Annotated in this window: 39 protein-coding genes and 1 pseudogene (1 of these 40 running past the window's edge); 14 read left to right on the top strand and 26 right to left on the bottom strand. The window is 35.5% G+C overall.

From position 1 onward, the window contains the following. Positions 1-65: 65 nt before the first annotated feature. From GMC_RS0106455 to GMC_RS0106480, 6 genes are all read right to left on the bottom strand, one after another. Positions 66-1,010, bottom strand: a complete 945-nt coding sequence (locus GMC_RS0106455; protein WP_010521369.1) for a PorP/SprF family type IX secretion system membrane protein — start codon at positions 1,008-1,010, stop codon at positions 66-68. Between the two features lie 5 nt (positions 1,011-1,015). Continuing rightward, a complete protein-coding gene (locus GMC_RS0106460) occupies positions 1,016-17,686 on the bottom strand; it encodes a T9SS type B sorting domain-containing protein (RefSeq protein WP_010521370.1) in 16,671 nt (5,556 codons plus the stop codon). A gap of 76 nt (positions 17,687-17,762) precedes the next feature. Next, positions 17,763-18,944, bottom strand: a complete 1,182-nt coding sequence (locus GMC_RS21815) for a hypothetical protein (protein ID WP_010521371.1) — start codon at positions 18,942-18,944, stop codon at positions 17,763-17,765. Between the two features lie 283 nt (positions 18,945-19,227). Beyond that, positions 19,228-21,348, bottom strand: coding sequence for a PorP/SprF family type IX secretion system membrane protein (locus tag GMC_RS0106470; RefSeq protein WP_157998143.1), 2,121 nt, complete (start codon positions 21,346-21,348; stop codon positions 19,228-19,230). Positions 21,349-21,357: 9 nt separating this feature from the next. After that, complete coding sequence (locus tag GMC_RS0106475; protein WP_010521373.1) at positions 21,358-23,406, bottom strand: T9SS type B sorting domain-containing protein; 2,049 nt, start codon at positions 23,404-23,406, stop codon at positions 21,358-21,360. 252 nt (positions 23,407-23,658) lie between these two features. After that, the gene (locus GMC_RS0106480) at positions 23,659-24,015 is read right to left on the bottom strand and encodes a hypothetical protein (protein ID WP_010521374.1); all 357 of its coding nucleotides are present in this window, start codon (positions 24,013-24,015) and stop codon (positions 23,659-23,661) included. Positions 24,016-24,276: 261 nt separating this feature from the next. On the opposite strand from GMC_RS0106480, the gene GMC_RS0106485 reads away from it, so the two are divergent. Continuing rightward, positions 24,277-24,801, top strand: coding sequence for a CvpA family protein (locus tag GMC_RS0106485; RefSeq protein ID WP_010521375.1), 525 nt, complete (start codon positions 24,277-24,279; stop codon positions 24,799-24,801). Positions 24,802-24,994: 193 nt separating this feature from the next. Here GMC_RS0106485 and GMC_RS0106495 read toward each other — a convergent pair whose 3' ends face one another. The 7 genes from GMC_RS0106495 to GMC_RS21645 form a co-directional block, all read right to left on the bottom strand. Next, positions 24,995-25,270 carry a hypothetical protein gene (locus GMC_RS0106495; RefSeq protein WP_010521376.1) on the bottom strand — a complete coding sequence of 92 codons (276 nt, stop codon included), beginning with the start codon at positions 25,268-25,270 and terminating at the stop codon, positions 24,995-24,997. A gap of 95 nt (positions 25,271-25,365) precedes the next feature. After that, positions 25,366-25,764, bottom strand: a complete 399-nt coding sequence (locus GMC_RS0106500) for a hypothetical protein (RefSeq protein WP_010521377.1) — start codon at positions 25,762-25,764, stop codon at positions 25,366-25,368. Positions 25,765-26,324: 560 nt separating this feature from the next. Further along, on the bottom strand, positions 26,325-26,810 hold the full coding sequence (locus GMC_RS0106505) for a regulatory protein RecX (protein WP_010521378.1): 486 nt from the start codon (positions 26,808-26,810) through the stop codon (positions 26,325-26,327). Positions 26,811-26,824: 14 nt separating this feature from the next. After that, complete coding sequence (locus GMC_RS0106510) at positions 26,825-27,997, bottom strand: ABC transporter permease (protein ID WP_010521379.1); 1,173 nt, start codon at positions 27,995-27,997, stop codon at positions 26,825-26,827. Positions 27,998-28,051: 54 nt separating this feature from the next. Further along, positions 28,052-28,834, bottom strand: coding sequence for an ABC transporter ATP-binding protein (locus GMC_RS0106515; protein ID WP_010521380.1), 783 nt, complete (start codon positions 28,832-28,834; stop codon positions 28,052-28,054). Between the two features lie 367 nt (positions 28,835-29,201). Next, positions 29,202-30,005 (bottom strand): DUF8213 domain-containing protein, encoded by an 804-nt coding sequence (locus GMC_RS0106520; RefSeq protein WP_010521381.1) that lies wholly within the window; start codon positions 30,003-30,005, stop codon positions 29,202-29,204. Between the two features lie 203 nt (positions 30,006-30,208). Next, entirely contained in the window at positions 30,209-31,684 is a 1,476-nt protein-coding gene (locus GMC_RS21645; RefSeq protein WP_010521382.1) for a hypothetical protein, read from the bottom strand. 189 nt (positions 31,685-31,873) lie between these two features. On the opposite strand from GMC_RS21645, the gene yiaA reads away from it, so the two are divergent. Then, complete coding sequence (yiaA, locus tag GMC_RS0106530; protein WP_010521383.1) at positions 31,874-32,353, top strand: inner membrane protein YiaA; 480 nt, start codon at positions 31,874-31,876, stop codon at positions 32,351-32,353. 478 nt (positions 32,354-32,831) lie between these two features. Here yiaA and GMC_RS0106535 read toward each other — a convergent pair whose 3' ends face one another. Then, positions 32,832-33,425 (bottom strand): riboflavin synthase, encoded by a 594-nt coding sequence (locus GMC_RS0106535; protein ID WP_010521384.1) that lies wholly within the window; start codon positions 33,423-33,425, stop codon positions 32,832-32,834. Between the two features lie 75 nt (positions 33,426-33,500). Here GMC_RS0106535 and pdxA point away from each other — a divergent pair, with 75 nt between their 5' ends. From pdxA to GMC_RS0106590, 10 genes and pseudogenes are all read left to right on the top strand, one after another. Further along, the gene (pdxA, locus tag GMC_RS0106540; RefSeq protein ID WP_029489632.1) at positions 33,501-34,565 is read left to right on the top strand and encodes a 4-hydroxythreonine-4-phosphate dehydrogenase PdxA; all 1,065 of its coding nucleotides are present in this window, start codon (positions 33,501-33,503) and stop codon (positions 34,563-34,565) included. Between the two features lie 66 nt (positions 34,566-34,631). Continuing rightward, a pseudogene (locus tag GMC_RS19325) lies at positions 34,632-35,176 on the top strand (YceD family protein). Positions 35,177-35,183: 7 nt separating this feature from the next. Further along, positions 35,184-35,381 carry a 50S ribosomal protein L32 gene (rpmF, locus tag GMC_RS0106550; RefSeq protein ID WP_010521387.1) on the top strand — a complete coding sequence of 66 codons (198 nt, stop codon included), beginning with the start codon at positions 35,184-35,186 and terminating at the stop codon, positions 35,379-35,381. Between the two features lie 394 nt (positions 35,382-35,775). Beyond that, positions 35,776-36,774 (top strand): beta-ketoacyl-ACP synthase III, encoded by a 999-nt coding sequence (locus GMC_RS0106555; protein WP_010521388.1) that lies wholly within the window; start codon positions 35,776-35,778, stop codon positions 36,772-36,774. Between the two features lie 35 nt (positions 36,775-36,809). After that, positions 36,810-37,304, top strand: coding sequence for an acetyl-CoA carboxylase biotin carboxyl carrier protein (gene accB / locus GMC_RS0106560; protein WP_010521389.1), 495 nt, complete (start codon positions 36,810-36,812; stop codon positions 37,302-37,304). 30 nt (positions 37,305-37,334) lie between these two features. Further along, a complete protein-coding gene (accC, locus tag GMC_RS0106565) occupies positions 37,335-38,672 on the top strand; it encodes an acetyl-CoA carboxylase biotin carboxylase subunit (RefSeq protein WP_010521390.1) in 1,338 nt (445 codons plus the stop codon). A 424-nt stretch (positions 38,673-39,096) separates the two neighbouring features. Continuing rightward, the gene (locus GMC_RS0106570; protein ID WP_010521391.1) at positions 39,097-39,462 is read left to right on the top strand and encodes a cupin domain-containing protein; all 366 of its coding nucleotides are present in this window, start codon (positions 39,097-39,099) and stop codon (positions 39,460-39,462) included. 1,114 nt (positions 39,463-40,576) lie between these two features. Beyond that, positions 40,577-40,870 (top strand): type II toxin-antitoxin system HigB family toxin, encoded by a 294-nt coding sequence (locus GMC_RS0106580; protein ID WP_010521392.1) that lies wholly within the window; start codon positions 40,577-40,579, stop codon positions 40,868-40,870. A 1-nt stretch (position 40,871) separates the two neighbouring features. Then, the gene (locus GMC_RS0106585) at positions 40,872-41,228 is read left to right on the top strand and encodes a helix-turn-helix domain-containing protein (RefSeq protein ID WP_010521393.1); all 357 of its coding nucleotides are present in this window, start codon (positions 40,872-40,874) and stop codon (positions 41,226-41,228) included. A gap of 333 nt (positions 41,229-41,561) precedes the next feature. After that, the gene (locus GMC_RS0106590) at positions 41,562-42,266 is read left to right on the top strand and encodes a 7TM diverse intracellular signaling domain-containing protein (RefSeq protein WP_316928966.1); all 705 of its coding nucleotides are present in this window, start codon (positions 41,562-41,564) and stop codon (positions 42,264-42,266) included. 134 nt (positions 42,267-42,400) lie between these two features. On the opposite strand, the gene GMC_RS0106595 is transcribed toward GMC_RS0106590, so the two are convergent. The 4 genes from GMC_RS0106595 to GMC_RS0106610 form a co-directional block, all read right to left on the bottom strand. Beyond that, positions 42,401-43,696 carry a hypothetical protein gene (locus tag GMC_RS0106595; RefSeq protein WP_010521395.1) on the bottom strand — a complete coding sequence of 432 codons (1,296 nt, stop codon included), beginning with the start codon at positions 43,694-43,696 and terminating at the stop codon, positions 42,401-42,403. Then, positions 43,696-43,839: a hypothetical protein gene (locus GMC_RS21650; protein ID WP_157998146.1), complete on the bottom strand. Its 144-nt coding sequence runs from the start codon at positions 43,837-43,839 to the stop codon at positions 43,696-43,698. Before GMC_RS21650 ends, GMC_RS0106595 begins: the two co-directional genes overlap by 1 nt. Further along, positions 43,832-44,386 (bottom strand): RNA polymerase sigma factor, encoded by a 555-nt coding sequence (locus GMC_RS0106605; RefSeq protein WP_010521396.1) that lies wholly within the window; start codon positions 44,384-44,386, stop codon positions 43,832-43,834. Before GMC_RS0106605 ends, GMC_RS21650 begins: the two co-directional genes overlap by 8 nt. A 113-nt stretch (positions 44,387-44,499) precedes the next feature. Beyond that, positions 44,500-45,543 carry a hypothetical protein gene (locus GMC_RS0106610; protein ID WP_010521397.1) on the bottom strand — a complete coding sequence of 348 codons (1,044 nt, stop codon included), beginning with the start codon at positions 45,541-45,543 and terminating at the stop codon, positions 44,500-44,502. A gap of 420 nt (positions 45,544-45,963) precedes the next feature. Between GMC_RS0106610 and GMC_RS0106615 the strand changes: the two genes are divergently transcribed. Together GMC_RS0106615 and GMC_RS0106620 are read left to right on the top strand one after the other, a co-directional pair. Next, positions 45,964-46,206: a DUF6341 family protein gene (locus tag GMC_RS0106615; protein WP_010521398.1), complete on the top strand. Its 243-nt coding sequence runs from the start codon at positions 45,964-45,966 to the stop codon at positions 46,204-46,206. A 511-nt stretch (positions 46,207-46,717) separates the two neighbouring features. After that, positions 46,718-47,134, top strand: coding sequence for a T9SS type A sorting domain-containing protein (locus GMC_RS0106620; protein WP_010521399.1), 417 nt, complete (start codon positions 46,718-46,720; stop codon positions 47,132-47,134). 94 nt (positions 47,135-47,228) lie between these two features. On the opposite strand, the gene GMC_RS0106625 is transcribed toward GMC_RS0106620, so the two are convergent. The 8 genes from GMC_RS0106625 to GMC_RS0106665 form a co-directional block, all read right to left on the bottom strand. After that, positions 47,229-48,560: a hypothetical protein gene (locus GMC_RS0106625; protein ID WP_010521400.1), complete on the bottom strand. Its 1,332-nt coding sequence runs from the start codon at positions 48,558-48,560 to the stop codon at positions 47,229-47,231. A 567-nt stretch (positions 48,561-49,127) separates the two neighbouring features. Beyond that, positions 49,128-50,399 carry a phosphoribosylamine--glycine ligase gene (gene purD, locus GMC_RS0106635; protein ID WP_010521401.1) on the bottom strand — a complete coding sequence of 424 codons (1,272 nt, stop codon included), beginning with the start codon at positions 50,397-50,399 and terminating at the stop codon, positions 49,128-49,130. Positions 50,400-50,627: 228 nt separating this feature from the next. Continuing rightward, a complete protein-coding gene (locus tag GMC_RS0106640; RefSeq protein ID WP_010521402.1) occupies positions 50,628-51,980 on the bottom strand; it encodes an exopolysaccharide biosynthesis polyprenyl glycosylphosphotransferase in 1,353 nt (450 codons plus the stop codon). Beyond that, positions 51,981-52,988, bottom strand: a complete 1,008-nt coding sequence (locus tag GMC_RS0106645) for a UDP-glucuronic acid decarboxylase family protein (protein WP_040472467.1) — start codon at positions 52,986-52,988, stop codon at positions 51,981-51,983. 146 nt (positions 52,989-53,134) lie between these two features. Then, the gene (locus GMC_RS0106650) at positions 53,135-54,811 is read right to left on the bottom strand and encodes a DUF6909 family protein (RefSeq protein ID WP_010521404.1); all 1,677 of its coding nucleotides are present in this window, start codon (positions 54,809-54,811) and stop codon (positions 53,135-53,137) included. A gap of 4 nt (positions 54,812-54,815) precedes the next feature. After that, positions 54,816-56,312, bottom strand: coding sequence for a GH3 auxin-responsive promoter family protein (locus tag GMC_RS0106655; RefSeq protein ID WP_010521405.1), 1,497 nt, complete (start codon positions 56,310-56,312; stop codon positions 54,816-54,818). Positions 56,313-56,316: 4 nt separating this feature from the next. Next, entirely contained in the window at positions 56,317-57,189 is an 873-nt protein-coding gene (locus GMC_RS0106660) for a M23 family metallopeptidase (RefSeq protein ID WP_010521406.1), read from the bottom strand. Positions 57,190-57,436: 247 nt separating this feature from the next. Continuing rightward, a protein-coding gene (locus tag GMC_RS0106665) for a class I SAM-dependent methyltransferase (protein ID WP_010521407.1) crosses the window boundary here: on the bottom strand, positions 57,437-57,671 show its 3' portion. The gene runs 593 nt beyond the window's last position; only the last 235 of its 828 coding nucleotides appear in the window; its start codon lies off the right edge, out of view; its stop codon occupies positions 57,437-57,439.

Genomic DNA, 57,671 nt, shown 5'->3' on the forward strand with positions numbered 1-57,671 from the left:
CTTTTTTAATCCATCTAAAACAGTATTAAAGGACTAGATTTTAGGTAAACTATAAAAGATAGCACTTAATACGTACAACCACACGTACTCTTCTTACATCCGAAGTCAATTCCTAAGCTAATAAGGTGCGATCCGCTGTTATCCGTACCCGATACTTCGTTAACGTTTGCCTGATAGCCATAAGCAAAATAAAATTTAGCTTTTTTGATACCTATCATTGGGGATACTGATAACGGTTTAAAATCCTGATCTATCAAACTTCGTACTGACACACCCCCCCACAAATAACTATCCTGAAAAAACTTTCTTACTTTAAAGTTAGCATCTAACGTAGACCGCAGGTCACTTGAAAATTGGCGATATAATACCGAAGGCTCAAATTGTAATTTTTTAAACACATTTTCAAAAGTAAACCCTGTATAGGCATAGTAATTTGTCAAATTCCCTGGTTCATTTATACTAAAATCTTCCAAAGGTTTGTTTAGCAAATTAATGGCGTTTAGCGTAATAAAAAAGGTTTTCCATCGGTACAATACACTTACATCAAAATTATGATCTACCGTATTAATATCACCTTCAGCAGCTAACAATGATCTGTTAAATTCCGACGAATCAATAGAAAACTGAGTGTATTTATAACTAATACCAAACGATAAATACTGACGTGAGTATTCGCTAAGTGTTAAATGATGCGCAAAAGAACCCTGAAACCCCTGTTGTGAGGTAGCACCATTACTATCATTAAACAATACTGCTCCTACTCCTGAACGATTTTGTATACGGCCATCAATGGATATTGTTTGCGTACTTGGGGCATCATCAATACCCACCCATTGTTCAAATCCTGTTCCGCGAATTTGCCAACAATCCCCAATACCTGCATAAGATGCTGATATTAAAAAAGGATTATCCGTTATGTACTGGTTTAATATGGGCAGATTGAACTCCTGTGCAAAAGCACTAAACCCACCTAACAACATTACTGTTATGTATATAATGTAATTTCTCATGTTAATTATTGTTTGCGGTATAATGTAAAGTGCCCTGTAAATTCTCTTCCTTTATCGTCATTAAGTTTAATTAAGTACCAATAATCTCCTGAAGGCATGTTAGTCCCTTTATAAGTTCCGTCCCATCCTTCACCATTTCGTCTTTGTTGAATTCCTTTAAATTCTTCAATTAATCGTCCGTAACGGTCAAAGACCATCACTTCTATATTTTCAAATTCTTCAAAAACAACTTCACCGCTTCCTCCTTCAATGGGTTCAGTTTCACCTGTTCTTATAGTTGGAGTTGTAGTTCCTCCAGTTACTGTCCCTCCAATAATAACTCCACCTCTAGTTGTACCTCCTGTTACAACACCACCTTCGGTAATACCATTTGTAATTACATTTCCGGTAAGCGTTCCTCCTGAAGTTACACCTCCTGTTGTAGTACCTCCAGAAGTAATACCGCCAATAACCGTGCCGCCAGTTAAAGTACCACCAGTAGTAACTACTACTGAACTGCTTGTATTTGGCCCTGAATTATCTATAGTTATTACCGAAGTAGTTACTCCTATTGAAGTTCCGCCACTTGTGGTTCCGCCAGTAGCTGTACCTCCAGTAGTTTCTCCTCCAACAATAGTATCATCAATGACAGTTCCTCCTGTGGTGGTTCCTCCTGTGGTGGTTGCGCTTGATGTACTACCCCCAGTAGTTTCCTCTGCCGTTATTACTGTTACTGTAGTTACTCCGCCAATTACAGATACATCCGCAAAAGTTGGCGTTGGATTACTTCCGCTAGAAATAACACCTCCGGTAACTACCCCATTTTCACTAACTTCACCTCCAACAATTGTAGTATTATTAGTAACTGAAACTGCGGTTATCCCCGCTCTGGTAGTAGTAACAATAGTTGTTCCTCCTGTAGTAATATTTCCTGTGGTAGTACCTCCTGTAGTTACTATTACTGTAGTAGTAGTAATTTCTCCTTCAGGTGAATTTATTGTAATATCATCAGGATACCAGGTATTTGTTCCTGGATTACCGCTATCGGGATTAAATACATTAGGGATATCTACATCCATAAAATCCAAAGGTATACCTGCTGCAATATCAAAGCATTCTCTATTAAACTTATCTGTTACTGTAAATGTATACCATCCGCCTTGAGTAATTTCAAAAGTACCATCAGCACTAACCTCAATATCTTGCGCAAAATTAATATCATCAGTAGCATTACTAATAAATGATCCCGTAAATATGTAAGGGTTCGCATCTCCTTCTTCAATACGCCCTCCGGTAGCTACCAATTGGTATACATTTACGTTACGTGTAGCTAATGGCACGTACGGTGCAAAAATACCCGCATCAGTAGTGATATCTCTATCAAACTGAACTTTAGTAAAAGGCACTAATTCCTCCAATTCACTGTATACTTCCGAAGTACAGAAAACTCCTGGCCTAACTTCATAATTTAATACAATAGTATAAGTCCCTTCAGCTACTCCAAAAATTCGGTTGCTTCCTGGACTTGACGTAAACACTGCTCCGTCAGTAGTTCTGGTAGCCGTATAATTGATCAATGAATTATCTAACGCCTCATTTTCATTATCCAATACAATAGTATAAGTACCTGCTAATGCTCCTGAAACTGGACAATCAGGTGTTGCTTCCGCAGAAAATTGATCCAAGTCTGGCGTTTCGAATCTAAAGTCTAGCAATCGAGCATCACAAACAATGAGGTTATCCCCAGTTTCTTGATTTCCAGAATCTACTAAGAATACTTCATAATTAACTCCATCTCGTAATCCAGATAAATCCAATGTGTAAATATCATTACCATTGATATCCGTACTCGTTGGCGTATCTATAATGTTAGTATTTCCAACAATAGTTAACGGATCTGGTTCTGGATCACTATCCACATCTCTATCTTCAATGATTTGATAGTAATAAGGAGGCGTTCCGAACTGAATTTCAAAAGTAATCATTCCGTCATCATCGCCACTACAGTCAGGTCCCATTCTGGTCAACTCAGTAAACTCAAGCGCCTGCTTGTCAGCAATAGTAATTAACCCTGGAGGCACATTACATCCAGTTCCTAAGTCACTAATTAATACTCGATAGTCCGCAGGAGCTAAATTAAAAAATTCAGCCACCGTTTCACCAACTGGTACATTTAGCGATACTCCCTCAAAAATATCAAATGAAGACGTTGGATTAATCATATTATCCGAAACCTCCGTACCACTCACTCCTGCCTCAGGAATAATAGTTACCGTGTAAGGACCAACGCCATTTGTGATGTCAATAGTGACAGTTATAATGCCATCTTCCTCACCTGCACATGATATTTCTGTTGCTTCAGCTGCAAAGTCAAGGGGCGCTCTTTGATTAATTTCAAATGCTTGATAAGCTGGCAAACACATCCCTTCCGATGAAATTTTATAAGCATACGTTGCGTTTGATGATAATCCTGAAACAGTATTCAAATCAACCAAATCAAAAAATTGTGTTTCATTTTCTCTTCTGGCAACAGGCGTAGATGTAGCATTTAAAGGCCCTGCAATTTCTGTAAAGCTTCCGCCAGAAGGGATTACCACAAATAATTCATAAGTGTACTCTGGCAATCCACCGCTAACTGCTTGCAATCTCACCGAACCTGTTTCTCCAGGACATAATAAATCACTAGTAGACAAGATACTGAACTCAATATCCTCAGGAGACTCACCAACATTTATTGTTGTAAATGCCTCACATCCATTTGGACTATTGGTTACACGTATGTAATTCACACCTGATTCTAATTCAAAGGTAGCTGAAGTAGTGGTATTTTGTGATACCACTACTGTTGGTGTAGTAGTTAATGGGTTACTACTTAATAAATCCACAGTGTAAGCTGTCCCTGTACCCCCTGAAGGTGTAATTTCATATTGTGCTGTCCTAACAGCAACACCACCTCGGGTGGCACGACTATCATCACAAGTAATGTCAATAATCAATTCTCTTTCAATAGTAATAGATGTTGGTTTTTCCACTCTAACTACTGGACTTGAAGCTGCCATACAACCATTAGCGTCCCTAACCGTGGCAACATAAAAAATAGGCGCTCCGGCTTCTCCAGCCTGAACATTCATAAAATTACCAGTAGCTTGTGGGCCTTGTACCACAACAGGTTCGCCTCCACTAGCATCCGTTCGCGTCAATGTATATTGGATAGATGCTAAAGGTGCGGCTGGCATAGCGCCCATCATGGCAGTAGCTGTTAACGTTGCCGAATCATCAGGACAATCTACAACCACATCAGCCATTAGTGTTACCGTTGGATTATTCGGGGTTGCAATATCAATATTAGCTAATGGTGTAGCCGGCACACAATTTTTACTATCTCTAATAGTTACCGTATACGTACCATCGCCCAAATTTAAATCCGAAGCAAAGAATCCGTTCGTGTTTGTGGCAATAATTGTTGCAGGCGCACCAGCTTCGGTCAACTCAAATGTGTACGGTGGTGTTCCTCCCATAGCCGAAACACGTATGGTTCCAAACATATTTACGCAGCTAGGCTGAATAACTTCATCTTCCGATACCGTAATTGGCGTATCAGGCCCTGTGATTTGTACGCGATCCGTAGCTATACACTCACCTAGCGTGCTTAACGGTGTTCCAGAAGCATCAGCAACAGCTGTTACGTCAATTCTATAAGTTCCTAAACTTAAATTAGTAGTCATTGACGTTACATTTGGCGTATCAACCACAGCCGTTTCCACTACGCTTGATGTGGTTTCATTTGTAATCGTATAGGTAAAGAATCCTGTATAATCAATCACTTCAAAACTAATAGTTCTCAAATCTTCAGGACAATCTAAAGTATTTCCAGTTCCTAGCACTAAAAGTTGCTCCAAATCTCTTACTACATAATCAATTTCATCGGAACATCCACTCGCAGTATTTCTTACCTCAAAGGTATAAATACCAGGTCCGAACAATTCAGCTTGCGTAAATGTATAGGTTAAAGTACCAGGTGCCAGTGTAGTCGGTCTTATCGTTCCTACTGCTGTTGCTGTTCCTGAAGTATCAGTATGTTCCACCAATACAAACTCATATTGATCTGTAGACAATCCAGTAACGTCTACTTTAATTTGCTGATCAACACAATTGTAAAATGAAGCTGTTTCATCAATGCTAACTACTGGTTGTGTAAATGGAGTAATAGTTACCGTTCTATCAGGAATTGTAATACATGCTGCATTTCCACTATCGCGGTATTGAATAGTATACGTAATATTACCTGTAGGACTAGCATCAACTGGGACTACAACATCAATAGTTGCACCCGAAGCTAGCGGCATGTCCGAACCTTCAATTTCTGTAAACTCATTTACCACTCCGGGTATTCTGTAAAAATAAGGTGGGGTTCCATTTCCTGCACCCGTATTTGCGTTTACACTAATCGTAATAAATGGCCCTCTATTTGTTGGCAAACATGTACCAGCTGTTGGTGTTTCTGAAAGATTATTTCCTGTAAATTCAAACGGTTCAATAATTTCAGTAACAGTATTAGCATTAAAACAATTTAATGTGCCGTCCAAGTTGACTACAAAATCAACGTAAAAGCCTGCTGTTAAACCTTCAAATACATTATCGTTAGGAGCAGCTAAGGCTGGTTGCAGTACTCCAGAGCCTGGCATATTTGCAGCCACTGCCGCATCAGCATCAACTTGACTTGGGTATCTAAATAAACGGTATCCAATTGGAGCATCCCCTGCATCACCCGAAGCTAAATTTAAAGTGATGCTTCCATCATCAGCTGCATTACAAGTAATTTGACTTACCGTTGGTGGTATTAGGCTCGATTTTGAAATTGCTCCTTTACGAACAGGCTCGGATGTAATCATACACATAGGATCACCTGCCGTTCCGTAATCGTCAGTTACTTTTATTGTGTAGAACGTATCTGTGGCTAAAGCTCCTCCAGAAGCACTTCCTGTAAAGGTAACATTATCAACTGCTATTGTTTGGCTATTGATTGCCGTTGTATTCCCTGCTTCAAATAACTCATAAGTCAGCATTCGTGCTCCAGTAAATCCACCTGTAACTGTTGCAGTAATATCAGTAATTGTATCATCACATTGCACTTCGCCCAAACTAGCTACAATAGCTAATTCTTCGTAAATAGTTATGCTATCCGAACCATCGCAGCCATCCTTGTTGGCAACTGAAATTTGAAATGTTCCTCTTGGAACTTCAAGTTCACCCGAAAGCACTGAACCTGTTACAACTGGCGCATTTAAAGTTTGGACTACACTTGAAACCCCATCATTGACCGTAAAGACATATGGCTCAAAAGCTGGATCATAATTCGTAACGCTAACTCCAACTGTAAAACTTGTAACATCCAGACATTGATCATCGCTAAAGATTGGACTAATGTCCAACACAGGATCTGGATCAACTTCAATTGTTAATAATTCATTATTAGCTGCATTACATCTAGAGGAATCAGTAACATATATTATAAAATCTAAATTTGTTCCAAAAGAAGTGTCAATTGTTATTACTGATCCATTTACAGTAATTGGAACTAGCACTGTAGGTGCAGACAATAAAGCTGCAGCATAAGTATAAGGTGGAACTCCCCCAGTTGTGTTAACAACTATGTCTACTTCCGATACCCTGTCACAATTTAATGTTTCCTGACTCTCAATAACAGGAACTCCCAAAGGAGGACTATCATTAATTTCAAACATCCTAGAGTCACCACATAAATTACCTGCCTCCCTAACTCTGATTGTATAATTTGCACTAGCACCTAAAAAACCTATGGTTGCCGTTCCAGTTTCTCCTCCCGTACCAGACAATATTACATCAGAAGATGAGGTTAGCACTTCATTACGTCCATTTAAAACATCAACTTCAAAAGTTGTTGCAGTAGATCCTGGATCAGTTAAAAAAGTAACTGTTACACTACCATTAGTTCCTGTACAATCTGGAGAATTTGGCACTGTAGTTAAATCAGTAATACTTAATACTCCCGATGGTGGTGTAGTATATTCACGCTGTGCAATACAACCACTACCGCCACTATCAAAAACTGAAATAGTATAAGTGGTATTGGCATCCAAACCTGTGATTGCATAATAGGTGTCTTCAACTGCTGGTGCCGTACCTGCTGGCAGTGCCAATGCTGCTGGAAAATCTGCATCTCCAAACTTGTGTACATTGTCGCCATTTGTAGTGTCTGCAGATGGATCAATTGACCCTGCAACTACATTTTTAGGATCTGTAATAAAAATAGTTCCAGTATTACCTAATACTGAAAATGCCATTTGTACTCCCAAATCTGGTGATGTACAATTGATATCAAAAGTAGCATTAGTAAGTGTTAAAGGTGTAATGGTTTCAATAGTTAAATTATCAATTACTACTGGTGCACATGGATTGGCATCCGTAACCCTAATACTATAAGTACCTGCCATTAGCATTGGGAACGTAACAGTTCTTGAAGTTATTGTTTGTGGCGCACCTACGGTAGCTCCTGTATCATCTACTAATGTATAGGTAAACCCAGGTCCTGTTGGGTCACCACCAATAATAGTAACTTCTATTGCTCCATTGTCATCATCTGGCATTCCTGACGTACAGGTTATATCTATAATTCTTGGTGTTCCGCTTAAACGGATTGATCGATCTTCAATAGTAACTTGCCCATTAAATTCACAATCCTTAGCATCGCGTACTACATAATCGTAAGTACCTCCCGCTTCGGTCAATGTGTTTCGGGAAACAAATGTAACTCCGCCATCATAACTATACATATATGGAGGCATCCCTCCCGTTGCTGTAATGGTAGCTACCCCATTGTCACCCTCACATAAAATATCCGTTGCGGTAAATGTTGCGGTTGGCGCTTCAGGAAAATCAAATTTGAATGCTTCTAAATCCAATGGACAGTCATTTGCATCAAAAACTCTGAATTGAAAAAACACTCCATCTTGTGAGCTATCCACCATAAAAGGAAAAGTTCCTGTATATGCGGTAAAAGCACCCAACGTAGTTGGGCTAGACCCTTGTGCCACTTCAAATCGATAAGGAGTTACCCCTCCTTGAGGCGTAAAATTATACATTCCGTTAGAACGCAATTGCGGTGTTGCCGCTGGGATTTCACAATCAGGCTCTACTCTGGTAACAGGCCCATTTAAAGTCAATGGTGTGCTTGCAGTAAATGGAATAACAACTGGACAACCGTTTGAATCTAACAACTCATATTCGTAATCCGTATCCGTAGTAATTACTGGTAATCTATCATTAATCACGGTTTCTCCAGCACCTAAAGTTATAAATGCAGGGTCATCCGGCGTTGTCGTGTTAACTCTTCTGTATCGGAATGGTGGTGTTCCACTAGTAATGGTAATCTGAACTTCTGCGTCAGCGGTAGTTGTACCATTAGGTAAACATACAAATGGAGTATCCAACGTGGCTGCTAACTGCGGCTGTGGATCAACAATTACATCCTTAACCGTATCACAAGTGTTAGCATCTACCATGGTTAATTGGTAAGTGATTACTGTTCCTCCTGGTATTACTGGAGCAGGCACATCGTTAAATATCCCTGTAGTATTTGTAAAATCAGGATTTGCTGCTGTTGTTGCGTTATCTAAATTAAAGGTGTAATTTCCTGATCCGTCTGGTGTGCCTGAATTTAAAACTGCGTTAGCTGTAATAGTTACCGTGTTAGCCACGCAATCATAGCTAGTTTGGCTAAATGTAAAATCTGGTAATGAATCCGGTTCGGTAATGGTAAAGTTAACCCTACCGGCAAATCGATCCACCCTGCTATCCGACTTGTCAATAATTTCAATGGTATAATTCCCTGGTGTTAATCCTATTTCCGAAATTGGAGATACTGTTTGTCCAGTAACTGTTCTATTTATAGTCGGTGCGCCTCCTGTAATAGTGTAATCAAATGTAAATGGATCACCATCTGCTCTGGAAACACTTATACTTACTGTGCCATCGGCATCACCCGTACAATCAATATTTTCCACAACTGGCCTACCAACAATTAATGGCGGTGGTAATGGTACTGGTGGAGGACATGGCGCTATTTCAATTGGAATACTCAATGGGTCACAACTAGTACTTAAATCCCTTATTAAAACCGAATAATTTGTTATAAAATTATCGTCTGAATCCACCATAACTTCTACGGTAGTTCCTACAGATGGTAATGCTGTTTCTGTATTTACCACTCCAGGTATGGTGTATACGTATGAAGACGTAGGTTGTGCTAATGAAGCTACAGTAATTTCAATTTGAGCACTAAAATTATTGGCATCGTCCAAATCATCACACTTCCCATCAACTCCAACTACTGTAAAATTAGCCGCTGTAGAATTTGTTGGAACTTCCAATCCAATTTCAGTACCGACAATTTCACAATTTCGGGCAGTAGCTATAAGCACTGGCACATAATATACTGGCATTCCTTTCAATTGTGTAAATAAGGTAGAGTCCGAACCATCAACAGTAGTTACAAAAATTCCTGAAGTGGTTACATTCATTGCTGCAATAGCTGCTTGTGCATCAGCCTCCGTTGAAAATTCATACAAACGATACTCCAAAGGTGGCGTATCGCTACTTATCGAGCTATCTATATTGATCGTAATTGTTCCATCCGCAGTACCCTCGCAACTTACAGGTGTAGTGTCTGGCGCTGTAAGCACAGGGTTTGTAATTGCTGTACTAGTATCAGTATCGCTAAGTGTACAAAATCTTGGTGAAGATGCAGCGCTATCAAAGGTATCGATTACTCTAACTTCATAAGTAACTCCTGCTTGTAAATTTAGTACAGGACTACCTGTTCCACTATTAAAGGTTACCGAAGTACTTGTGGTAGTTTGCGAAGCCAACACCGTGGCTGGGCTTGAGGCATCAACCAACTCATAAGTTAAACTTCTGGTAGGCACACCTGCAAAGCCATTAGTAACATCAGTAGTTATGCTTGCTATATTATTATCGCAATCAGGCTCTGTTAAATTGGCATCTACTACCAAACGATCAAAAATTCGGAAACTATCCGTAGTGGTACACGTTGGGTGTAACGTTCCTGAAACTTCAATAGTGTAAGGTTGTCTTGCGTTTACTGTAAATGAGCCTTGAAGCTGAGTAGCTGTAGTGGTATTGGTCGTATAAGTGATTGGCGACCCATTTGCTTCTAACGTATATGTTTGAGCAGCATCGTAATTATCAATAGTAAAATTCACTGTAAAAGGGCCAAACTCATTACATTCATCCGCACTAAATGCTTCTACATTTAATTCTGGCGTTGGGTCTTCATTAATTGGCACATCCAATGGACCAGACACACAGCCATTAACATCTTTTACATAAACATCTACCTCTCCACCAACTACACGAGGATCATTAGCCGCAATGGTAAACGAACTTGTCAAAGGAAAACTACTTAGCTCATTTGGAGCAGCTGCGCCGTTTGCTATTACTCGATACTCATACGGAGATTGTCCTCCTTGTGCCCTTACATCAATTTGCGCATCATTTTCACAATTTGCATTAATATTATTCACAATAAATGGCCCTTCCAAAGGTGCGGCTCTACCTACATTGAATTCCTGTGTAGCATTACACACACTACCTCCTGATACTTGCTGTACGCGAATTCTCAAAATTCCTTCGGGTATGCCTGTTACCGTAGCTTCATTATTTGTAGCTGTTGCCGAAGCAACCCTAACTGCTGGTAATGGGCTTACTAATTCACCATCTGACACTCTAATAACTTCAATGTCAAAATCTTCACCTACACTTGTCGGATCAGCTACATCAAAATTAATAGTTACCGAACCAGAACTTGGATTACAAGCCCCAGTTGGTGTTGGCGTAACACTATTTATAATTACCGTTGGTGAAGGTTCAGGAGTTGTTGATGATGATGAAGAACATCCAGTAGCATCATCAATAACACCAATAGAATATGCTATATCGAAATCTAAATTCCTAATTCGATAAACAAATTCAGCAGGATTATACCCTGGAGCAGTAGTTACTGATATTGGTATATCTGTTACAGGGAAATCAGGATCACCACTCCTAGCAATATCATCGCCAGGTGCCGATGGAAAAACATGACTTGCTACATCCAAAGAAAATGGTGAAATTCTAAACAAATCAGGATTTGTCAATCCCATAATGGCATCAATCTGAAAAAACACGGTTACTCCATCTACACAATTAGCTACTGTTCTAATCCTGGTAATATCTACCCTTGGTGTTGGTGGAATAATAAATTGAATTGGACTTTCATTAGTACAGTTATTGGCATCCGTTACTCTTACAGAATAACTCCCAATATCTAAATTATTAAAGGTTACCGTTGTTCCTAAACCTGATTGAACATCAAGACTAGTACCCATATCATCAAACAACTCATAACTATAGTTAGCTGTTCCTCCTGAAATTGTTAATTCAAAACTTCCAAGTGTTGGCGGATCACAATTTACTGGGGTTATATTTCTGTTGGTTTCAACAATAGGATCTGGCGCCGTAATTGTTCTTGTTCCCGTTACCGTACACAGTGTTGTTCTATTTCTTATTACATAATCCACTGTTACTGATCCAACAACTGCAATTGCCTGGCTATTCCCGTTTTGAAATGTGCCTCCATTATCAAAACTATACTGATATGCTGTTACGGGAAGTGTTCCTGCTGGAATTAAAGTAATCGTTGAATCATCGCCACTACAATTTACTATAGTTGCATTATCACTTAACACTGTTGGTGCTTCTGGATAAGTAGGCGTAAAAGTCACTGGCGTTCCCACAGCACAATTTCCACTATCAGTAATTGCAATTTCAATGGTGTCTCCATTAAAATTATCATTAAACGTAAAAGTAGGCGCTGTTGGCGACCCCGAGTTAGAAACTCCTGAAGGATCTGTTCCTCCTGAGGTATTTGTCAACACATAAGTATAAGTACCATCGCCACCAGCAACGTCAAAACTAATGGATGCTCCTGAATTTGGCACAGCACCTACAGGAGACCCCGTACTACAATCAGGTTGGTTTTGTACAATATTTGACACCGTAATTGTTGAATTAATAACAAAACTAACCGTTTGTGCACAAGCAATTATATTTTGATTTGCATCTACTACCTGATACGTATACGTTCCTGGCGTGGTTGGTGGGTTAGCAATACTGAATTGACCACCAGTAACTGTTGCTGTTGTAAATGTAACTTCAGAATCTAATTTATAACGCACCGGCTCCGTTCCTGTCACATTCACCACAAAATTAATTGCTGGAGCTCCTGTAGCTGTAGGGATACACAAATTACTTGATGCATCTGCCGAAACTGTAAATGCTGGTACTGGATCAATAGTAACATCCACTGCCAATCCATCGCACATGTTGCCATCTCTTACCAACAACTGGTAGGTTATTGCCGTTGTTGTTGGTGCAGGTACTGCAAAGTCCGTACTTGTTTGGAATGGAAATTCAATAGTTCCAGGATTGCTTGGGTCGTTTAATGCAAACGTATGTCCTGTTCCTGAACCATTAGCTCCTGTAACTGAAAAATTATAAATATTAGTCTGACAATCTAATACAGGCGTAGTATTTGTTACCGAAGGTATCGTCGCTGGCTGTCCTACACTAAATAATTCCGTTTCATCACAATTCGTAGTTGTATCTGTAATTACCAACTCATAATCTCCTTGTGCTAATCCTGTTAATGAAAGTCCGGATGCTGTTTGTCCAGTAACATTACTTACCTCAGTTCGGGTAGCAGGACTTACTGAGTTATCAAGCAACGTTAATACATAATTATAGGTAGACCCTGATGTTAAGCCCGTAATTGTCGTTGTTGCGGATCCGTCAGTATTTCCTTGACATGTTGTGCTTGTAGCTACTGGCTGCGAACTTCTAATTCGCGTAAGCGGTAATACTGTAACATCCATTTCTTCCACGCAAAGTGAATTAGCACTTCTGGCTTCAATAGTATAGCTCCCTTCTGGTAATTCAAAAGTACCCGTAAGATTATCAAAGGTTGCTGTAACCGGAACAGGAGTTGTTGGTGTTCCCGCAGGGTTTGAAGTTTTAATGCGATAACCTTCAATAGTATCGCCATTATCAGCAGTAGCCGTTACTGTTACGGTAGCTGTTTCTTTATCACAAGTTAAATCAGGATTTGTAGTTGCTCCAAAAGTTACTGTAGATAGTGGTAAAATTTCAACAGGCAATGATTCTGGTGATAAACATCCGTTAGCATCTTCAATTACTAAAGTATAGGTCCCTTCTGTTAAATTTTGAAATGCTACACTTGGATCAGTAATTGTTGCTTCCAACACTGGATTTGGTGCAGTTGCCGTGTTTAAATCATCTTTAAATAATCTGTATTCTTGGTACGGCGTAGCCCCACCAACATTAATTGCTGCCCACCCAGTAATACTAATTGTACCTCTAGTTGTAGTTTGGTTTTCGCAGGTGTAAGATGTAGCTCTAATTTCGGGTGCGCTTAACGGATTAGCTGCCTCTATAGTTATCGTTACTGGTTCTGACGCACATTCATCTGTAGCATCGGTAATATCAGTGACAATAATTTCGTAATCCCCAGCTGGCAAACCTACAAATGCACGGTCTGATTGTCGTGCATTCAAGCGTGTTGCTGGTAATGCCGAAGGGCCAGAAATAATTTCGTAAACCAAACTTGTTCCTGATGGATATGGTGAGCCATCAGCTTGTTGTGGTGTTACGAAAATTTCCCCATCAGTATCACCATCACAATTGATATCTACCACAGTATCCTCAACAAGTTGTATGCCTTGGTATTCTAAAAAGCTATTTGGGAAGATTTCTGCATCATTTATACAACTATTTGAAACTATAACAGCAACTGAAAAATTATCAAACTCATCTAAATCAATATAATTTGTTCCATCGTCAGGTATCGTTGAAGGGTCTCCTTCAGTTGTTGGTGTGGGTTGTTGACTAATATCATCAATCAAAAATGTAATCACACGCTGGTTTGGGTTTGCAGGCGGGTTTGTTTCCGTTCCTCCAGTAATCTCAACGGTATTAGTTGTTGTCGTGCTTATTGCATTAATATCAAAACTTAATGAACTCAGATCAAAGGAAGGGTCTGAGGATTCAATGGTAAGTTGAAACTCACCCGAAGTACAGGAGACTTCTTTCAAAATTTGAAATCTCGTAGTAAATGTAGGTAAAGGAGCTGTGCTTATTGGTCCCTGTTCAATTTGACAAAGTGAGCCATCTAATGACATATTTGGGAGGGTTGCACCACTACTATTAGCAAAAACTCGAACTTTATATTCTATGTTAGGATCAACATTAGTAAAAGTATATTGCCTATTACTCCCATTATCTCTGGTTGCCACCACCACATCATCAGAAATATTTGGTGTATTATTTGTGTTAATTAATTGAAAGAAATAATTTGGCAAACCCGCATTTGCCCTTACCAAAATATCTGCTAAAGTTTCATCAAAGGTAGAAGTTATGGCTTGATCTTCCGAACAAGAAGGCTCTCGGCTAAATTCAAAAACTTCAATTGAAGGGTTTATAAAACGTAACGTTTCATTTAGCGTAAAGGTACACCCTGAGCTATCAGTATTACTTGAAAGCACTGGTATGGCATTAACCCTTATATTTATTACTTCCCTAAATGGTGAAGGTGCATTAATAATAAAAGTACCATAATTAACATCACTAGCATTTTGAGTCTCCTGAGAAATAAAGTTTGATGCATCATTAGGGTCCTGAATAAATAATTCTAATTCATAATCCAAACCATCACCAGGGCTTGTAAGTCCAGTAACATTTACCGTGGCATCACCAGCGTTACATAATGCTCGATCTGGAGTTTCCAGCATTAAATTTGACTCAATTTTGGTAGTATTAAAATAGAAGATATTAGTACAACCGCCTTCTGTTACTGACAATCGGAAACTGCCAGTTTCATCAATCGTTATTGTATTTGTATCAGGATTAGCAGCGCTTACTGTTGCACTTTTAATTTCTGTATAAGTACAATCGCTACCAATAAATGCACAATTATTGTCATCATCAGGTCTATTACAATCTCCATTAAAGCGTTCCCATAGCAATATCGTGTTATCCGTGTAATCAGTAGTGATAGTCAAATCAGTATTACACATCACAAACTTTGTAATCTGATTACCATCAATTGTACATGCATCCTGTCTAGAAGGGTTTAATGTAGTGTTAAGGAAAGGATTTGCTATTTCAAGTGAACCATCAACAACATTAAAAGTTTGCCTCGCATTAGCGCAAACAGGTTCCCTTACTTGATCCACAATATAATAACCTACATCAGTTGCATTAAATGTATTAACCGTTGTAGTTGCCACCAATGTGCCATCAGTAATATCATAATCAGCATCGTCAATAAAACCATTTCCGTTACGATCAACAATTGGTCCAGGAACCCTGTACCAGGTATAAGTATCAAATCCTAACGCTGCAGTTAATGTTTGCTCTCCTGTACAAATTTCAACCACTTGAGAAGAACAACGTTCTCTTTTTTGTGTAATTTCTACGGTCGGCCCTTGTATTGGTGCTTCATCACAAGTATTATCAAAAGCAAAAGCACTGTCTTTTTGATCAACTCTATTGTTATTAAACCTTCCTTCAAAAGACGAAAAAGCAATATTTTCAACACGTTCTACACAAGCATTCCTATTCCCTCCACATTCATCAACAATTCTAACTCTAAAACGTATAGTAACCTCTTGTCCACAAGCTGGATCTGTAATGATATTTCCAGTAGCAGGGTCACTTGGCTGATTGTTACAATCAAAGGCTCCTAAATCAGGAATATCAATTCTAATGTTTTTTGTGTTGTAAGTAATACCTGCCCTGTCTGTTATAGTTTCATCTACAATTTGAACGTCAGGTACTGGAACGTCAAAGCCAGAAAAATCTGCAGCATCTGTAAACTGCCCATCTAAAAGTTCCGTATTCCCGGGAAGAAAATCTTCAAAAACTATGTTTTCAGCAATATCATTTCCTAAATTCCGAATGGTCATTTCGTAAATAATCTCCTGTCCAAAATCCACAATTTCATTGTTAGCTAATAAAACCCCAGTATCAGCATTCCTAGCCTGCTTTAAAATAATGACATCAGGTGAAATAACCTCGACAGCAAATGCAATGAAAAAATTGTAATAACTATCAGTATTGGTACTTAAATAAAACCTTGCTTGGTCATCAGTTAACCCACCAGCAAATGCGGTTCCATTATTTAAAACTGTATTGTTGGGGTTTGCAAGTTGAAAATGATCAGTATCATAACCTAAAGTATTTGATGAATTAGGGTATTTTCGCGTGTTCCCATTCAATCCAGTAATTGTACTATTAAAAAAGTTATTACTATTATTACTTGGAGTTTCCCTTAAACGTATTGCTGATTGCGGCGGATCATTAGGACCTCGAGGATCCGTAGCTGGATTTAATTGACTTGTTTGAGTTTCTATTGAAAAGCTATCGCCATTTAAACTGCGATCACCTTCCAGACTTGCTGCTCCAATCCAGGCGTTTATTGGTCCGTTGGGAATAGTTCTGAAATTTGGCGTAGGAAAAGATACTGGCGCATCTCCGGTTGCTATTACAGAAAACCCATCATAAAAAGCAAATAATTTATTTGTAATATTCGGTCTTTGATCTTCATAAATTACTGCTAATGTCCAACCTCCTGTTAATCCCTGACCATTTCTTCTACCAGTGGTAGCTCTTATATTTGCTACAGTCCAAAATCCTGCAACATCCTCACCCGCATCTTGCATGGATGTAAAAATTTCAGTTACATCAGCAATACAAACATAAGGCTCATCTTTAATATTATCACCGGGATTTCCTGCTCCAGGCAGTCTAGGTATAACATTGTTATATGGGGATCCTCTCAAACCATCGACTATAACTTCCGCCTTAATTTGTATCCCTCCTGGATTACCTGATGTGTTAGCAGGATTGGCACTAATATCATAATACCTACTTGCTAACGGAGGTAAAATTTTTATTTCTGTAAAATCAGCAACAACATCATCATCATTTGCACTTGATATGGTTCCTCCTGATGCACAAGAATTGGTTCTTGAAGTTACTGTTGCGCCATTTCTTGTTTCACCCGAATAAGCTGCGGACCAATATAAATAAGCTCTCTGTACCGTTGAACAATTTGCATCTAATTCTAAAAAACCCGAACTCGAACTAAATGTTCCATCTTCATTTGTACTACACGATGTTGGCGAGCCGTTGCCATCAGCATTTAAAGAACCCGAATATGACGATTCAGATGTATTATTAAGAAAAGCATCACTAAATAACGCTTGTCTACCAGGTGAGTTCGCATCAGTATCTAGTGTATTTCTGTAAAAATTATTACTATCAATATCGATGTAGGCACGAGTTTGCCCACTACCATTATTGCTATTAAAATTAAATGGTCCATCGGGATTGAAGTTGAATCGACCAAATCGACCATTAACACCTAAAATACTGTTACCAGTGATACTCATATCACCTCGGACAGTTAATGAATCTCTAACTTCTAATCTGACAACTTCCTGACTATTAGATAAGCTGTATGCAAGCACACATACAATTACACTTAAAAATTTATTTTTAAAATTGGGTAAAAGTTTTTCCATAGGTCAACTCTTTTAAAGTTTGGGGACTTCAATTTACGACACTAATTTGTAAAATGGTAAAAAAAATCTTACGAATTTACTCTTTATCCGAAGTTTTAACAACTTTCAGCTTGGTTTTTAGCAAAACCTTGTTCTTTTTGTTTAGATCTATTAATTTTTCCGTTTGTCGATCACTTGCACTATTATCAGAAGCAACTAGTGAGCCAATAATGTCAAGCACATCAAGTTCGGAAATTTTTAGTTTTGGATTGATAAACAACTCTTTAATGAAATAATTATCCTGTATATTTACTGGGTTCGACTCATTAAATCCCATGCCATTTGAGTTTGAATCACTCCCTCCTGAACCCTGTTGTTTTGTTGTTTTTTTGATGACTCCGCTACCTTCTTTTTTAACTGTAGTAGTTGTTCTTTTTAATGCAGCTTGTACGGCTTTTCTTCGTTCTTCCTTTTGATCCTCATCCTTAAGCACTTTGGTCACACGTTTTAACTCCGCACTATTCCTTTTCTTGTCTTCAACAGTTTTTGTTACTTGCTTTAAAGTCGCTTTTCTTTTAAGCGCTTCAGCAGCTAAACGTGCTTCTTCTGCCAGTCTTTCTTCTTCTGCCTTACGTGCTTCTTCCGCCTTACGAGCCGCTTCCTCGGCTTTTCTTTTTGCTTCAGCAATACGAGCCTCTTCCGCCAACCTAGCTTCTTCTGCTTTACGCGCTTCTTCAGCTATTCTTGCTTCCTCTGCCTTACGTGCTTCTTCCGCCTTACGAGCCGCTTCCTCGGCTTTTCTTTTTGCCTCAGCAATACGAGCCTCTTCCGCCAACCTAGCTTCTTCAGCTATTCTTGCTTCTTCTGCTTTACGAGCCTCTTCTGCTGCTATTCTTGCTTCCTCTGCCTTACGCGCTTCTTCTGCCAACCTAGCTTCTTCTGCCTTACGCGCTTCCTCAGCTAAACGTGCCTCTTCTGCTTTACGAGCCTCTTCCTCAGCTAAACGTGCTTCCTCTGCTTTACGAGCTTCTTCTGCTAAACGATCTTCTTCTTGTTTTACTACACGTTGTAAACTGCTTAGTATAGTATTTTTTTCTTCATCTGAAATTAATGTACTCGTTCTAATTAATGCCATTCTTGCTTTGGCATCAGCCGCATTTCCACTATCAATTACCGTATTGGTAACACGTAATAATTCAGACTTTTGCTTTTCTTGCTCAGCTGCTAATTGCGCTTCTTCAGCCAAACGATCTTCTTCTTGTTTTACTACACGTTGCAAACTGCTTAGTATAGTATTTTTTTCTTCATCTGAAATTAGTGTACTCTTTCTAATTAACGCTATTCTTGCTTTGGCATCAACCGCATTACCACTATCAATTACCGTATTAGTAACACGTAGTAATTCAGACTTTTCTTCTCTTGCTCAGCTGCTAATCGTGCTTCCTCTGCTATACGATCCTGTTCCGCTCTAGCTGCCGCTTCTACTGCTAATCGTTCTTCCTCTGCTATACGATCCTGTTCCGCTCTAGCTGCCGCTTCTGCTGCTAATCGTTCTTCCTCTGCTATACGATCCTGCTTCCGCTCTTAGCTGCCGCTTCTGCTGCTAATCGTGCTTCCTCTGCTATACGATCCTGTTCCGCTCTAGCTGCCGCTTCTGCTGCTAATCGTGCTTCTTCCGCCAAACGATCTTGCTCTGAAGTATCTGTTACAACTACTCTTTCTAATACGCTGTTCTTTTTAGCCTCTGTTTCTGCTTCCGCCACAGCTTCTGACTCTTTTGTAGCTACTATTCGCTCTAATCTGCTTAATACTTTTTGTTTTTCTTCAGCAGATATGAATGCATTTTGACGAATTAGGTTTGCCTTAGCCTGAGCTTCTTCAATATTTTCAGCATCTAAAAGCGTGTTAGTAACACGCACAAGTTCAGCTGCAGCGTTTCGGGATTTTTCTTCTTCTGCTTTGGCTAAATCTGCAGCTTCAGTTTCTTTAACAAGTGCTATACGCTCTAAACGTGACAATAATGCTTGTTTTTCTGCATCAGGAATAAATTTGTTCTGTCTTACCAAACTAGCTTTTACACGAGCTTCTTCAATATTTTCAGCATCTATCAAGGTGTTGGTGACACGCAATAATTCTGCTGCTTCTTTTTTAGATCTTTCCTCTTGAGCAATTGCTAAATCTTCCGCTTCTTTTTCTTTAATAATTCGTTGTAATGAACTACTTATTTTTCGTTTTTCTTCATCAGAAATGTACTTGTTAGTCTGAATTCGCTCCAGCGCTGCTGTTGCGCTTTCAATATCTTTATTGGCAATTAGTGTAGATGTTCTTGACAACAACGCTCTGGCTTTATTTTTATCCTCCGTTTCGGCTGCAATACGTACTGTTTCTTTTTCAATATCTTCAGCCAGCTCTTCTTTTTCCGTAAAACGGGTTATTACCGAATTTTTTTGATTTTCAGTTATATAAGGATTACTTTCTATTTTAATTAGCGTTGCTTTTGCTCCTTCTAAATCATTATTTGCTATTTGCGTATTCATTATTCGAATTAGCTCGCTAGCCACTGCTTCATCCTTAATTTTTTGCTCTTCGGTTGTTCTTAACAATTCTGCTTTAGCTCTAATTTCAGCTAATGCGTCTTGCTTGTTTTGTTGTTCCTCTCTGGCTTCTTTTAAAGCAGCAATTTTTTCAGCTTTTGACAGCTCTTCTCTTTCAGGTAATTTACGCGAAGGCTTTGTTTTTCTTTTCTTTTTTGGTCTTCGCTGCGGTTCAATAAAGTTATAAGCTAATGTAAACTCATGCGTTAAACCAAAAATATCTGCACTACCCAAACCTCTTTCCACGGTATAACCGATAGTGGCATATGGAGCAATATTAAATCCAAGTCCTAATGAAATACCAAATGTGGCATTATACCCCAATTGTGCAAAACCGTATTTGTTATTTTCGACCATTCCATTGAATCCGTAACCTATATCAGCACCACCAGTTTCCTGCTCCACGTACAGCATTCCCCTAAAAGTATTTGGCGATCTACGTCTGAACGGTTTCGAATACATCCCATGCAACACAATAACACTAGAATCATATACTTGGTTATCTCCCCCAAGTTGTAAATTGAGTATATTTCTTGCGGCTACCCCAAAATCAAACTCATTATAACTTACATTAACCCCTGGTGATACCCTTATTAATGAAGTATTTTCAAAATCAGTTAAAATTGGATCGGATGCTATTGGCGACTGTGTCCGTAACTCGGATTTTAGTCCCGATCTTTGGTAACGTACGTTTGCACCAAACGTCATATTAACATCGCGAGTAAATTCAACATTATAAGCGTAATTTAGTACGGCGCCAAAATTTGTAATTACTCCAATATTTCGTTGAAACAAAGCTGCTCCAATACCCATGTTTTCCTTTAAAGTTTTATTGTATGCTACCCGGTAGTTAGCTGGAGCATCCTCAAAACCTGTTTTTTCTACTCTTCCGAAAAAAGAAATGTATCCGTTTTTATCTCCTGAATCCGCAGCCTCCTTATCAAACGAAAAGCCTGGATTGAATAAAAAGCGATTATATTTCATCGCTGTATGAGTCGTTTCATCTGGCGGTCCAACAAATTGGTCTTGCTGCCCTACAATGCTATGCACGCTGAAACATACTACTGCTAAAAAAAATAACTTCCGCATCCTATGCATTTACCTGATAATTGTTATTGATCCTTTTTCTACAGGATTGTTATTTCTACTAATTACGTAATAATAAATAGATTCTTTTAATTGTGATTTGGACTCCTCAGGCCATTGATCAATATAGCCATCAATTTCTCCCTCCGAGGTATAATCCAATTGCCCACTATTAGAATAAATTTCAACTTTAATTTCACTGTTTCCCCTAAGCTCTCCTGGTAAAATCCAGTCATTATTTAAAGCATCAATATCCCTTGACAATACATTTGGTATTACCGCCGAGCCTGATTGGATTGAAATTTGCTCAACAGTTGATGTACCACAACCTGATAAACTTACCCGCGCTGTGTATGTTCCTGGATTAGTAACGGTTAATGATCGCCCTGTTTCGCCAGGAATTTCAAAATTATTTCCACGAATCCATTGAATAACAAAGTCGCTAATGGCAATATCTGAAGGCAGCTCCAAAGTAAGTTCTACCGAGCCACCAACTTCAAGCTCTTCTGGTTCTTGCGAAATACTTAATGATTCTAAATTTAAAACTACATCCACATTATTTTCAGAATCAAAAACCGTTCCACCAATACTTACCTCTGCAGTATAGTTCCCATTATCAGCTAATTCTTCTAGTTCCAGGGTACTCTCCGTTTCTCCATCTATCAGCGTACCGTTCTTTAACCAAGCAAATTCCAGTCCATCTAAACTTTCAGGAGTTAAGGCATCGCCACTGTCATTAAAAATCCGCACTCCTCCAATAGTTAAATCAGCCGCTCGTAATTCACAGTCGCTAATATTTTCTGGGGCTTGGATTGAAAATGTTAAATTGGTGATGTTGGTTACATTAATTGCATCTTCAGTTGTTCCCTCTTTAATCTCACAGGTAGAAGCATTATCAACCACTTTAGCAGTATATACTCCTAAACCAGTTGCTACAAAGCTTGTAGTATTACTATCAGGTATTTCAACTCCATCTTTTATCCATGTAATAACCGGACTTACTCCATCCACCTCAACAACTAAAATCTCATCTTGTCCTGGTACATCAACTACGTTTAAAGGTGATGTAATTTTTATGGAAGGATTCAATAAGTCGACATTTATTGGATTGGATTGAGAAGCACATCGTTCATTTAGAGGTAACGAAGGGTCAATGACCTCAATTTTGTATTCGCCCTCGGCCTCAATACCAGTTACTGTAATACTCGTATTGATTTCTCCTGAAATTGCCTCACCATCTCTTGTCCATTGGTAATTAAAATCAGGATTCGTTTGGCTAGATTCCAACACCACTGATCCTGAAGCACAAATTGTGGTTGTACTCAAGTTATTTATGCTTACTGGAATTGGTGTTTGTATAGAAACTCTAACTTGATTTGAAAATGCTCCTGTCAAAAACTGATTACAACTACCCAAATTAGGCGCATATTCATAGCGTCCTGGCTCCGTTACATTTAAAGTTCTGCCAGTTTCACCAGGTATAGGAGTAAAGTCGTCTCCCCTTCTGTCTTTCACCCATATATACTCATCAAATTCATCAACAGCCGTTAAAACACCCGTTGCACCAGACGCGATACATAGTTGATTTTGTGGTATTAATTCTGGTTGTTCTCCATTAAAGAAATAGGCACTTAAATTTGGGGAAACCCTGCCCCTAACAATCGGATCAGTATTTGCTATTACCCTTAGTGTATAAGTTTCGCTACCTAAAATTTCACCAGAACCATCAACGCTAGGAAGTATAAAATCCTCGAAAATCACTGAACTCCCTGAAGTAGTTTTAGTTTCAATGTCAAACGTGCTTGATCCAAAAGTACCCTGTTTATTTGATAGCTGTAATGTAAAAGTAGTACCCTCAGGAAACAAACCACCTGTAATTTGAGCCTCTACTGTTATTGGAAGTATTTCATCGCCACTAATACATCTTGTGATACCACTGTTAGAACCCGCTCCTTCAAATAAAGGCCTTTCAATACTTTGCGAAAATATTGGGATACTTGCAAGTAGCGCAGCTAGAGCGAGGCTAAATTTGATTACTATTTTAACACTTTTTGAGCGCATAACATTGATTTGTAGGCAACTAACTAGTTGGAGCTATGTTAGTAAATGTTTAATAACTTTTTAACAACGTACTAAAATATGAAGAAATTCGCTAGCAGGCGCCTGTTTTTCAGTTTTTTTTGGAAAAAAGTGCATAAATTGTGCTTTTTGTCGTAAATTATAGTGTTTTTATCTATTGTTATACAAACGAAAAAAAATTAATAAAACCACTAAATATTCAAAATATTTGACCGCTTGGTGCTATTCCTTTAATTATTCAATATATTTTTTAGTATAAAAATACTCAACAATGGCTTCTTTCATTAAAACTGTTTGTTCTCCTGCCCTTAAATTAGGTAGCGCTTCCTTTACATTATAATGTGGCCAGCCGTCATCATCAATATAATCAAACTCATAATAGCCATAGGGTTCCAATAACCGGCAGATCGCAATATGCATTAAATCTAGCTTTTCATTTTTTTTAAATGCCCGATGTGGTTGCCCGAGTTCCTGTACACCAACCAAATAAATAATAGCATCCAAATCCAATTGATCTCCATCAGCAAATTGATTGGATAATTTTTCCTGCACTAATTCCCAACGTTCTTTTAATTGTATATCTCTACTCATAATAAGTCAAAATTACTGAATTTAAATAATTACGGATTTTAATACTGTTTCAGAAATTAAGTATGTTCAATTGATATGGTTAATTTTCACTTGATACTTCAAAATAAAACAATACAGTAGTTAAACTAGCATTTATATTTTTTATAGTCTAAACGAAAAATTCCAAACTTTTATTTGAATAATTTTAAATCAGAACCCGTATAACTGATCCCATTAAATTAAGTAATTTCTTTTTTTTCCTACATTTAATAAAAATAACACATGAACTACCTCGATATTATTTTAGGGATTTTGCTTTTATATGGGCTTGTAAAAGGTATTATGAAAGGGCTTTTTGTTGAACTATCATCACTTATTGCTCTTGTTGCAGGTATTTATGGTGCCACGCATTTTTCAGATTATGCAGGTAATTTTTTAGAAAAGTCGGTGACCTGGGAACCTCAATATACCAAGCTTGCCGCCTTTGCGATCACTTTTGTGGTAATTATCCTTGCCGTTTCCGCTTTGGGAAAAATTTTGACTAAAATTGCTGATTTTGCAGCCTTAGGCATTATAAATAAAATTTTAGGTGCTGCTTTTGGTTTTTTAAAAATGGTATTTATTGCCAGTGCCGTTATTATGTTTTTAGGACCACTTAACAACAAGCTTGAAATTGTAAAAAAAGAAACTATTGAAAGTTCTATGCTTTATGGAAGGGTAGCTGCTTTTGCTCCGTTGATTCTTCCTAAAATAATGAAAGAGTTTAAAAAAGAGGAAGAACAAGTGCAGTTAAACCAATCCGTTTGATTTTTTTAAATTTTAATAGTTGTAGCTACTTACGTTATTTTATTGTTAACAATGAGATAAAAGTAACCATTATAAATGAGTAATTTTTACCATGAAAACAGTACTAAGCAACAATTAAAAGCGGAGGACGCTTATGAAGTAAAAAAGGCAACAACCATAGTCGCTACCTTTTTGTTTTAAATTTAAATGCTTATTATTTTTTGGCAACATTAATAAAAGCACAAGCAGCCCGTCCTTCAGGGTTTAAACCTGGCGCAACAGCTATTGAAATAGAATTTCTTTGAGTGCAAAAAGCTGAAGTTACTTCAAAGCAAACAGCAAATCTACCTTCTTCCTTTACTGAACTACTATTAAATGTGGTTGAAAAACTTTTTTCGCCATCATAAGCCCCTGATCCAATAGTATCTTCAATTTTTTTTCCTGCAACCACCCACTGAAATTGTGTGTCAGACTGTAAATTTTCGATCACAGAGCCCGTAAATCTGAAACTATTTTCGCCAAGTTTTGTTACGGTAATTTTTGGTATTGGACAATTTGAGGCTTCTCCACTTTCGGAAGAGGCTATCAGGTTGGCAAAAGAAAAACAAATTCTTGTTCCGTAACCGTTTCATTTTCTTCAACGGGTGTCATGTCCTCAGTTGGCATCTCACTGTTGTCTTGGTCTGTGGTAGGCTGACCTTCCTCTTCACTTGGAGTAGCATCAGTATTTTCAGATGCATCACCTTGCTCGTCTTCTTTTTCATCAGAATCTTGGTCCTGATTTTCAGAGGATCCATCTTCAGCATCCTCAGCAACATTAGTATCTTCGTCTTGATCTTTATCATCATCTATTGCTGTGTCAACAATTTCTTTTTCAATAGTTTCTGAATTAACTTCATCTTCATTTTCACATGAAACAAAAGTTATAGCACATGCCATTAATACGATTCCGATTAACTTATTAATCCCTGCATTTCTTTTCATAATAATTAAATTTAATTGATTTATACCTTAAACAGGTTAATCAATATTTACCCTACCTTCAATTATTTTTTTATACAAGCTAAGCGTATTATAAAGTTCACATTTAACAAAACAAAAAAAACCAAACAGTTATGCTTTAATGAGTTGCAACTTTTGAAATTATCCTATTGGGATAAGATATTTTGTACCGTTTTCTACATTAAATTTCCCGTTTAAAATGATTTTTTTCATTTCATGCTCCATAATAAAACATTACCGGAGCCTTAGCTAAACTTAGGCTCCATTTATTAATCAACCAAAAAAAACCTAATTTTTATTTGAGTAATTTAAAATTAAAAACTAGTATTTTAAATGAATTAAAAAAATTACTATAAACTACCAGTGCCAATTGACGAGAGTTTGATATAAGAAAATGTGCTTATTAAATTGTCATATCAATTGGTTTCATAGAGAGAAACGCAACGAAATTATATTGAGTCAATTTTCTTTGTTAAAACTATTTCTTGGTACTATTTTTCTTCATTTCATTCCGAAAAATCACTCGAAATGACACCTTAATTTTACATCGAGCTCACGCTAATTAGTTGATTAAGTTTTTCAAAAATTAAGTGACTTTCCCACCCGCGATATTGTAAATAACTGATAAACTTTTGCTTCGCTTTTTCTTTAGTTTCATTTTTTAGGCTATTCCATTTTTGCTCGCTTAACGCAGAAAACGATTCTAAATATGCCTCTTCATCAATTTCCTGTAGCGCTTTTTTTATATTGTATGTAGAAATTTTACGAAGTTTCAATTCCTGAGTAATACGTCGTTTCCCCCAATGCTTGATAGTAAATTTTCCGCGGGCAAAACTTTGAGCAAAGCGTGTTTCGTTTAAAAAGTTATGCTCAATAAGATGAATAATAATTTTTTCTCTGGCTTCAGTAATTAAATGAAATTCATTCAGTTTTTGCTCTACTTCCCAATGACAACGCTCCTGATAAGCACAATAATGCTCCAGCTTTTTTTTTGCCTCGGGGTAAGTGGTTGATTTTTTTTGAATCATTAAAAAACTAATTATTACAACACCATGGACTCCTTAGTGTATTGTTTATAGCTATAATATAAGGTAGCTAATGCCAGCAAAATTAATGAAAATACGATGGCAAAATAATAAGGAAGCTCAATGGTCCCTGCAATAATTTCTTTGGTAGCTAAAGACAAATTAAGAATTGGAATAAAAGCAGTGTTCCAGTTTAATTCAACTCCAGGTAACAATGCCATTGCAACTGGAAAAACAACAACTAAATTAACGGGGGTTGTTATACTTTGTGCTTCTTTAAATGTTTTTGCTCTAACTACCAGCGCAGTTAATAAACTTCCGAAAAACAAACTTAAAGGAACAAGCATGACAAATAGCATGATTAAAAATTTAAGACTTAAAATTTGATGTAAGGTTTCGCTAATTTCTTTTGGAATATCATTAATAAATTTAACTCCCATTAAAATTCCTGAAACAGAAAGTATGGCTAACGTTAATCCCATAAGGGCTATGCATAAAATTTTTCCGAAAAGAATATGAAAACGCGATGCGGGTGTGGTTAAAATAGTTTCTACGGTGCCTTTTTCTTTTTCACCCGTAATGAGTTCAATTGAAGGATACAAACATCCCAATAAACAAGTTAATACAAAAATATAAGGTAAAAATCCACCTAATGCCTTTCCAAATTTTTCTTGGTTTGAGGTTAAATCAATAGGATTTATGACTATTGGCGTAATTAGTTGCTCATCAATAGCCAGTTTGCTAAGTCTTTGCGAAACAATTTGCGATTTTAAGGCATCTATTTGAGCGGTTATCTTTTGTAAAGTGACAAATGATTCTGATTTGTGATATACATTTATTGTCCCTGTTTGTTGCGCATCAACAACAGACTCAAATTTTGCATTTGTTTCAATTATAGCATCCAAACTGTCTTTATGGAGTGCGTCCAAACCTTCAACTAACGAAAGGTTAGACTGAATTTTAAATTGCTTACTTTTAAATTTATCTTCTAAAAAAGAAGGAGTCTCGCCCACAAAAGCAACTTTTAGTTGCTTGTTATTTTCTTTATTAATAAAATTGCTTTGCACTTTAAAAGTTAGAAATAGTATTAAAGGAATTGCCAGTATAGAAATAAGCATACTAACAAGTGTTCTTTTATCACGTAATTGACAAATAAGTTCTTTTTTTAATACTGATACTATAATTTGCATGGATAATTGTAATAGGATAACTTAATTAATGTACTTCTAATTTGAAATTTAGTTTTAAATTTCTTGATGAGCTAAGGTGTTATTTTTAACAATGTCTATAAAAGCTTCGGTAAGTGACTGCCCATTAAGCTGCATTCTAAAATTATCCATAGCATCATTGTAAATAATTTTTCCGTGATTTATTATAGCTAATTCATCGCAAAGTAAATCCACTTCACTCATAATATGCGAAGAAAAAATAATTGTTTTTCCTGCTGCCTTACATTGCTTAATTAGTTCAATAATACTATTAGCAGTAATTACATCAAGTCCCGATGTAGGTTCATCAAATATAACAACATCAGGATCATGAATCATACTACGAGCAATGGACACTTTTTGTTTCATTCCTGTAGATAATTGACTAATACGCTTGGTTGAAAATTCATGGATATTTAACTGATCAAAAAGCAATTGTGTCCGTTGTTGAATGCCACTTTTGCTGATGCCGTGTAATTTACCAAAGTAAGTAACGGTTTCCTGTGGAGTAAGTTTGTCATACAAATTGGTAGAACCTGTTAAAAATCCGATAGATTTTTGAACCTCAGTAGCATTTGTAATGGTACTTTTATTATTGACTAAAATAGTGCCTTCAGTTGGTTTTAAAATAGTAGCTACCATACGCAACAAGGTAGTTTTTCCTGCTCCGTTGGGCCCAAGTAAGGAAAAGACTTTGCCAGGCGTACAGGTAAAACTTACATTATTTACAGCAAAAACTGATTGCGTATTTGTTTGCAGCTCTTTCTGTTGTTTTTTAGTTAATGTATATTTTTTGGTAACGTTTTTAACATCAATCATAAGTTCAAAATACAGCTATTTTTAATAAATAAACAACTTACTTTAAGGTATTTCCAATATATGAAATTCATAAAAAATCTACTAATAAACAACCACTTCATTACCGAAGTGACTTTATATTATTCCCTTTATTGGAAAGAAGTTATAAACTTCGCACAGCTGGAGTGTAAAAAACTAACATTTTTTCAAACCGAAAAAACCACTCCTAACTTATCAAAGTTAAAAGTGGTTTTGTATCATTTGTTTTGAAATACGAGCGAGACACTCGCATCAGCTAAAGTTTTAAATTTCTCAACAAAAAATTAGGATTTTTTTTCTGTATAAAATAGAACGATTTGAAATGGAAAAATTAACATTGAAAACAATGTTACCCACTACAGCCGCGTAAAACACCAAACAAATAATCATCGGCAGCATCGGCATATTCATCACCACAATTGCTATCAAAAGGATTTGTACTACCTCCCAAAGCCCTTCCGCATCGGTCATGATCTAAGCAATCCTTTGTCCAAGCACTGGCAAGCGTAAAAAAAGAAGGGCAACCAGATCCACATCGACCTAAACACCTATTTCCATTTACTTGTACTCTTTCAACAATTGATTTGCCGTTGGCATTGTCATATTCAGCATTTATAAAGGTATTTTTTCGGATGCACGCAATGCCTTCATCTACCCCCTTTTTACCAACATCCCCATCCGTAATTAAGGGAGCAGTTTTTCGGGTATGGTGCACATAACCCTCAGGAGATTTCCCCCAATATTCCAATAAGCGCAACAATGTATATTCCGACATTGTAAAATTCTCAGTAGTTTTTTTCTGAAATAAATACAGCGAAATTTCTTCGCCTAAGGCTAATAAAATATTTTTTTCTTCGCTAGTTAAAGCGGTGTCGTTGGTATTAAAATCGATGTGTTCATCCGTAAAATCTACAGCGGCTTCTAACATTTTTTTATCAATGGCAATTTCAGTGGTATAAATTCCTTCTTGATTTGAAAGTACTTTATAATGTATTTTATAACCGTTAATTATTGTTTTACCTGAAAATGAAGACTTTTCTTGGACTTCCAATCCAATAGACTCTTGAGCTATAGTAGCATCATCATTTTTGCTACAGCCAGTAAGTAAAACTATAAATAATAAAAGTAAAGGGGTAAGCAAACTTGTTTTCATGACTTAAGTATTTTAGTTTAGTATTGTAAAATTATAAGTCAATTGTAACCCAGTTGAATGCCCGTTGTTACCAAACTGTTATAAGACACTCCGTTAGTTTAGTTCACTATTTACTGTAGGTTAATTAAGTTTTAGTACGCTAGTAAAGTATTGTGTTTAATGGCTAAAATTAGCAACATCCGATTTTAATACCGCTAAAAAATTTACCTACGGATCAACTGTAACGTAGTTGTATATAAATCCAATTTATTAATTCTGGCGTTAAGCCAAGCGTAAAAACTAAGTATAAACAAATCCTCTTTTTGAGTATCCAATTGTTGAGTCAACTTTTCAAATTCTTTACTGGTTTTAGGATTTTTTAAATTAAAATAAAATTGATTTATACAAGAAATAAAATGCAATACTTTAGTTTCCTTACGTTGCTTTAACACGCTTGTATATTTTTTCTGAAAACTTTTAATTTTAGATGCTACAACCTCAAAATGATCCAATTCAATATGTAGTAAAATATCAATTAAGGCTTTTTTAATTACCCAAATAGTGCTTGCTTTTTTGGCGTACCATTGATCGCTGTGCTGAAACTGGTTAATGCCACCTAACGCCAATTTAAATTCGGATTGCTGAAAATAAAAAACTACTAAACTAAGTTGCAAATCCAAAATATAGGATAATTGATTAGTATGTTTTGCAAAGTTAAAGCTGGTGAGTAACGCAATTGCCTTTTCAGCTTGACTACTGTAGTTTAATACTAATGATTTCAGCAGGGTGTATTGGGGCGTAAACCGTGCATAGTATTTGTTTTGCTGTTCCTGCATTTGGACATGCATCAACTGTAAGTACGTATCCGAAGCATTAAAATTTCGATTCCTAAAATAAGCATTAGCTACGTAGTACAACACCTGAATGTGGTAAAACAATTGTTTGTCTGCTTTTCGGGAATTGACATTTAATGCCCGATAGCTATCTTCCACAAAATCCAACACAGCCCCGTAATCCCTGTTGATATTTGCTTTTTGGGTAACTATTTCTAAAATTTTGTATAAAGATTTATGGTCCAGGCTTTCGGAAATTGAAATGTTGAAATTGGACAAATTTTCGCGTATAATCTTTTCAGTTGATTTTAAATCTTTGCTCAGCTGATTTTGAACCATAGCATAAAAAATGTTCAAATTTTCTTCGTGCTGCAAAGCAATTTTATTTGCTTTTTGTTGAGTAATAATTTCGGTAACTTCTAATTTAGTGTTATGATGCGCATATTGAATTTTGGTGTAATACACTTCGTTTAAAATAGCATATAAATTAAATTTTAACGCCTGCTGTTCTGCTTTGCGTAACGTTTTAAAAGCAATATTGTATTGTTTCTGTTCAAAAAATACGCGACTTGCCATTAAAAATTTCAAAATTTCGAATTCTTCGGAGCTTTCACTGGCAAAATTTTGTGTGGCTATAAATTCAATTAAACTATCATGTAATCTTTTGCAAAGCGCATGGAAGGCGCCAGTTGCTTTTTTACCATAAAGCAGCACACTTAAATCAGAAGACACAACATCCTGTTCAAGTAATTTAAATAACTGAATATTTTTAGTATCGTGTCTTTTATTCTTTTTTTTTAGCTGTAGCAAGAAGGTAGCTCGCTCACTACTACTCAAATTTTGAATAATTGAAACTAAAGTATTCATTTATATCGTAAGTTTTTAATAGCTAACTATACTTATTTTAGCATATTTACATAATTAAATAGGTAAATATATCGTAATTTTTATAAAAAGATAGCTTTTTTAGTTAGGTTGAATTGAAGCAAATTTGTACTGTCAAAACGAAGTAATCAATTTTTGACAACAGTATAAATCATCAAAAAAATAGAAATTATGGAATACAAGTTTAGTAATGAAGTAACAGAAGAAAAAGGAGTTGAACATACCGAAAACAACAAAACGGTAGTATTTGACCAAAAACCAACGCCTGCATTTACGGGAGCGTCATGGGTTGCTTTAATGGCAGGTATTGTAGCCTTTTGTATAGGACTATTTAATACTGAAATGCAGTTGAATGAAAAGGGATACTATTTTACCATTTTATTGTTTGGGTTATTTTCAGCAGTATCCGTACAAAAAAACGTGCGTGATAAACTAGAAGGATTGTCCGTGACTGAAATGTATTATGGAATCAGTTGGTTTGCGGCATTGGCATCCATCACTTTATTAGTCATCGGCCTTTGGAACGCCGATTTGGATTTAAGTGAAAAAGGATTTTATAGCATGTCTTTTTTATTGAGTTTATTTTCGGCCATAGCCGTACAAAAAAATACACGTGATAAAAAATATATCGACAGTTTAAAGGAAAAATAACAACAAAAGAAGGAGCTTCATTTTATTGTCGCTCCTTTTTTTGATGATGGAAATGGTCATTTTTTAATGGCCATTTTTTGTGGGTTTGAGATCGTTTTATGGTAAGTTTCTTCTAACCTCTCTGTGGTTTCTTATATTTCTTGAAGGGTTTCTTGAATCAAAAATATGTGTTATTAGTGGATTGGGGTTATTTGTTACAGCTGTCGAATTAGCTATAGCCTAGAAGATGCAATAGCAATAAGTTGAGCTCTGTCTCTTGCAAGCCCTGAAGCTTGTCCGATTATATAAAACCTGTAAGAATCTCCAGTGTGATTTAATGCTACAGCTGATACTACAATTTCTTTTAAGTCAGAATTTCGGGCAAAAGAAGAAAGTGATAAAATAAAAAAGAATAAAAGTGGCTATTCTTTTCATGATAATTAAATTTAAGTTATGTATAAATTTAATATAAAATATTGATAATAATCATTTTAAAATATTATTTCAACCCAAACTCCGTCAAACGACTTACATATTTTCCAATAACATCAAATTCTAAATTTACCACAGTTCCCACTTTAAAATTTTTAAAATTAGTATGTTCGTAAGTATACGGAATAATACATACACTAAATTCATTTCGTTTGGAATTTACTACCGTTAAGCTGGTTCCATTTACCGTAATTGAGCCTTTTTCAATGGTAATATTATTTAATGCAGGGTCATAACTAAAGGTAAATTGCCAACTTCCCTCTGTTTCTTCAATAGACGTACACGTAGCGGTTTGATCCACATGTCCCTGAACAATATGACCATCAAGTCGATCTCCAAGTTTCATGCCGCGCTCCAAGTTAATAACATCGCCAACGGCAAGCGTATTTAAATTAGTTTTGTCCAACGTTTCCTTTATTGCAGTAACAGTATACAAGTCATTTTCAATAGCAACAACAGTTAAGCATACCCCATTATGGGCTACACTTTGGTCAATTTTTAATTCGCTGGTAAAATTTGAACGTATAGTAAGGTGTAAATTGTCTTTTTCATGGTTAAGCGAAACAATTTCGCCAAAAGTTTCTACAATTCCTGTAAACATAAGATTGTTTTATTTAGTTAAATTTGCCTTTACGCTACACAAATTTAGTGATTAGCTTTTACAGAAACCTGAATAATGATGAAAGAACCTAAAATACGTGTTGGAATTTCAATAGGCGACCTAAATGGCATTGGTCCCGAGGTGGTATTAAAAACATTTGACGATCCTAGGATGTTTGACTTTTGCACCCCGGTTATTTTTGCAAATTCAAAACTATTATCCTTTTTTAGAAAAAATAGTAAAACCAAAACGCATTTACAACACATCAAATCGTTAGATGAAATTGTTGAAAAAAAACTAAACGTTTTTAATGTATGGAATGAGGCTGTATCCATCAGTTTTGGCAAGGAAGATGTAAAAATTGGCGAATATGCCATCAAATCCCTAACCGCTGCTACCGAAGCATTAAAAAACGACCAGGTTGACGTTTTGGTAACTGCTCCCATTCATAAAACCGCGGTACAGTCCAAAGACTTTAAATTTCCGGGCCATACTGACTATTTGAATCAAGAGTTGGAAGGCGAAAGTTTGATGTTTATGATTACTGATGAACTAAAAGTGGGGTTGCTTACCGATCATGTGGCATTAAATGATGTGGTCAAACAATTAACTCCTGGCGTTATTAGTCAAAAAATTAGCACCATTCACCATTCATTAATAAAGGATTTTGGGATATCAAAACCTAAAATTGCCGTATTGGGTATTAATCCGCATACGGGAGATAATGGGGTTATAGGCCAAGAGGACGATGAGGTATTAAAACCCACGTTAGAAAAAATAAAAGAAGCCGGTAAATTGGTATTTGGACCTTACGCAGCAGATAGTTTTTTTGGATCCAACAATTACAAACAGTTTGATGCCGTGGTGGCTACCTATCATGATCAGGGATTAATTCCTTTTAAAACCTTGTCATTTGGTCAAGGAGTTAATTTTACTGCAGGTTTATCTAAGATCCGCACCTCCCCCGATCACGGAACAGCTTTTGAAATAGCAGGCAAAAATAAAGCCGACCATAGTTCCTTTGCTGAAGCTGTATTTAAAGCCATTAGTATTTTTAAACAACGAAATTTACATGCTGAACTAACGGCCAATCCTTTAAAAAAAGGAGTGATAAAAAAAATGCATGTAAAAAATAGTTAGTATCAATTTTTTATTATCTTTGCACCCGCCTTTATCTTGCGTAAAGTGCAACAAACTGAAGTGTCTATGAAAACATTCAAGGAGTATTTGATTCCTTTTGTTGGTTTAAAGCAAGGAATTCATCAGTTTGAATATCAAGTTGGAAACGACTTTTTATCGTTATTTGAATTTGAAGAGTACAATAGTACAGCCGTAACGGTAACTTTAGAATTTAACAAAAAAAGCACTTTTTTTGAACTAAATTTTAAAGCCACTGGTAAAGTAAATGTGGACTGCGACGTTACTACGGAGCCTTTTGATTTACCAATAAGTAATGAGCTGTTTGTTGTAGTTAAATTTGGAAACGAATTTAATGATGAAAATGAAGAAATACTTGTTATTCCTCATGGTTCATACGAAATAAACGTTTCGCAATATATTTATGAATGTATTGTGTTGGCTGTACCATCAAAAAGAGTGCACCCTGGGGTGGAAGATGGAACGCTGGAATCAGACATACTGGAGCATTTGGAAACATTGGCCCCAAAGGAAACAAAAGAAAAAGTAAAAACGAAGAGGATATTGATCCTCGATGGAATAAATTAAAGAATCTACTAAAAGATAATAAATAACTGAGTTATGGCACATCCTAAGAGAAAAATCTCCAAAACAAGAAGAGATAAAAGAAGAACACATTACAAAGCAACTACTCCACAAATTGGAACTGATGCAACCACTGGTGAAGCACATTTATACCACAGAGCTCACTGGCACGAAGGTAAATTATATTACCGCGGTAATGTACTTATTGATAATTCAGAAGAAGCTGTAGCTTAAATTTACTTTCCAAATTGATAATACAATTTGTTTTGTAAATTATATATAAATAAAAGTAAATAGGTTTTCCTAAAGCTAATACTGGTAATTTTTCCAACTAGTTTTAGCGCAAGCATAATTTTTTATAAAACTTATTATTACTTTTTGTGTAAAATTGTGATAATTTTAGGTTGCAAGTAGATTCAATTATGTATTAAATTTAATGTATGTTGAATTATTTATTAGGCATGCATAACATTATATCGAAAAACGCTCAATTAACGAGCGTTTTTTTTGTTTTTAGTTGAATATGTGTCAAAATCGACTTAATTTGCACAACATTTGCTTAAAAAAGGTCAGTTTTGCTTCATTTTGAAGCATTTTTGTTCTTGTAAGGAAATTTTAACCTACTGTTATGAGTAAAATTACAGCGGCTATAACAGCTGTTGGTGCATATGTACCAGACTATAAATTGACCAATAAAGAGTTGGAGGGTCTTGTGGATACTAATGATGAATGGATCACTACGCGAACGGGAATTAAAGAACGTCGTATTTTAAAAGATCCCGAAAAGGCTACTTCATACATGGCAATAAAAGCAGCCAAGGATGTCCTTGCAAAACGCAAGCTGGATCCTGCTGAAATTGATATGATCATTGTGGCCACAGCCACCCCTGATATGTCAGTTGCGGCTACGGCAGCACATGTAGCTACTGAAATTGGTGCCGTAAATGCCTTTGGATACGATTTAGCCGCAGCATGTTCAAGCTTTTTGTACGGCATGTCAACCGCAGCAAGTTATGTACAGTCTGGTAGGTACACTAAGGTACTGGTTATAGGAGCGGATAAAATGTCGTCCATTGTAGATTATACCGACCGTACTACTTGTATCATTTTTGGCGATGGCGCAGGAGCTGCACTATTTGAACCTAATGATGAAGGTTTGGGGTTGCAGGATGAGTATTTACGTAGTGATGGCGTAGGACGTAATTTTTTACGCATTGAAGCTGGAGGATCCTTACATCCAACTACACAACAAACCATAGAAAACAAACAACATTTCATAAAACAGGACGGAAGAACAGTATTCAAATACGCGGTTTCAAGTATGGCAGGTGCGTGCGAAAAAGTAATGGAACGCAATAACTTGACCAACAATGATGTCGACTGGTTGGTGGCTCACCAAGCAAATAAGCGTATTATTGATGCCACAGCTAACCGAATGAGGTTAAAAGATGAAAGTAAAGTACTGATCAATATTGAAAAGTACGGAAATACCACATCAGCCACCATTCCTTTAGTGCTCAACGATTTTGAAAAGAAATTTAAAAAAGGAGATACCTTAGTATTTGCTTCCTTTGGAGGTGGATTTACGTGGGGCTCAGTTTATTTAAAGTGGGCTTATAATTCTTAACCAAATACAACAATAACTAACAACATATCTATATCATGGATTTAAAGGAAATTCAAAACCTTATCAAGTTTGTGGCTAAATCAGGTGCAAGCGAAGTGAAATTAGAAATGGATGATGTTAAAATCACCATTAGGACAGGATCCGATGACAAGGAAACAACAATTATACAGCAAATGCCAAGTGCTGCACCCGCAGTACCACAACCAGTTGCTCCCGTTGCTGCTCCAACACAAGATGTGGTAACACCTGCTGCTGCCGGAACCCCTTCGGCTGCTGATGAGGATTCAAAATATATTACCGTTAAATCACCTATTATTGGTACTTTTTATCGTAAACCATCCCCGGACAAACCAAATTTTATTGAAGTTGGCGATACTATCAATGAAGGCGATGTACTTTGCGTTATTGAAGCAATGAAACTTTTCAATGAAATAGAAAGCGAAGTTTCAGGTAAAATAGTAAAAGTACTAGTGGATGACTCTTCTCCAGTGGAATTTGATCAACCCTTATTTTTGGTAGACCCCTCGTAGGTCGCTTTTTAGGTAACTAAACGTACTATTATGTTTAAAAAAATATTAATTGCCAACCGAGGCGAAATTGCACTTCGTGTCATTCGTACTTGTAAGGAAATGGGCATTAAAACAGTTGCTGTATACTCTACTGCCGATGCTGATAGTTTACACGTACGCTTTGCCGATGAAGCCGTATGTATTGGTCCTGCACCAAGTAATGAATCCTACTTAAAAATTTCAAGTATTATTGCTGCTGCAGAAATTACAAACGCCGATGCCATTCACCCTGGCTACGGTTTTTTGTCTGAAAACGCTAACTTTTCAAAAATTTGTGAAGAGCACGATATCAAATTTATTGGGGCTAGTGCCGAAATGATCAACCGCATGGGGGATAAAGCTTCCGCGAAAGCGACCATGATCGAAGCAGGCGTTCCCACTGTACCAGGATCCGAAGGGGTGTTGGAATCCTTTGAAGAAACTGTAAAATTGGCCGAGGAAGTAGGCTACCCAGTAATGCTAAAAGCTACTGCTGGAGGTGGAGGAAAAGGAATGCGAGCAGTTTGGGCTGCAGAAGACCTTGAAAAAGCCTGGGAAGATGCTCGTCAGGAAGCAAAAGCATGTTTCGGAAACGATGGCATGTATTTGGAAAAGCTTATTGAAGAGCCTAGACATATTGAAATACAAATTGTTGGGGACAGTAAAGGAAAAGCCTGTCACTTGTCCGAAAGAGATTGCTCCGTACAACGCCGCCATCAAAAACTAACCGAAGAAACACCGTCGCCATTTATGACGGATGAACTAAGGGAAGCCATGGGGAACGCCGCAGTAAAAGCTGCAGAATTTATCAAATACGAAGGCGCAGGAACCGTAGAATTTTTGGTTGATAAACACCGGAATTTCTATTTTATGGAAATGAATACCCGTATTCAGGTAGAACACCCAATCACGGAAGAGGTAGTAAACTATGATTTAATTCGAGAACAAATTTTAGTAGCGTCAGGAACACCTATTTCAGGGAAAAATTATTTTCCAGAATTACACTCAATCGAATGCCGTATCAATGCGGAAGATCCGCATAACGGATTCAGACCATCACCAGGAAAAATTACAAATTTACATATTCCAGGAGGTCACGGTGTACGTGTAGATACACATGTGTATAGTGGTTACATGATACCTCCTAATTACGATTCCATGATAGCAAAGCTTATTACCACAGCACAAACGCGTGATGAAGCGATCAATAAAATGAAGCGTGCTTTGGATGAATTTATTATCGAAGGTATAAAAACAACCATTCCTTTCCACAGGCAATTAATGGATCATCCAGACTATGTAGCTGGTGATTATACCACAAAATTTATGGAAGATTTTGAAATTCAATAAACGCTTAAAATGATAACAAAAAAAACCTCAACTTGTAAGTTGGGGCTTTTTTTATGAAAAAATCATACGTTTAATATCATTTCGTGTTTGAATTTGCCTTAGAGAAAAATGATGGGTTTAGGAGTCATACAAATCAGAAAAATAAGCATAGCATGTGTTACGGTTCTTTTTTATGTTGATGTAGAATTTGTAAATGCGCATTTTAATTCAGTGAATTCGTATAGGTAATTGTTTAAACTTGGTCAGCATTGTTTCAAATGATTCTTAATATTAAGAAAAAGGTTTTAATTATTTGAAAATTAAGCGTCTAAAATAAAAATAAGCTTTAAAAATTTGGTGATTCGAAAAATCCTGATAGTTTTGGAGATATGTCTGTACTGATTCACATATAAAATTGTTGTAAACAAGCTCAAAAACGATACTAATGGAAATAAATAAAGTTAATTTAGATTCAAAACTAAAGACATTTAACGAATATTGGACACCAAAAATAGTTGGAGAATTAAACAATCAATTTGTTAAAATAGCAAAGTTCAAAGGAGAGTTTGTAATGCATAAACACGAATTTGAAGATGAACTTTTTTATGTAATTGATGGAAAATTATTCATCGAATTAACAGATAAGACTTTAGAAATAAATAAAGGTGAATTTGTTGTCATTCCAAAAGGAGTAGAACATAAGCCATTTGCACCTGAAGAAGTTAGTGTAATGTTATTTGAACCAGCATCAACACTAAACACTGGAAATACACAAAATGAGTTAACCGTATCAGAATTAGATAAAATTTAGTTTGTAAAATGAAATTTGCTCATACTAACATTATAAGTTTAAATTGGAAAAACTTGCTGATTTTTATATAAGAACTTTTGACTGAAAGGAAATTTTGTTGAATTACAAAGTGGAGATAGCCAGTTTACAACACATAAAGCATTCGTCTTGCCGATAGGCTATAGATGAATGCGATGTTGACTGACCCGGTGATGGATTTATGGGGAAAGTGGTGAGGGATGCTCCTTAATTTCAAAAAGTATTAAAAAGTTCAAGCCCGTTTTTAAAAGACTTCACTGCTTGATCCCCTCTCTAGCTAGCAAAAAACGAATCCATTATTACAGATTATAAGTTTTATGTTCGTTTAATCCAATTTTAAGCTATTTCCTCTAAGTTTAGACAATATTTATCCTGTCCCTATTATGGGATTATTTAAAAATCTTTGTCGTCTTTAGTTTTTGTAGCCAGTGCTTTGGTGGACCTCGCACCCCAAAGTAAGCAATGATTTGCAAAAGTCCCTTTTTTACATTTAGGGCAAAGACGCTGGTTCTCCTTAGCCTTTTCCGCTTTAACATTTAGTGGACTTTTAGCCAATGTCGCTTACAGTTTATTTAGGTTGAATCTACTGCTTCGGTTATCGTTAAAAAAACGTTTTGAAGTTGCAGTTATGTGCCTACCTATCCTGCCTTATAGCCTCATAAAAAAATATTCCTCAGAACTAACGGCACAGTCTGGCTTACTTCAATCATTGGGTCATACCAATCAACCTTGCCACTTGCTTTACTTAGAAGCGTTGCTTCCTCGTATCCGGAACTCGCACCCTTTGGGACATTCTTTATTTAAATGAACTATATTTACCATTCAAGGCACACACAATGTATAAAAAAACATAGGGCGTTTGTACTAAATCGAAAGTTCTGTGCTTGTTAACAAAGTCCGCTAAATATAAAATTTGGCATTTATAGTAAAAAAGATAAAAGCAAAATATTTATATTGAGCTAAGTAATAAATCGAAACGTAAGTGCTTGTCACCTGCCCTACGTTTCTTATACTGAACGTTGCCCATAATGCTGAAAAAACACAAAAGTTATCAATTTGGTAACTTTTTTAGTATATTTGCGTCAAACAAATTGAAGTGAAAATATTTTCGAGAGGAACGTTGCGAGATTTTTGGGAAAAGCACAGTAATTGCGAATTACAATTGAAGACATGGTATCGTGAAACTGAAAAATCAGATTGGTCGACTATTAACGACCTCAAATCGGAATATCCAAATGCAAGTATTTTAAAAGACAATCGGATTGTTTTTAATATTAAAGGAAATGATTACCGATTGATTGTAAAATTTAACTTTGAGCATCAACTTGCGTGGGTACGTTTTATAGGAACGCACGCTGAATATGACAAAATTAACGCAAACGAAATTTAAGATGAATATTAAACCGATTAGAAACGAGGTAGATTACCACAAAGCACTTGAGCGTTTAGAAGTAATCTTTGATGCCAAAAGAGGAACTGACGAAGGCGATGAATTGGAAATTCTTGCAATAATTATTGACAACTACGAAAAGGACAATTTTCCAATCGGAATGCCAGACCCAATTTCAGCTATAAACTTTAGAATGGAGCAAATGGGATTGAAACAAAAAGACTTAGTCGAAATGATTGGTTTTAAAAGTCGAGTAAGCGAAATAATGAACAAAAAACGCAAACTGACTTTAGATATGATCAGAAAACTAAACGAAAAGTTACACATTCCAACAGAAGTGTTGATACAAGATTATTAAAGGCATGGCGGAAAGCACTATAATACATAAAGCATTCGTCTTACCGATAGGCTGTAGATGAATGCGATGTTGACCAATGCCAAAAAGTATTAAAAAGTACAAGCCCGTTTTTAAAAGACTTCACTGCTTGATCCCCTCTCTAGCTAGCAAAAAATGAATCCATTATTACAGATTATAAGTTTTATGTGGGTACTAATTTGATTTTAAGCTATTTTCTTTAAGTTTAGACAATATTTATCCTGACCCTATAAAAGGGATTTTAAAAAAATCTATGTCGTCTTTAGTTTATGTAGCAAGCGCTTTGGTGGACCTCGCACCCCAAAGTAAGCGATAATTTGCAATGGTATTGTTACGTATCTGGCAGGCAATTCGTTTGCAAAATATCTTGTTATAGCTTGGACATGTTATTGCACTACGATTGTCATCTATATGCTAACAGTATTTGCGGTGCTCCCAGAAAATGTATTTACACTCAATGCCTATATGATGGGATCCGTGTTGGAAGCCATTTTGCTCTCCTTAGCCGTTGTTGATCGATACCGTACGTTGGAAACAGAAAAATTGGATTTAGTAACGCAATTAATTTCTAAAGAAAAAGATATTTCATTGAGAACAAGGGAGATTTTGTCTCTGCAAATGCAAAGTGTAAAAAAATTGCAGTCAAAAATAAAAATTGCCGAAGATTTACAAAAAGTAATTAAAAATAAAACTAAGGTGGATACGTATTCTATTTTAGCAGATATTCGGTCAAGTAAATTAGAAGATGAAAAAGTGTTGGTTATTAAACAGCAAATTGCCGAGCATAATGCAAGTTTTATTTTTCAACTTACAGGGAAGTTTCCCAATTTGTCAAAAACAGATATTGAAATTGCGACCTTTTCTAAAATGAAACTGACTCGAAAAGAAATTGCAGAACTTAGAGGAACTACGGTACATGCCGTAAAAATGGCAAGGGCCAGACTAAAAAAGAAATTAAGTCTTACTTCTGATGATAGTTTAGAAGATTTTTTAAATGTAATAAACGAAAAGCAAGCGTAGGTGAATACAATCGTATAACTTTTTAGTTTTTAAGGCTAAAAAAAACATTCTGAAACTACAAGAGTATCTGCAGGAAGAATTCTTTACAGCGATCATGTTTCTGAATATTTTAAATAGAAAGTATTGTTCTTGCACTACAAATCCATTGAAAGACCTATTTGGGTCGAAAAATAAAGCGGTTTGTAGCTGTCAGTGTTTTTACTAGCATTGTTTAAATGATATTTGAATAAAGGCTCTACGCTCAATGAAACATTATCCAATAGCTTGTATGTAAAGCTCGATCCGATAGTAATGCCATAGGTAAATTGTTTTAATCCCTTATCACTGATATTGCTGGTATTTCTATTTAAATCAAAGTCTTGTGATCCAGAATGGATGATAATGCCACTTTTTTGTAGAATTAAAAAGCTAGCACCACCTATTAAGGATACACTAAACCATTTTTTAAAAATTTGATGACCTATTTCTGCAGAAATTTCATGATAGTCTAATTTTTGAGTAAGTGAAAAAGTTTCTTGATTACCTATGTCTTGCTTAACAATAGTAGGTAAAAATATTCCAGAACTTGATAAGGTTCCCGTATTAACAATATCAGATTGTATATCGTCAACTTTTGTGCTTATTTTTAGTCTATTATACCCTAATCGTATCGATTTTTTTTTCGAAATTAAGGAAGAAAAAACAAGACCATAATTCAAAGTAAGCCTACCACTTTTAGAATTTCCCGAAAATTTATCATTAATTAATGAACCACTTAATGGGATGTTATATAAGGGTATAGTGTGAATAGTAAGGTTCAATTTTTGGACTTTCTCATTTTGAATAGGTTTCAAATATAGTAAGGTGTCATTTTTGGTTTTTTTAGGTATACTATCTTTTTCAGTTAATACTTTTTTCGGATTTAAATTTTCTTTATTTGGTTTATTAAAAGCAGAAATAGCTCCACTTAGGCTGTTTTTCTTATCGGTAGGAGTACTTACGATACCTGCTTTTACAATGAGTTTTTCTGTAGTATTTGTAATAATCCCATTTAGATTATTATTTGAATTTTTATTGACTTTTTTAGCAATTGATGTAGGTTTTATAGTTCTTGATTTTATAAGGTTTGATCCTTTTTTGGTATAAGGTGAGTTGTATTTGGTTGCATCACCAATTGGATTGTTATTGGTGGTTTTTTTAATTTGGGCATTTACTAAATTAACAACAGGAGTATTTGTTAAGTTATCTTTTTGAATACTATCCTGTGAAACAATTTTGTTATTTGATGCGTTTTTTAAAGTTTTTGTAACCGCATTAGAAGCATTATAGCAACTATCGTTTGTTATTTTTTTCTCGAAAGAGGTTGTTTTTGAAAATATGCCTGTCAAAACAGTGTTACGTTGAACAATCATAATACCTGAAAGTAATAATGCTATTATTGATAAGCCCACTAATTTTGAAAAGTAAGTGGGTTTGTTTTTTTTCTTTTATTTAATTTAACTTCAATATGATCCCAAGTGATATTTTCAGAAGATCTCTCAAAATCAGATAAGCGTTCTTTGAAAATTTTTCCTATATCTTTTTTGTTATCCATTACTTAGCACCGTTTTTTTTTGATCATCAACTTCGCTAATAATCATTGTTTTTAGTAAAGCTTTAGCTCTGTGTAAATTAGATTTTGAGGTTCCCTCTGAAATAGCGAGCATTTTGGCTATTTCCTTATGTGTATAATCATCTAATTCATATAAATTAAAGACTAATTTGTATTGTGTAGGTAACTTTTGAATAAATGAAAATAGCTCGTCAATAGAAAAATTGACCAATTCAACATCAATATCAGTGTCAGAAATCATATCTTCTTTTATAGATGTGTCCGAAAAAAAATTGTCTCTATATTTATCAATAGCTTTATTAATAGTAATCCTTTTCATCCATCCTTCAAAAGATCCTTTAAATTTATACTGGTCAATTTTTTCAAAAATAGCAAGGAATGAATCCTGAAGATTATCCTCAGCTTCATTATAATTTTTACAATATTTTAAGCACAAAGCGAAAAGTCTATCTTTATAAGTATAGAACAATTCACTTTGTGCTTCTCTATTATTTTTTTTACATTTTTTTATGAGCTCTCTATCATTCAATAGAATACTGGTATTATAATATTAACAGCTTTTACTTGTTTACTTTAGACTAATAAAAAGCGAAAGGTTGCGTCGACCAGTACATATAATTGAGAAGATTTTAAAATAGTCTATTAATCTTCTGAATCACAGGGTTCTGCAAACAACACGATTCTCGTAATTTCTGAATCTAGCGTAACAGTATCTTTCGTTTGTACAAATATAACCTGTGGATTTACTTTATTGGAATAACCATCGGTTTCAAGTTTATTAAGTTCTTGCTCGGCATCAATTATGTTTTCAAAAAAAGATAATTCTACATTAGTAGTTTCCTCTTCATTTTTGAAAGAAGTTATACATTCAATATAATCATCAAATACATAAAGTGCCTTTTCATTATCATCTGTAGCGCATTCTCTAAATTCAACATAATCACAGTTATTTTCAATAGTACAATTACTTTTGATGTAATACAATTGTTCATCATTCTCAATTTGAATAGTATCATCATTAATTATAGTTGCTATCCAGTCAAAATTCCAATCTTTTGCAACTTCTGAATCTCCTTCTAAATGAATATTTATATGCAGTTGATCTTCTATAAATAATGATATCCACGAGGTGCGATAGGCATCACCGTTATGATAAAATATACCTGTTCCATCATCATAAAAATCCATTAAAGATGCATCGTATACCATATTCTCGGTTTCTGATTTTATTTTCCAAACGCAGTTTTCTTCTTCAAGTAGCGTGTTGCAATAATTAATAATCTGATCGTCAATACAAGCTTCAATAGCTTCTTTTAAAGCTTTGTTACCATTGATACTTATAGTATTGCCACTCTTGGTAGTTCCGTTAATTGGGTAGCTTATGCCAATTGTATTATCGTCAGTAACTTGATTTAAAAGCGAAACAAATTCAGTGTTTTCATTAACAATTACGGCTTCAGTAATCTGACCTTCATTGTCATATAAATACACATTAAAAGGATATATAAATGTCAAACATACCACATCGGAATCATTGGTTTGAGTGGTTGATAATTGTTTTAAATTTACAAATAGCTCTGAGTTGGTATCAATTTTTGCAATTGGAATGCTCAATTCAAAAGGTTCTTTTTCGCAAGAAAAAAATAGTACGAGAATTGATAATAATAATAACAGTTTCGTTTTCATGTTCCTTTTAGTTTATTGGTTTACCCAATAGACAGAACAGAAGTAAAAGGTTGCGTAATTATTTAAAATAGAAAACAGTAGCATTCATTTATTTTTGCAATTTTCTAGAATTAGAAAGTGTGTTTAAAATCAATTACACTTTCTAATTTATGTGAATAGTGACCGAAATCCATAGCTTGGTCGCTCTAAAGTAGTCAACAAATCCTGAAAAATCTCGTCTGCAATCTAAAAATTGGCGAAAGTAAAGCTATTAATAACCTCAATAAACAACAAAAAAATTAGCTGCAGGTTTTAGGTACAATTAAGATTGACCATTAATAATACAAGTTAATTATACTATTTTTTGTTCCTTGCTTGCCAAAACGATCCTTGTTTTATATTTTTGTTTACAAATAGGTATTTACCTTAATATTTTTATTTATGAAAAAGTTTTTTGAAGGATTTCAATACTTAATGGAAGAGTTTGCATTTGCACCTTTAAATGCATTAAGAACCTTAGAACTTGAAAGCTGGTTTGGCGCTAATATTTTAAATTGGGGGTTCATGCTAGTTGGTATGGCAGCATTTGTTTATTGGATGAAACAATTAAAAGGTTTTAACGATAACAATGAAGAGAGAAAATACGTAGTTTCTCATTCTTTTTTAGCAGAAGATAAGCAGTAAATACTGTTTTAGTTTATCATAAAAAAAGCTTTAGCAAACCATTTGCTAAAGCTTTTTGTTTATTAATGAAGCTGTTTTCCTAACAGCTATTTTAAATAACACGATTATAGCCAACCAATAAATATATCCAAAGGTCAAAATAGTATCCTATTTAATAATTTAACACCAGGTGTTTACTTTATTATTATTAGAAGTTTTAATACAAATAATCGCGTAATAAAAAGATTCTTTGCAACATAATTATTGAAAATTTGAATAGCAAAAAGGCTTAAAACTGTTGTTTTAAGCCTTTTTTGTTACTATTTTTTTTAAAAAATCCCTATTTCAAACTAATTTATTTGTTAATATTGTAGTCTTTTTCCTTCTTTATAAAATTTAGATATGTAAAATCTATGGTTTTTAATCTAATTATAATCAGATTGATCGAAAAGAAAAAAAACTCCTTTTTTTTAACAAATAAAGCCCTTTAATTTACATCAAGCCAAATACATATTAATACACAGCTTTTGAAATGAAGAAAATCAATCTAATAATAGCGAGCTTTTTATTTACAGCATACAATTTATACAGCCAGGATATTGCAACTACACTTAGCTCAAATACTGATGATTATTTAAAATATTTAGCTGATAATAGTGAAAGTGCTGAAGCTGTAATTGCATCAAATGATATTCGTGGTTTGATTGATTTAAATATTTCAAATATTGAAAATGAACAATTAGAGGTGGTATTGGATAGTGATTTAAGAGATACTGGAATTGTAAAAATTGTAAACGTTAAAACAGGAAAGCGAATTCGTAGAAAAGTCTCTTTTTTTAAAGGGCAAATTAAAATACCTGTGCAAGATGCTAAAAAGGGAATTTATGAAGTGCAAGTAAAAACTTCCAACTCATCCAATAAAATCAAAAAGCGTTTTTCAGTTAAGTAACAATTTAATTATAAATTAAATTAAAAAGCAGCTAATCCGTTCGGAATAGCTGCTTTTTAATTTAATTGAAAACAAGAATCTTATGATTTTACCACTATTTATTTCTAGGTAACCCAATTTGTGTACCTATTACACTTTCATCTGGTTGTGTAATAACTGGGCAGTTAATAATTGCTCCAGTTGCTGTTAGTAAACTTGATAGTGAATTATCTAATGGGCTTGGGTTAGCATTTCCACGGAAAGGAATCAAAATACCGTCAGCCAATAAATCATTTATTTGATCAAAACTTGTTAATATAGAGCGTTCCTCAACGGGTACTGTAAATTCAGTAATATGTGCATCCCACATTGGTGCGTATCTTTCATCACTTGGATCAATTGGGAATGTATTTGTTGGATCATTTACTTGCCTTTCACTCAATGAAGCTGTATTTAATCCTTGGAATCCTAGTGGATCACCTGCCTCGGGTGTAAGACCGTTTGCCGTTGGGCTAAAAGGTAACATTGAACCTCCCGGGAATAAACCAAATGTTGGTAAATTAGCTAATCTTGGTGCAAAAACTCCTAATTCAATAGTTGCTGGTGCAGGATCAGAAGTATCAGTTACAATATGGAAATAAAATTGTTTCCCATCATGCCATCCGTCCAATAATTGCATTACTACTGAAGCTTGATCTATAGCCAAGTTTGGATTGTTTAAATCATCTTCTTGCTCTGGTCCGTTTCCATCAGGGTGAGGAATCCTGTCATGAATACCTGTACTATTAGCCACTGGTTGTGCATTAATTACTACACCACTAGGTAACACTACGTATGATGACCATGCATCATCAGCAATAGCTCCGGGGTTAACTTCTGCTGGTGGAAATCCGAATAATGCTCCATCTTCAGAAGCACCACCTGCAACTAAAGATCTTTTAGGTGAAAAATCAACTGATCCTTCAAACACTAATCTACCATCCTTAGTAAATGTTCCGTTTTGTACTCCATCAGAACCTAAGGCTGCAGCCATACGTGGTGCAAATATAACTCCTAGCTGTTCTGCCATTGCTCTGTCCGAAGCTTCAGTAATTACATAATAAAGCGTTCTTGGACCACTTGATGTTGTTTCCCATCCTTTAAACATTGGAAATCTTGCTGTTGGCCCAGCAGGAACTACTGATCTATCCACTCTAAAATCAATACCTAAAACACTTGGTAAAAATACATTTTGCTCAGCGGTAAAACTTAACGCTGGATTACTTGCGTTGTAAGGAACTCCTCCATCTTGTCTGATACTTTTTAAAAGCATGTAAGCTTCTGAAGGTAATTCAACTCCTGGTCCATCTCCTGGTCCGTCAATTACTGGGACATCATCCTCACCACAACTCATTAGTAACATACCTGCTAAAAGGGCACTTGCGAATATTTTATTTCTATTTTTCATGATTTTATTTTTTAAAGTTAATATTGTAAAATGATATAATTTAGCAGGCCTGCAATATTTCAAATCATTTATGCTTTCTACACAAATTCAGTCAATCAGCTTTCAAAATACTAACTAAAAAAAATAAAAAAACTTTCAATTAACTGATTATCAGTTAATTATATTTATAACTTTTTTTAAGTTTTGTTTAATCGGTTCATGCTAGTGTTAGCTAGATTACTTTTAATCTTTTTAAATAGCATATAAAAACAATATAATTTTGGCAAAAATGGAGTGTGTTTTTTAGCATTTTATTAAAATTTTATTGAATTTAATTGTATTGCGTCAAAATCAATTTAGGATCAATTTTTAAATAAAATAATTCATTTGAAAGTCCTTTTTTAATCGTTACTGAACTTTAAGAATAACTAAATCTGGATTTTTTTTGTGCTTCCTCTATCATAGAAATAAAAAATTCTACATTTTTGTTTGAGTATTTTAAAATCCAAACTAATATTACAGCTAGTGCAAAAAAAAGCTTCTGTTTCATACACAGAAGCTTTAAATCTTACTTTTCTATTAATTTTATTATAAGTCGAAACCTAAATCAGTACGATAATACATATCCTTAAATTTAATTTTCTTTACATTTTTATATGATACTGCCAATGCCTCTTTAAAATCATTACCAAAAGAAGTGACTGCTAACACCCTACCTCCGTTGGTAACTACTTTACCATCGTTTAATGTAGTTCCTGCCTGAAAAACAATGGAATCTTCAACAGTATCAATGCCTTTAATTTCATCACCTTTATTATAGGCTTCAGGGTAGCCGCCCGCAACGGTCATTACCGTAACGGCAGTACGGGGATCTAAATCCAACGTAACTTCATTCAAGGTTTGATTACCAACGTTGATAAAAAGATCAACCAAATCATTTTTAACACGTGGTAGCACGGCTTCAGTTTCAGGATCACCCATTCTAACGTTGTATTCGATTACCTTAGGCTCGTTTCCAACTTTAATTAAACCAATAAATATAAAACCTTTATAATCGATATTTTCTTTTGCTAAACCTTCAACCGTAGGTTTTATGACTTTATTTTCAATTTTGGCCATAAAGGCATCATCCGCAAAAGGAACTGGAGAAATGGCGCCCATACCACCCGTATTTAAACCTGTATCGCCCTCACCTATTCGTTTATAATCCTTGGCTGTTGGTAATGTAATGTAATTTTTACCGTCAGTTAACACAAAAACGCTTAGTTCAATACCATCTAAAAACTCTTCAATAACCACTTTTTGACTAGCCTCACCAAACTTACTATTGGTTAACATATCGGTTAGTTCTGTTTTTGCTTCGGCTAAATTTTCCAAAATTAACACCCCCTTACCTGCTGCCAATCCATCAGCTTTAAGTACGTATGGTGGTTTTAAAGTTTCTAAAAAAGCATGTCCTTTTTCAACGGTTTCGGCAGTAAAACTTTCGTAAGCCGCTGTTGGAATGTTGTAGCGTACTAAAAATTCTTTAGCATATTCCTTACTTCCTTCCAATTGAGCCCCTTCGGCTGATGGCCCGATAACTTTAACTGATGCTAATTGCGGATCATTTTTAAAAAAGTCTGAAATTCCAGCAACCAGTGGCACCTCAGGACCTACAACTACCATTTCAATAGTTTCAGTAAGTACAACTTCCTTAATTTTATCAAAATCAGTAACATTTATAGCTAAATTAGTGGCGATGCTTGCTGTACCAGCATTTCCTGGAGCTACAAATAACTTTGAACATAAATTACTTTGAGCTAATTTGTACGCAAAAGTATGCTCTCTACCTCCTGATCCTACAATAAGAATATTCATTATAACTTTTTTGAATTTATTTTAAAATGCAAAAATACTCAATTACAATCAATTGTTATGGGCAAATGACAGATCAAATATGCGGTATATTCTGTGAGTAGATGAAAATTTAATTTCACAAAATTCGCTTATACAAGCTGCTGAAAATTACATTATGCCAAATAGGTTTACGAAAACAACTATTACTAATTTTAAATGAGTTGGGAGTATAAAATAAAGCTAAGTAACCTAGTAGGCTGAGTCTTGACCTTTTAAAAGAATAAGTAGCGTATCAAACATTATTTTTATATCCATAAGTATGGACCAATTTTCGATATAAAAAACATCAAATTTTATTCGATTAATAATATCTTCATCTGATTTAATTTCGCCTCTGTAACCTTTAATTTGAGCTAAACCTGTAATTCCAGGTCTTACAGAATGCCTAAATACAAACTGATACTTATCTATTTTTTTTGCATATGCCTCCGTATAACGAGGTATGTGAGGCCTTGGTCCAACTACGGACATATCGCCTTTTAAAACGTTTACAAACTGCGGTATTTCATCAATACTGGTCCGGCGTAAAAAACGCCCCAATTTGGTGACTCTTTCATCCGCTTCGGATACATGCAAACGCTTTTCATTCCCTTCTACGCTAAGTGACCTAAATTTATAACACATGAACTCCCCGTAGTTTACCCCGTTACGCTTGTGCTTGTAAAAAAGGGGGCCTTTGCTATCCAGTTTTATAAGAATAAACATTAACGGTGTTAACCACGAAAGGATGCCAATAATCACTACAAAAGATATTATAATATCGATACTCCTTTTTACTATAACGTTTGTGGAATCATGCAGTGGCATATTTGGTATGGATAACACTGGCAAATAATCGTAATAATCCGTTTTTAGATTAGAAACTGGTACTTTTTCTACATTTGGGATAAATTTTAATACAATTCCATTGCTTTCGCAGAAGTTCACAATTTCATTATTTTGAATGCTTGACACTTCGTGTAAGGCGCAATAAACTTCGTCAATCCTGTTTTCTTTCAAATAAGTGATTCCTTCGGAAATTTTATTAGGTAACTGATCTGCAAATACTCCTTGTATGTAGTACCCCATTTCAGGTTTGGATTCAAAATAATTAATCAATTCTTGTGTTTGTGCTGAACTACCAAAAACTAAAACCAAACGTTTGTTACCTCCAAAATACTGACGGTACTTTTGCAACAAAAAATAAACCGCAAATTTAGCTGCTGAAATACCTAAAATGGTAATCCCTAAAAACAAAAAGGTATCCGTTCCTGAAATTGTTCTTGTTTTTACAATACCATAATAAGAGTATAAGACAAGCATTAACATAAACGCCTGCTTTATTAGTAGACGGATAATTTTTAATACCGATGTAAACCTATAAACATTGTAAAAACGCACCCAAATTGCTGCTGCTATCCAACCAATTCCCAGATAAACATAAAAGAATAAACTTTCGGACTTACCCAAAAAAAGGTAAGCGCATAAGCTTAAGGCCACCAAATCGAACAATACAATTAGCGGTCTTATTAAAAATGAATATCCTTTTAAAACTTTAGGCATTTAAGACTTTTTAGTTTTTATATAGGCATCAAACGTTTTGTGTTCCTTTTTATGCAACTTTTCAGAAGATAATTTCTTAAAGTAATCGTAAGTTTTTTTCAGTCCTACGTGTCGTGCAACTTTAGGTTCCCAGCCCAATATTTTTTTGGCCACTGAAATATCCGGACGACGTTGTAATGGATCATCCACAGGTAAATCCTTGTAAACTACTTTTTGGGTTGTTCCTGTTAACTTAATAATTTCATCCGCAAAATCACGTATGGAAATTTCCGATGGGTTTCCAATATTAACGGGTTGCGAATACTCGGACAATAACAAACGAAATAATCCCTCTATTTGATCTTCAATAAAACAAAAAGATCGGGTTTGTGAGCCATCACCAAAAACGGTTAAATCTTCGCCACGCAATGCCTGACCTATAAATGCAGGAATTACCCGTCCATCGTTTAATCGCATTCTGGGCCCGTAAGTATTAAAAATACGCGCAATACGAACAGGTACTTTATGAAAAGTATGGTAAGCCATAGTCATTGCTTCCTGAAAGCGTTTTGCCTCATCATACACCCCACGTGGTCCAACGGAATTTACATTTCCGTAATAATCCTCAGTTTGTGGGTGTACTAAGGGGTCACCATAAACCTCGCTTGTAGAAGCTATTAAAATAGTAGCTCCTTTGGCCAAGGCTAAACCCAAACAATTATGCGTACCCAGCGATCCTACTTTTAATGTTTGAATAGGAATTTTTAAGTAATCAATAGGACTTGCAGGAGATGCAAAATGGAGTATGTAATCCAAATCCCCTTCTATGGAAATATGAGTACATACATCATGTTCAATAAATGTAAAGCTGGGGTGATCCGTTAAATGAGCCAAATTATCAAAGCTACCCGTAATAAAATTATCCATTCCAATTACTGAGTAACCTTCTTTTATAAATCGATCACATAAATGCGAACCCAAAAAACCAGCAGCACCAGTTATTAAAACACGTTTTGGAATTTTAGACATTAACAATTTTTTATTTTCTGAAAAATACAAAAACATAGCGTATTTACGAGTATTTGCTGTTGTTTTCAGCTATACCCAAGCTACTTGCTAGTCAACCAATGCTTAAATACGATATGCATAGTAACTCGCTTATTTATACCTTTATTTTAAGAAGTTTCTAAAATTTGTGCTATTATTTTTTTTGTAATGGTATAAGTGGGCTTTACGCCAGAAGTGCCTAAACCCCCTGAAGCAAGCGTACTTCCTGTTTCTAAAGGATTGTCCGATGCGTAGTAAGCATACCTTACCTGTATAGAATCCGCAATACTTTTCCGAATCTTTGACGCCGCCTGAATCGCTTTTTGATAATGAGCTCCTTCCATTTCTAATCCAATAACGTTCCACGTGGAATCATGAAAAAATTGAAGCAAATCCCGATTTTGTAGTGATGTTCCCAAAACAGTAACCATGCTTCCTTCAAGACAATCAATATCGGTATCCTCAAAATCTTTTAAAGAAAGTTCATTTTTAAAAGGGTAATTACCAGATGTACCTTCTAAAACATGCGCTGTAGGGATCATCAAATCGCCTTTTCCTCCTTGTAAAATACCTGCTTTTCCCATGACAGAAACCGAAATAACATTCATGTAAAACAAGGTTTCGTTAGGTGCTTTGTAAGGTTTTAGCAACTCATCCATAGCTTCAAACGCTTGCTCACCAAAAGCATAATCCATAACCAAAATTACGGGTGCATTTGGTTTATTATAGGTAGGCAAATGTTCAATTTTACCAGTATCAAAAAGTTGTACATCAATGTGTGAACTACTGCTGTCCTCCACCATAACCATCCCATTCTTTAAGGCGTATGATTTTACCTTATTGCGTATTTCCTTACTATTTTTATTACTCAGTTTAACAAAAATTTCCATATCGCTTTTTCCAGCATAAGCCTTACCTAAAGCATCTTTTGCAAACAATGTATTCATTACGCTGTGCATATTTGAACTTATAATGTGCAACGGGCGCTCAAACAAGTTTAAATTATGAATGCGTTTTTTAATTTGATACGCCCAAAATGACGAATGGATATGGTGCCCAATGCGTTCCCTTAAAACTGGACTAAAAGTAATTTCGCGCTTGTTTTTAATGGTAACCTCTTCTAACGAAAGTTTACCTAATCCATAAATAACATCAATAAATCGATCTGGATTTTGAGTGCTGGCAAATTTGTCATATACCTCAATAATTTCATTAAAACTACGCCCTAAAATATTAGCTAAATGAGCCATAGCGATGTCTCGCTCCTTGTTTGATAATGTTTTTTGCTCTGCAAACTTTACTAATTTGTTCCAATCGCGCGTAAAACATAAATCATCCTCTTGCTGGATCCGTTTTCTTATTTTTTCGGATTCCATGTACATAAATGTCAAGTGGGTAAGAATATCATAAATTTCTGATCGTCCACGGGTAATTTCAATATTCATTTGATCAGCATCCACGCGATAACAATTACGACGCCTTTTTTTTGGAATAATCACCTCAAAATGAGCATTTTTGTATCCTTCTTCGCTGGTTAAATTAACGTATCTACACTCTTCAATACCCTCTGGCAAACGCTCTAACACATAGAGTAATCCATTTAATTCTACCTTTTCTTCATTAATTGAACCATAAATTTCAGGACGTAAAACCAGCATAGCTTCCCGCAAGGTTTCACCCGATACGCCTAAAGGCTTATAGTATCCCCTATTAAATAAATGACGCATACCAATATACAATCGTTCAATGGCATTGGTACTCTCTTGTGCTCTGGTTTGTTCGTTTTTAGCTATGTAGTTTTGCATGTATTTATTGCGTGTAATTTTGAGTTAAAATATCCGCAATTTTTCGATCATTTGAAAGCCTTGGCAATTTATTTTGACCTCCAAGCTTACCAATCGATTTCATGTACTCCGTAAATCCACCCGTATTGACTATTTTAATTTTTAATGGTTGAAGGATTTTACCCGTAATTAAATCTTTATAATAGGAGTTTTGTTCCTGTAAATTGACATCAATTTCATGCGCCAATTCCTCCAAATGTGTCGGAGTTTCAGCAAATTCTACAAACCATTCGTGATAAGGCAGTCCTTCAGCAGAGTTTACTTGTGGTGCCACCGTAAATTCCTGAATTACATGTCCTGTTTTATCACTTGCCGCTTGCATAGCCTGCTCCACCTCTTTTGCAATAACATGCTCTCCAAATGCTGAAATAAAGTGTTTAATACGACCTGAAACGACTATACGATAAGGCTTAATTTCAGTAAATTTAACTGTATCACCAATATTATAGCACCAAAGCCCTGCGGTGGTTGAAATTAACATGACGTAGTTGACTCCAATTTTCACCTCTTTAATGGTGATTCGCTTCGGATTTTCATCAAAAAATTCGTCGGCTTTTACAAACTCATAAAAAATTCCAGAGTTTAGCTGTAACAGCATTCCTTCATTATTCTGTTTGTCCTGATAGGCAAAAAAACCTTCCGAAGCTGGATACAATTCAATACTAGGTATACTTTTACCTATTAACTTTTCAAAAATAGCCCGATAAGGCTCATAATTTACACCGCCATATATAAACAGCTCAAAATTAGGGAAAACATCTTTTATAGGCTTTCCTGTACGCGCAACAATACGTTCAAAATACATTTGTACCCAAGGAGGAATCCCACTAATAATTCCCATAGGTTCAGGCAAGGTTTCATCAATAATAGCTTCAACCTTTTGTTCCCAATCATCAATACAATTGGTTTTCCAACTAGGCATTCTATTTTTTTGCAAATACTTGGGAATGTAATGCGCTACAATACCCGAAAGCCTTCCCAAATTGACTCCATTTTTATCAGTAAGTTCAGGGCTTCCCTGTAAAAAAATCATTTTATTATCCACAAATCCGGTTTTGCCCGTTTCGTTGATGTAGCTTAAAATGGCATTTCTTGCTGCATTGGTATGCGTTGGCATGGATTCGTGGGTAATGGGTATATATTTTGACCCACTGGTGGTACCTGAAGTTTTGGCATAATATAAAGGCTTTTCAGGCCACAAAACATCCGCCTCTCCGGCAACCATCCGATCCACATAAGGTCTCAATGCCTCATAATCTCTAATTGGCACTTTGCTAACAAAATCTTGATAGGATGTAATTTCAGAAAACTGATGATCCTTACCAAAAGCTGTGTTTTTAGCTTTGTTAATTAAATACCTAAAGACTTCCTCTTGTGTTTCTATAGGGTTATTTGACCATTTATCAATTGATCGTTGTACCCATTTTGCAAATAATTTAGCTGCAAATGCTTTTACTGACATAAAATTATTTTTCGAAATCAATATAATCGGAAGGATTCAATGCTTGTCCTTTTTCCCAAAGTTCAAAGTGTAAATGTGGTCCCGTACTAAACTCGCCAGTAGATCCTGCTATTGCAATCACCTCACCCGCTATAACAATATCGCCTTGCTTTTTAAGTAGCTTGGCGTTGTGTTTGTATACTGAAAGTAAGCCTGATGTATGTTTTAATAAAATCACATATCCTGTATCAGGTGTCCATTCCGAAAATACGATTACCCCTTGTGTTGCTGCTTTTACAGGCGTATCCTTATCCACTGCAATATCTACGGCATAATGTTTCAATTTGTAATCAAATTTACTGGTCACTGATCCTTTTACTGGAGGAATAAACAAATATTCCTGCTCCAAATCGCTTGAATTTTTTACAGTATACTTTTCCTTTTTTTCAACCTCTTTCCTAAGCTCAATATCCTCCGCAGATGGCTTTAAATTTACCGTTGAAAGTTCTTTTTTTATATCCTTATCCACAGAATCTTTACTAAACGATTCTGCCGAAACCTGACCAGTCAATACTTTTTTGATGGATTCGTAATATTTTTCATTGTAACGTACTTTGTCCAGTATAGAATCTGTTTCGTATGCCAATCGATTGGCTTTTTCGGACAATTCAGATGAAGAATATCCAGGAATATATTCTCGCAAAGGCGAAAAAGCAATTAAAAAAATAGTTCCAGTAATTAATAATAGCGAGGTAATCATTACCAAAACAAACACATTTAAGCGTGTTAATTTAAAAGACACTTGCTCTTCAAACGTATTTTCGTTCAAAATTACTAAACGGTATTTGTTTAGTAATTTTGTTGCAATTTTTCCTTTTTTCTTAGTTGGTGCTTCCATTGTGTAAATAAGATAACAAATATACACAAGTTTGTATTTATCTTGTTGATGCTATTTCTTTCATTACATGACACAAATCACTCAAAGTATCCCTAAAAGTTTCTATAAGTAAATGTTATATAAAAATATATAAATTATAAGAATTCATAATAAAAAGGACTTCTATAAGTTTACGCTGCTGCAGAAATAAAAAAACTTGATGCAATTACACGAATGCTGATCAGAAAGTGGCTTAAAAGGCTTTATTTTAGTTTTTAGCCTCTAAAATGTAAATTTTTGAAGAAAATTCAGTGTTTTTAATTGCTTTTAGGTTTGACAGACATCCAACGGCAAAAGCACGAAAATAATTTACTTTTTTGTATTTATACTTTTCCGAAAGTAAGGAAACATAAAAAGCATCAAAGCACATGGGTTTTGTTTGTATTAATTTAAAATGATATTCGTCTGCTAATTTTGAAATTGCGTTTTCAGAAAAATGCCAA

Source organism: Aquimarina agarivorans (genome assembly GCF_000218485.1).
Lineage (GTDB): Bacteria > Bacteroidota > Bacteroidia > Flavobacteriales > Flavobacteriaceae > Aquimarina > Aquimarina agarivorans.

Coding starts and splice junctions, on each gene's coding strand:
- GMC_RS0106455 (WP_010521369.1), bottom strand. CDS start 1,010: ATGAGAAATTACATTATATACATAACAGTAATGTTGTTAGGTGGGTTT.
- GMC_RS0106460 (WP_010521370.1), bottom strand. CDS start 17,686: ATGGAAAAACTTTTACCCAATTTTAAAAATAAATTTTTAAGTGTAATT.
- GMC_RS0106470 (WP_157998143.1), bottom strand. CDS start 21,348: ATGCGGAAGTTATTTTTTTTAGCAGTAGTATGTTTCAGCGTGCATAGC.
- GMC_RS0106475 (WP_010521373.1), bottom strand. CDS start 23,406: ATGCGCTCAAAAAGTGTTAAAATAGTAATCAAATTTAGCCTCGCTCTA.
- GMC_RS0106480 (WP_010521374.1), bottom strand. CDS start 24,015: ATGAGTAGAGATATACAATTAAAAGAACGTTGGGAATTAGTGCAGGAA.
- GMC_RS0106485 (WP_010521375.1), top strand. CDS start 24,277: ATGAACTACCTCGATATTATTTTAGGGATTTTGCTTTTATATGGGCTT.
- GMC_RS0106500 (WP_010521377.1), bottom strand. CDS start 25,764: ATGAAAAGAAATGCAGGGATTAATAAGTTAATCGGAATCGTATTAATG.
- GMC_RS0106505 (WP_010521378.1), bottom strand. CDS start 26,810: ATGATTCAAAAAAAATCAACCACTTACCCCGAGGCAAAAAAAAAGCTG.
- GMC_RS0106510 (WP_010521379.1), bottom strand. CDS start 27,997: ATGCAAATTATAGTATCAGTATTAAAAAAAGAACTTATTTGTCAATTA.
- GMC_RS0106515 (WP_010521380.1), bottom strand. CDS start 28,834: ATGATTGATGTTAAAAACGTTACCAAAAAATATACATTAACTAAAAAA.
- GMC_RS0106520 (WP_010521381.1), bottom strand. CDS start 30,005: ATGAAAACAAGTTTGCTTACCCCTTTACTTTTATTATTTATAGTTTTA.
- GMC_RS21645 (WP_010521382.1), bottom strand. CDS start 31,684: ATGAATACTTTAGTTTCAATTATTCAAAATTTGAGTAGTAGTGAGCGA.
- yiaA (WP_010521383.1), top strand. CDS start 31,874: ATGGAATACAAGTTTAGTAATGAAGTAACAGAAGAAAAAGGAGTTGAA.
- GMC_RS0106535 (WP_010521384.1), bottom strand. CDS start 33,425: ATGTTTACAGGAATTGTAGAAACTTTTGGCGAAATTGTTTCGCTTAAC.
- pdxA (WP_029489632.1), top strand. CDS start 33,501: ATGATGAAAGAACCTAAAATACGTGTTGGAATTTCAATAGGCGACCTA.
- rpmF (WP_010521387.1), top strand. CDS start 35,184: ATGGCACATCCTAAGAGAAAAATCTCCAAAACAAGAAGAGATAAAAGA.
- GMC_RS0106555 (WP_010521388.1), top strand. CDS start 35,776: ATGAGTAAAATTACAGCGGCTATAACAGCTGTTGGTGCATATGTACCA.
- accB (WP_010521389.1), top strand. CDS start 36,810: ATGGATTTAAAGGAAATTCAAAACCTTATCAAGTTTGTGGCTAAATCA.
- accC (WP_010521390.1), top strand. CDS start 37,335: ATGTTTAAAAAAATATTAATTGCCAACCGAGGCGAAATTGCACTTCGT.
- GMC_RS0106570 (WP_010521391.1), top strand. CDS start 39,097: ATGGAAATAAATAAAGTTAATTTAGATTCAAAACTAAAGACATTTAAC.
- GMC_RS0106585 (WP_010521393.1), top strand. CDS start 40,872: ATGAATATTAAACCGATTAGAAACGAGGTAGATTACCACAAAGCACTT.
- GMC_RS21650 (WP_157998146.1), bottom strand. CDS start 43,839: ATGGATAACAAAAAAGATATAGGAAAAATTTTCAAAGAACGCTTATCT.
- GMC_RS0106610 (WP_010521397.1), bottom strand. CDS start 45,543: ATGAAAACGAAACTGTTATTATTATTATCAATTCTCGTACTATTTTTT.
- GMC_RS0106615 (WP_010521398.1), top strand. CDS start 45,964: ATGAAAAAGTTTTTTGAAGGATTTCAATACTTAATGGAAGAGTTTGCA.
- GMC_RS0106620 (WP_010521399.1), top strand. CDS start 46,718: ATGAAGAAAATCAATCTAATAATAGCGAGCTTTTTATTTACAGCATAC.
- GMC_RS0106625 (WP_010521400.1), bottom strand. CDS start 48,560: ATGAAAAATAGAAATAAAATATTCGCAAGTGCCCTTTTAGCAGGTATG.
- purD (WP_010521401.1), bottom strand. CDS start 50,399: ATGAATATTCTTATTGTAGGATCAGGAGGTAGAGAGCATACTTTTGCG.
- GMC_RS0106640 (WP_010521402.1), bottom strand. CDS start 51,980: ATGCCTAAAGTTTTAAAAGGATATTCATTTTTAATAAGACCGCTAATT.
- GMC_RS0106645 (WP_040472467.1), bottom strand. CDS start 52,988: ATGTCTAAAATTCCAAAACGTGTTTTAATAACTGGTGCTGCTGGTTTT.
- GMC_RS0106650 (WP_010521404.1), bottom strand. CDS start 54,811: ATGCAAAACTACATAGCTAAAAACGAACAAACCAGAGCACAAGAGAGT.
- GMC_RS0106655 (WP_010521405.1), bottom strand. CDS start 56,312: ATGTCAGTAAAAGCATTTGCAGCTAAATTATTTGCAAAATGGGTACAA.
- GMC_RS0106660 (WP_010521406.1), bottom strand. CDS start 57,189: ATGGAAGCACCAACTAAGAAAAAAGGAAAAATTGCAACAAAATTACTA.